The sequence below is a fragment of the Methanimicrococcus hacksteinii genome, assembly GCF_032714515.1.
In the GTDB taxonomy this organism is placed as follows: domain Archaea; phylum Halobacteriota; class Methanosarcinia; order Methanosarcinales; family Methanosarcinaceae; genus Methanimicrococcus; species Methanimicrococcus hacksteinii.
On sequence record NZ_JAWDKC010000025.1, the window covers coordinates 1 to 57,671 of the forward strand.

The following is a 57,671-nucleotide window of genomic DNA, read 5'->3' on the forward strand; positions in this document are numbered from 1 at the left end:
ATTTTCTCATTTTCATTTTCTCATTTTCATTTTCTCATTTTCATTTTCTCATTTTCATTTTCTCATTTTCATTTTCTCATTTTCATTTTCTCATTTTCATTTTCTCATTTTCATTTTCTCATTTTCAATTTTGATATTTTTTATTTGTTTTTGTATTTTTTAATTTTTAATTTTTTTCATTTACTTTTAAATATAATACAAATTTTCTAACACCACTGATGTCGTTTTTGTTTGGCAAATTTTAATATTCGGCTGTTCTGTCATGACTTTTTTGTAATTATTTTGTAATTGCAATAAGTAATCATAGATAAACTTAAATACTCACACAAATTCATTATATTTGAAAACTATTGTGATATCATCAGTTAATATATTTATACAGTCGATATAACTGATTATATTTTGAAGATTTAATAAAAACGAAAAAAACGAAAAAACAAAAATGGGGAGAGAGCATGAAACGCATTATTTTTGCGGCATTCATATTCATTTTAATTTTGTTATGTTTGCCCGTCAGTGCGGCCGCCGAATTGAGAGTCGGTCCAGGCCAAAATTATGAAACGCTCGAAGATGCTGTGCAGGGCGCAGCATCGGGAGATACAATTATTGTCACAGAAAATCTGACAATGACAAAACGCGCTTATATTTCTGATAAGCATCTGATTATTCAGGGCGCGGATCCGACAATTACGATTACGCGCGGTGCCGGCTTCAGTCCGGTTCAGGACAATGCCAGAAGCACCTTTAATCCGGGAATGCTGGAAGTTGCCGTGTCTGATCCCGGCAATTTGGAAGAGACTTCAAGCGTGACATTGAAAAATATCATTTTTGATGACGCCGGCAATCCGGACAGCGGCATTATGACAATTATGATACCGGGCGGCTCAAACCAATATCCGAATGATTGGAAAAACCGCATTTATGATTCCATTTTGTCTGCTTACGATACAAAAACAACCATTGTTTTGGGCGAAGGCGCACAGCTTAAAAATCCGGGCGGATATTCCGCGATTCACATCACAAACGGCGCAAACTGCATTGTTGAAGAAAACAGTGTCATTCAAAGCGGTTCAAACTTTAATCAAAATTTAATTTTGATGTACAACAACGCAAATTTAGTGTTTAACACAACATTGACCGACGTGACGGCAAACAACATTGTTTATGCCAAAAACCATGTCGGAAACGACGGAGAATTTAACATTCAATTCAACGGCGAAGTGTCCGGTTCCGGCATCCATGTTAAAAAAATCATCGCAGCAGAAAACAAAGGAGAAATTCAGTTTACCGGAACAATTTCAAACATTGATAATGTGATGGACGGCATTCAAGTGCACAACGGCGGCTATCTGAATTTCACGGGAACAATTTCCAAATTAACGAAAGCACAAAGCGCTTTGAACATTACTGCCGCATCTGTCGGTTCAACATTGGATTTTTACGGTGTTGTTGACGGATGTAATTTCAGTGCCAAAACAGATGACGGATCTGCAATTCGAGGATACCCGAAAGCTCAGATTACAATGTATGAAGGCAGCAAAGTTTCCAATAACACAAACTGTTTTGCAGGTGCCGTTTATTTGCGGACAAGCTGTGTCATTGACATTTACGGTGAAATTTCAAACAACACCTGCTCCAATGACAGCGGCGGCGGTCTTTATTTAATCGGCAGTACCGGTACTTTATATGATTCCGGAAAAATTGTCGGAAACAAAGTTACGACGGCATTTAAAGCCAGCGGCGGCGGTGTTTTTGTCAATGACGATTCCAAATTTATTATGGAAGGCGGCTTGATTTCAGGAAACAAAGCAACCGGCACATATACGGCAAGTAAAGAAGGCATGCTTCTTGGAAAATCCGGACAAGTTTACGGCGGCGGCGGTGTTTCGGTTTGTAAAGACGGGCAGTTTATCATGAACGGCGGCACAATTGAAAACAACGAAGCTGTTGTCGGCGGCGGTGTTTGGATTTCCGGCAGAGAACGGGCAAACACCGGATCAAGTTTTATTTTCAACGGCGGTACGATCCAAAACAATGTCGGAACAGGCGTTGTTGGTTCCAATAAAAACATTCATTACGGTAATGATATTGCAATTTTTGCAAATAATGCCGCTCCGTCATCTCAAAATACCGGCCATTACGTGTTCGTCGGAGAAAATGCAGTGATCGGCGAGAAGTTGATCGGTGTTTCTCAAACAAACAAATCAAACACGTCAAACATTACCGGTTACAAACAGGCGGTTTATTTTGATGACGGCAAAAACAAAGAACTTTGGCTCGGCACTTTAAAAGTGAATCTGGAAAAAGAAATTATTGAAGGATCACCCGTTTCAGGAAATGTTGCCGGCTATATCAATACCGACAGCAGTTTGTGGGCAGCCGTTCAACCGACCGTTCAAACAAGCGGCGCCGTCAGCATGACAACAAGTCTTTCGGACATGAATGAGGATATCAACAATAATGAATACGAGATTATTATTGCCTCATTGGATGACAAATTAGATATTCAGGACGCCGAACTTATCCGACCGACTCGGAATTCGGATGTTTTGTCTTTTGATCTGCCTGCTGCAGACAGCGCTTCAAGTTACGGCATCGTCATCCTTAAAAAAGTGAAAACGGATCCGTTGGACTTGACAATTTCATATGAAGGCAGCGGAGAGTTTTATTTCAAAGATTATCCGGACGAATCCGTGCTGACTTTCAATCCCGGGGATACCGGTGTTGAAATCGTTGCCGAAGCAGCCGACGGCTGGTTTATCGAATCAATTACATTGACGGCCGGCGACGGCAGCACTTTTACAAAAACCGTTATTGACGGCGTGACAGATGTTGATTACTGTGAATTGGCAGACGGCAGCAACAATATTCATGCCGTGTTTGTCTCTTCCGGCAGTCCCGAAGGTCCCAAAGAACCCGGAAAAGGCGGCGGCTCAAGCACGGGAAAAGCAACCGTGACTGAAGAAAAGAGTCCCGGCGGTTTCGGATCTGAAGAGCCGGAAACACCCGGAAAACCCGATAAACCGGATGAAACAGACGGCATTGAAAGCATTGCACCGCCGGTCATTGTTCTTCTGTTTATGATGGCAATCGCAACATTCCTGTTTGTTTACAAAAATGAAGAGGAATAAAAACAATATCAAATAAAATGAAATCGAATTAAACGAAATCGAATTAAACGAAATCGAATTAAACGAAATCAGATCAAAACAAATCGAAATAAAGCGAAGATAATAAAAATCAATTATCTTCGGCTTTATTTTCTTATTTTTAAAAATATGAAGTATTTAAACGCGTATTTAAACATATATTTTGAAGAATATTTAATGTGTTTAAAATAAATGTTTAAAATAAACGCCTAAGCAGAAAAATCAAATTTGCAGATTAAAGTCGGCCGTTAAGCCCATTCCCAATCTTTGGTGCCGGCGCCTTCTTCGAAATGGTATTTTGCAATACCGAGATCAACTTTTGAAAAAAAGCCGAGTCCTGCAGTCGCCTTAACTTTATTATTTTCGAGTTCGAAACAGAATTTCTGCTGATTCATTGCTGTCGGCGCCAGCTGTGCCGCCTCCATTCCATTACGGAACCATTCCGGCATTTCTCCGCTGACGCGGCACAAATCTTCAATCGGCTTGACTTTGTGAGAGATGCCGTTCGTTTCGCCGTAACCGATTGCAATGACCAGCACCAGTTTTTCACCCGGGCGAACGGTAATCATTTCTTTTCCTTTTCTTTTGCTGAACGTCAGTCCGACCCAGCAAGTATTCAGTCCGAGCTGCTGCGCTTTTAAAACAATTTTTTCACCGTAATAACCGCACTTTTCATCCAAATTGTCTTCTTTTTTTCCGACAAGCGCCAGATAATTTTTAACATTTTTGAATTTCCCGTATTTGACCATCATTCCGGTGAAAGCGGTCGGCTCGTTTAAACAAAGCTGAATGTTTAAACCGCTTTCCTGATTACATTCATTAATAGTTTCCTGAAGTGTCTGAACTGTTTCTTTTTCGATTTCTTTGTCCACGTAACTGCGAACTGAATGTCTTTCTTTGATAGCTTCCGATATGTCCATAATATTTCTCCTGCTGATTTTTTAGTTTTAGGTTTTTGTTTTAGGTTTTGGTTTTAAGGTTTGGTTTTAGGATTTTTGGTTTTGAGGTTCTTGATTTTTGAATTTTGAATTTTTTTATTCCTGTTTTTCATTTTGTTTTTTCATTTGGCTTTAAATCATGTTTCACCCGAAAACGGGCAACTCATTCCCGATTCTCGCTTTTTTGAAACTTCTTTGACCAATTCATTTGAATGAACAACAAGTTCTGTCAGCTGTTCCCATTGTTTTTTGTCTGCGTCAACATGGTAAAAGTTCATTGTGCCTCTTTTGTACATGTTAATCATGCCTGCCTCTTTTAATATTTTCAAATGATGAGAAACGGCCGGACGCGACAGGCGCGTATGTTCCGTTATATCACCGACCCGCATTCCGCCATAGTTCTTGAGCAGCGTAATCAAAATCTGCTGGCGGTTTTCGTCTCCCAGCGCAATCAATGTTTTCTGACAAGCTTCAAACTCTTTTGCCAGCTTTTTCATTTGCTTTTGCAATTTTTCAATTTCATTTTTCATTTGATTATTTTCCACGTGATTATTTTCCACTTAAATTCCTCTGTTACATAGCGGTTATATTGTTCAATGGTTTAAACATATAAACCATTATTCCATTAAAATTTTTAATTTAAAATTTAATCTGATTCTTCACGCCATCCGTCAAAAAACGCAATACAAATGACGGGCGAACCTTTTTATTGTTTCGGCTTCTGTTTGAATTTGGTGAATTTATGAATTCTTTCGAACAGATGAATCAGGCAATGGAATATATTGAAAGCAATTTGCTGTCGTGCGTAGATTTTGCAGCGGCCGCTGAAATTGCCGGCTGTTCCGAATACCATTTCCGCCGTATTTTTTCGTATTTGGCGGGCATGCCTCCGGGAGAGTATGTCCGTTTAAGAAAATTAAGCTGCGCCGCCGAAATTTTAAGAAGTTCGGAAATTTTAATTTCGGATTTATCACAGAAGCTGGGATATGAATCGGCCGACGCTTTTACAAAAGCGTTTCAATCGTTTCACGGACTGCCGCCGTCAAAAGCGCGGAATATCGAAGCGGGCGTTAAAACATTCACGCCGATTACATTTCAAATTGCAATGAAAGGAGGAACAAAAATGAATTACAGAATCGTTCAAAAAGAGGCATTTGACATCATCGGTTTCAAAAAGCGGGTGACGCTTCAATTCAGCGGTGTTAATACGCAAATGGAATCCGTATACGAAAAATTAACGCCTGAAATTGTTTCGGAATTAAAAGGTCTGTGCAACACTGATCCTGCCGGAATTATAAATGTTTCAGCGAATTTTGAAGATCGGATTTTGGAAGGAAGCGCGCTGGACCAATACATCGGTACGGCCGTTTCAAAACCTTATGGCAACGCCGGCAAAAGCAGATTTGATCTCAGCGGATTTGATATTTTATGTGTTCCGCCGTACACGTGGGCTGTTTTTTCGGTTTGCGGAAAATTCCCGGAAGCACTTCAGGAGACATGGGCGAGAATTTATTCCGAATGGCTGCCGGAATCCGGTTATGAATTGTGTGACGGGCCTGAAATTTTATGGAACGAGGGACCGAATATGACAAAAGAAGATTATAAAAGTGAAATTTGGATTCCGGTATTGAAGAAATGATTTTGCATCAAAAATCAGAATTCAAAAAAAGAAATGAAAAAGATTTTTTCGGTCATTATTGAACCATTATTCAGTCGCCGATGACCGGAAAATCCATTTCTTCCATTTTGCTGCCGAGTTCTTCTTCGATTCTTTCAACGATTGTTTTCAGCACTTTAATCCGGGCGTAATATTTGTCGTTTGCCTCAACGATGACCCAAGGGGCATCTTTCATGCTTGTTTTTTCAATCATTTCATTAACGGCGGCATAATAATCGTCCCATTTTTCGCGGTTGCGCCAGTCTTCGTCGGTCAATTTCCATTGCTTCAGCGGGTTTAAGGAACGGGCGACAAATCGTTCGTATTGTTTTTCTTTGCTGATGTGCATCCAGAATTTGATGACAATAACGCCGTCGTTCGTCATGACTTTTTCGAAATGGTTGATTTCGTCATAAGCCCGTTTCCATTCGTCTTCGGCGCAGAAGTTTTCGATGCGCTCGACCATGACGCGGCCGTACCAGCTCCGGTCGTAAATGGATGTTTTGCCGCAGGGGGGAATGCCGTCTAAGAAACGCCATAAGTAATGGTATTTTTGATCCACGTCTGTCGGCGATCCGGTCGGAATCACGCGGTAGTAGCGCGGGTTCATGGCCTGGACAATGCGTTTGATGCTGCTGCCTTTGCCGGCGGCGTCCCACCCTTCAAAAACGAGCACCATCGGTTTTTTGTTCAAATAAAGAGAATAATGTAAAAATGCCAGTTTCTTCTGATATTTTTTCAATTTTTCTTTGTATTCTTTTTTCGTATATGATTTTGATAAGTCGACCAGGTCCAGCGGTCCTTCTGTTTTGATTAAATTCTGTTTCGGCAAAGCACAGACAGAATTTTCTTCAAGCGCTCTTTTGGATTTGACATCAAAGATTGCTTTTTTAATTTGCTGCGTAATAATCTGCATTGTGCCGGCCGTCACTTCATCGATATTTTTGTCGACGAAATATAAGTTCCACGGCGCGTATTCGGTATTGGTCTTCTCGATGACTTCTTTGATGACGTGAATGTCTTTTTTGTAGATTTTTTCGGTGGATCTTTTATCAATATTGTACGGCATGATTTTTTTCCATATTTTGTGGCTTTCTTCTCTTGTTTCTTTTCGGGCGCCGAGGTAAATCTTTATGATATATGTTCCGTTATCGGAAAGCGTTTTTTCGAAGTCGTTAAATGTTTTAATCATTCTCTCAAATTTCGGAGAATTGATGATTTCTTTATTGGCCGGTTCTGTAAAAATGGCTTCGATGTTGGATTTTTTGCTCAAATTGGAACAGCCGAAAATGTCTGAATCATTCAGCAGATGCTCAATGAGGCCGCGCATATACCAGCTGCGGTCAAAGACGGCAATTTTGCCTTTCGGCGGAATCTTCTGACTGAAGCGGAAAATAAACGGAATTTTGTTTTCTTCAGAAGTCGGCGCATCGGTAAAATGAAAATCAAAACCGCGTGAATCCAAAGGCAGAAGCTGGCGGTTAATCACTTCGCCGATAAAAACATCGTACCACCCTTCAAAAACAATGATAATCGGGATGTCAAGTTCGTGCGCTTCTCTTTGTAAAACGCCGAGCTCTTCTCCGTATTTATCAATTAATTTTTCAAAATCAGCATCTTCCGGAAAATCCGGCTTGTATTCGGAAACCATTTCAATCCCTTCGCATTTCGTTTTAATTTATGAATGATTATTTTTATCGCTTGTATTATCGTTTGTAATAATATAATGTAATCATCTCGAATTAAATATATAATTATGTTTTAAATAGAATTATTTTTTAAATTGTTCATTTTAAGCTGCAGATCAAATTTTAGTTTTTTGAAATTTCAAGTTTTAGAATTTTTTTGTTATTTCGATTTTTTATTTTTCGTTTTTCAATTTTTCATTTTTCATTTTTTTATTTTTCAATTTTTCATTTTTCAATTTTTCAATTTTTTGAAATTTCAATTTTTTTAATTTTTCAATTTCTTTGTTTTTTCATTTTTTCAAAAATTTCGGTTTTTTTCGAAATTTTTTGATTTTTCATAAAAAGTTCAAATTTTTCATTTTTTTTCAAAAAAGTCAAAGAGAGTTAAAAAAAGTCAAAAAAAGTCAAAAAAATTGAATTTTTCAAAAAATTCATTTTTTGTTTTATTTTTTTTTGTTTGGTCGATTTTCATTTATTCTAATGACTTTATGAATGATTTGACAAAATATGTCAAAATAGTTTCAAAATAACTTTTTTGCAGTAAATACCCATTAAATCGTTCAATTTTGATGTATTCATAAAGTCTTTAGAATTAATTTGTTTCAAAAAAGTAATTTTTGGGGAGAAATTTTCTCGGATTCCAGTTCATACATATAGACTATAGAATAAGGCATGAATTGAAAAATCCGGAAAATTTTTTGTTTGAAAAATGAAAAAAAATCTGTCTAAATTTTTTAATTTTTTTGGAGAAAAGACTCCATTTTTGCCTATATTTTTGATGTGTTTTTTCAACCATATAGGCTATATGTTCAAACCAAAATTTTAATATATAAATATAGTCTAATAAAATGTATGTTTCAATTGAATGTTTGTAAAAATATAATAAATTAATTAAAATAATAATTAAATTTATATTAAAAATATAAATTATCAAAAATATAATTAAAATTTTTGTCGAAAATTTTCAACAAAATCTTCAAACAACTTTATTCATTTTTCCGGTATTTTACATTTTTGAGTCTGAACCGAAATTCATTTGTTTCAAAAATGATCCGGGAAAAATTGAACATAATCGTCATTTATATCTTTTATTATTTATATGTCATTTATTTCCGCGGAATATTTGATCAAAATTTTTCGTTTTGTGATAACTTTTTATATAATGCAGTCTATTGTAACTTATTATAGGAAATTTTATGATATAAATTTCAAAAAAATTATGAATTTCTATCAATTCCTATACTTCCGATTCAAATTGTTTTACATATTTTCAGAGGTACCAACTATGTCTTTGAAAGAAAGCATCATGTCCCGCCTTGAACAATTCATTGCGGCAGACACGACCGGCTACCGCAAAAAATTTTTGGGACTTTTCTTAAAAGTTAAAGAATTTACAGTCGATCAAATCCATGATTTGCTGTCAACGGACTATCAGGTCACGCGCAACGAAGTTGCTTCGATGATCGGATATATTCAATCCAAAGTCGGCATTCTTAAATCCCACAAGGAATCTTATAAAACGCCGACGGTCTACACAGTCAAGGATGAATATGTCACAATGATTGACAGCTGTTTGAAATCTGTCAGTGTTTGATTACAGTACGCCACCGAAATCAAAACACATCATAACAGATTTTCAGCATCGGTTGTAATGCATAATTTACACGGATACGTCATGTGATTCGTTTTTATCACTTTTTTGTTTGTATTTTCTTGTATTTTGTTTATGTTTATATTTCACTTGTTTCTCTTTTCATGTTTTTTCTTTTCTTGTTTTTCGTTTCTTTTTTTCTTTCATCAAAATTCAATTAGATACAATCGATTAATTTATTCAAATTTAACCTATTTTGATTAAATCGCCATTTTTTGATTGAAAAACAATAAAAATGAAGGATGCCAATACACTATTATGTCTATTGTGAAAAATGCTCCAAAAACAGCAACAACAATTGTGATTCGATCCGAATCAAGCGCGCGTGTCAGCAGCTCACGCGACCCGTATTACAGTTTGATGCGCCGGCTGTTTCAGGAAGATGCTACCGCCGTCCGCGGCCAGAAATTTTTAAATTTAGTGGAATCCCGACAGAAAGAAGGAAACCCGCTGCGCACAGACGAATGGCAGATGATGATCGAATATCTGGATGTCAGCCGCGCTTCTTTTTATTCAATGAGAAATAAATTGACGGGCGCCGGATTGATTTCAATTAAAAATCAAAAATACCATCTTTCGGGCCAGTTTTCTAAAGATTTAATGGACATGGCACGCTGGTGGTGGACCGCGATTTTAGAAAACAGCGCGGAATCATTGGATTGAACGGCAGAATAAACGAAAAAGCAAAAAACAAAAACGGGACAGCGAAAATAAAACAGAAAATTAAGAAAAAACAAAATAAAAAACAATAGAAAAACAATGAGAAACAAATCGAAAAACAACAGAGAAACAAATCGAAAAATAAATTGAAAATAAAACAAAATAGAAAAACAAAAATGCAATCTGCCGCCAACATTTTATCGGCGGCGGAATTTTTTCAATTTTTTTGAAATTTTATTACTTTCAAGCATTTTTCATGAAAATTTCTGTAAAATAACAATCGGTCGGAAAACTATTTATAGGATTTGGCATTAGTAGGATTCGCTTAATTCTGATAACAACGAAGCCCGGTAGTGTAGTGGTCAATCATACGGGACTCTGGATCCTGTAACCTCGGTTCGAATCCGTGCCGGGCTACTGTTTATTTTTTTCTGTTTTGTTGTTTTAAAAATCCGTTAATTACATTTATCATTAGATTTTATCATTGAATAATACGGGATTATTATGCCGGCTCCATCCTCTGATTTTTCATCAAATGAATCGTTTGAAAAAACGAATGCAGGCAATGCAGATGTTGACAATACAGATGCTGACAATGCTGATAAAACAATCGTGATTGTCCGCTACGGGGAGCTGTCGCTTAAAAGCAAAGGCGTTCGTGACCGGTATGAACAAATCTTAAAAAACAATATTCAGCAAATGCTTGAATATCACGGTGTTTCTTTTTCTAAAATTCAGCGCGATTTCGGCCGTATTTTCATTCACTCAAAAGATCCGAAAGCAGCGGCTGCCGCAGCTCTCGTGTTCGGCGTTGTCAGCGTGTCGCCGGCTTATTCCTGCGTGTCGGAACCGGATAAAATTGTTTCTCTTTGCGCCGATATCGGCGAAAAAATGATTCAGGACGGCGAAACTTTTGCCGTTCGCGCCCGCCGCTCGGGGAATCATTCTTTTACGTCCAATGAAATTGCAAAGCAATGCGGTGACGCGATTTGGAACAAATTACTCGAATCCGGGAAAGCGCCCGCTGTGGATTTAACCAATCCCGATAAAGAAGTTTTTGTCGAGGTCCGGCAAAAGCAGTCTTATGTTTATTCGGAATCAATCAAAGGACCCGGCGGTTTTCCGACAGGGACGCAGGGAAAAATGGTTGTTTTACTCTCGGGCGGCATTGACTCACCGGTGGCCGCCTGGCTGATGATGAAGCGCGGCGTTGAAATTGTTCCCGTCTTTTTTGACAACGAACAATATGCCGGGTCGATTGTCGCTGAAAAAGCAATCGAGAATGCAAAAGTGCTGTTTTCATGGATGCCCGGGCGCAAACAGAAAATTTACCGCATCAGAAACGGTGAATATATGGAAAAAATGATGCAGACGACAGGAACAAAAAACATTTGCCTGATGTGTAAGCGTTTTATGTTCAGGATTGCAGGCGCCGTTATGGAAAAGGAAAAGGCAAGCGGCATCATTACAGGATCGTCTCTCGGTCAGGTTGCGTCTCAGACGGCCGAAAATATGCTTTCAGAAACGTACGGCTTATGTCTGCCGCTTTATCACCCGCTGCTTGCGTTTGACAAGCAGGAAATTGTGGATATTGCGCAAAAAATCGGCACTTTTGAAATTTCAATCCGCTCAAACGGCGAAAAAGAATGTTTGGCCGTCCCGGAAAAACCCGAAGTGAAAGCTGTTTTAACGGCAGCCGTTTCCGAAGAGGAAAAATTCATTTTCAGCATTGATGAAATGATTCAAAAAACAGTTGAGAACGCCGAAATTATTGAAATCAAAATTTGATTTTTAACGCCGATTTCATTTATTTTTCTTTTTTGATTTCTTATTTTTATTCTTTTGCGTTTTATTTTTGCATTTTACTTTTTTGTTTTTGTTTTGTTTTTGCTTTTTTGCGTTTTACTCTTTTGTTTTTACCTTTGCATTTTGTTTTTCTGTTTTTGTTTTGTTTTTGCTTTTTTGCGTTTTATTCTTTTGTTTTTACCTTTGCATTTTGTTTTTCTGTTTTTGCTTTGTTTTTGTTTCTTGCATTTTGCATTTTGCTTTTTTTATTTTTCTATTTTCTTGTTTTTTGTTTTGATTATTACGAATTTAAATTGATTTAACAGCGATTTTTTAAATAGAAAGAAAACGATATTCTGATGTTGTATTTTTGTTTATATTCTGTAAATAACGGAGGAATCATTTATGTCAGTGTGTGACTTAAAAAATGAAGACGAATTAATGGAATTGGTTAAAGAGTTCCTGCTTCAGGTCAAAGGCGTTGAAGATGTTCTTATCATTAGCGATGAGGACAAAAAAACAATTGAGCAGCTGGAAGAAGAAGCCAAAGGAAATGTCTTAATGGGCATGGGTGAAGGCGACAACCAAGGAATTGCCGAAGTTTTCAAAAGAGAGCATATTTTATGTTTTACAACCAATAAAGAATACATATGGCCGGAGCCGCCGAATGTGATTATGATGCAGGGCGGCGAAATGATCGGCTTTGACTGCGCCGAAAATGAAATCTGCACCTACGAAAACGATCCGGATTACATGATCATGGGCACATTTGTTATGAACAAAGCAAAAACCGTCGGCAACACCGGAAAACCGATTGTCGTGCTGCCGCCCAAACCTTATAATTTGGGAGAAATTGAGGTGGAAGACGTCGTTTTGGGATCGCCCTCGACGCCGAGTGATGAATACATCCGCGAAGCTTATAATTTTGAAAAATCGAATGAAAAAGGCACGTTTTTCCTCGGGTTTAATAAAATAAAATGTCTGGACTGAATTTGTTTTCAGGCATTTTATGATTTATTTTTTAAATTTTAATTTTTTATTTTATTTACTTATTTTTTGATTTTCGTGGTCTACTGTCACTTGTTTTTACTGCGGCCTGCTTCTGCTGTCATCTGCTTCTGCTGTCATCTGCTTCTGCTGTCATCTGCTTCTGCTGTCATCTGCTTCTGCTGTCATCTGCTTCTGCTGTGTCTCTCTGTCGTTATCTGTGTGCGTTTGTTCCATGTGTATCATCTCATTTTTATCACATCCGCTCGCTACGCGAGCGTGGGCACGGCTACCTACCGGTTCCGTTTGCACGGCTACCTGCCGATTCCGTTTGCACGGCTACCTGCCGGTTTCGTTTGCACGGCTACCTACCGATTCCGTTTATACGGCTACCTACCGGTTCCGTTTGTACGGCTACCTACCGGTTCCGTTTGCACAGCTACCTACCGATTCCGTTTGCACATTTACCTACTGTTTCTGTTTGTGCTGTTACCTTACCGATTTCGTTTGCACGGCTACCTACTGTTTCCGTTTGTGCTGTTACCTTACCGATTTCGTTTGCGCAGCTGCCTACTGTTTCCGTTTGTGCTGTTACCTTACCGGTTCCGGTTGCACAGCTGTCTGCTGTTTCTGTAAATACAGTCGCTGCTTTGCAGGCCTGCTTCTGTCACGGCAGTGTTTGCGCGCGCGTCCGCACACATTTTAAGCGCCTAAAAAAATCCGACATTGGATTTTACAGAAAAATTAATCAAATTTGGGAAATATTTTTTGAATTAAATCAATTCGATTAATTTTAGTGAAATTAATCAAAAGTAATCAATTGATTGAAAATTAAATAAAAACAGAAAAACCGAAAATAATTAACTAAAAAAAATTAAATGAAAAATAATAATTCAGCTTTAGTTTTGCTGAATTATTCTAATTTGTCGATTTTCTTGGCGTGTTCGACGAAGTATTTGAAGCAGTCGTTACCCCAGTTGAGGGAGCGGCTGTCGGTTGCGACAAGGTATTTCTGAGCGTCATAAAGGCCGTTCTTGTAGAAAAGCGAGAAATAAAGGAAGCCTTCGGTTGTAATAATAAACAGGTTGACGTTGTCGATTAAGTAGAGCTCGTTGTCTTTTAAGCTCATAAACTGCTGCAAGATGTCTTTGTAGTCTAATCTGAATTTGTCAAAAACGTCCTGCGTCATGATAATTCTGGACGGTGTTTTGTTTTTGACCATTTCCTGGAGCATTTCAAGACTGGACGGCATAAAGACAGAAACAATTCCGGAAACTTTCTGAGCAGAATCGAGTTTTTCGACAATGATTTTGTTCTGTTCAAAAACGTTCTTGGACGGGTCCTGGAACAAAATACAATTTTCAAGTTCGTTGAAGCGTTCCAAAAGGTGGTGCGGAATTGCGTTTGTGTCGTGGTCGGTCCAGAAATCGCTGGTTTCTTCAAAGACATTTAAAATTTCCACGAGCGGCGTGTAGTATTTCAAAATGACTTTGCCGATCGGCGTTAAATAATATTCGTTGTTTGTCTTTTGAATCAAATCCGCTTCAAGAAGCTCTTTGATACGCGGATAAATTTCCGGCGTCTTAACATTGAAGAATTCTTTAATTTCAAAAAGCGTACGCGGCTTTTCATCAATTAAGAATAACAAATCTTTTCTTTTTTCAGAATATGTAATCAAGCTTAAGAGACCTTTTCCTTTCACGAATATCACCCGTAATTTATTGCATAACTCAATTTATTCAATTTAAAATGACATGAATATCAAAAAGTTGTTTTGTCGTTATAAATATTATACGATGAATATTATACTCAAGCTTTTTGAATATAAAGGTTTCGCAGTTTTATAAGAAATTATATGGAACAAATAAGGAAGAAGAGCAATTATCTATATAATTTGTCAAAAAGTAATTAAGAAATGTATATGAAATTATAAACAAAATATGAAATAGAATACAAATAAATAAAAACAGGTTTGGAAGACAGATGAAAATAAAAAAATAAACAAAGCCGTAAAACATTCCTTTTTCATTCAATAACAGAAAAAAGAATACAAAACAAACAAAAAATAAACAAAACAGGAGGAATGAAATAAATTATTTCAATCCCATGATTTTGTAAATAAATTCAACGTCAATGTTTTCTTCAAATACTTTTGCCAGTTCTTCAAAGCCGTCCTGCATTGTAAATCCGTCTTCTTCGGCATACGGGACACCTTTCTTTTCGGCCAAGTATTTCAGTAAGGCCACACGAAGGTTTTTGTTGTCGAAAAATCCGTGCATGGATGTGCCGATGACTGTTCCGTCTTTGCTGCAGGCACCGTCGGATCCGAAAATCGGCTCGTTTGAAGAAATACTGCCGCTGTAAGCATTAAATCCTTCAATCGTTTCGCCTTCAATGGCTTTTAAATAAGGCGTGCAGCCGTTCACTTTTAAAGAAACGCGGACCGGTTTTTCGCTGTAGCCTTCTTCTTTTTCATAAACGGTTTCAATGTCCAGCAAACCGAATCCGTCGACAGATTTGCCATCCGGACCTGTTAATTTTTGGCCGAGCATCTGATAACCTTCCCCGATTCCGATGATCGGAACGGTGCCGGCTTTGCTTAAGATTTGGTCGGCCATGCCGCTTTCGCGAAGCGCTGCCAAATCTTTAAGCGGCGTTCCGGATCCCGGAAGAATAATTAAATCGGGATTGCCGAGCGAATCATAAATGTCAATATATCGGACACGCGCTTGTGTTTCCAATATTTCATAATCGTTGAAATGAGAAATTTTCGGGAACTGAATGACTGCAATTTCAAGAGCGGTATTGCTGTTTTTCTTTTCATCCGGAACTGTTCCCGCGCCTTCTTTTTCGCGGAAGGACATGGAATCTTCGGACGGAATTCTCAAGCGGAAGTAAGGCATAATGCCGAGAACCGGAATGCCTGTCATTTCTTCCAATTGCTTTAATCCCGGCCTTAAAATCTCGGGGTCGCCGCGGAATTTGTTGATAATAAATCCTTTGATATTCTTTTTGATATCTTCAGGCAAAAGCATAAATGTGCCGTAAAGGCTTGCAAAAACGCCGCCGCGCTCAATGTCGCCGACAATCAGAATCGGGGCGTCCGTAATACGGGCGGTGCCGACGTTAACGATATCGCGGTCATAGAGATTGATTTCGGCAGCGCCGCCGGCGCCTTCCATAATCACGACATCGTATTTTTCATCCAATCTTGAAAGCGCGCCGCTGAGAATTTCAGACATTTCATCAATCGACTCATAATAATTACCGGCGCTTCTGTCAGCGTAATGTTCGCCCAGAACAACAACCTGCGAAAAGCTGTCGCCTTTCGGTTTTAAAACGACCGGATTCATTTCGGGAATCGGATCCGCTCCGGCTGCCCATGCCTGGATCACTTGCGCATAACTGATTTCTTTGCCGTCCGGATTCACCCATGAATTCAAGCTCATATTTTGCGCTTTAAACGGCGCGGTTTTATAATCTCGGGACATGATTTTACATATCGCCGTCACAATGGAACTTTTTCCCGCATCTGAAGAAGTTCCGAAGATCAGCAAACGTTTCGTATCCATAATTTTCCACATCTCGCAAATCAACTAAGAAATCAACTAAGCTTTATAAAAAAATAACTTCCAATCACATTACAAAAACATGATTTATAAAAGATTTGGTTCATCTTTGAAGTAAATTAAACTTGTTATAAGTGAATTACAAAAGGTTCTAGATAAAACCGTGAATCGCAAACGGTATAAACAAAACAGGACAACTAAATTATAACGTATAAATATGATGGTAAAAAATTATCGCCACTCATAATTTAAAACCAATTCTCGTTTTATTTTTAAAAAAATCCGTTCCATTTTGATTTTTTTTGAAAAATGCATCAGCTCGCGCGCGGCGAACGCAGAGACAACGGCAACAGCGACAACGGCAACAGCGACAACGGCAACAGCGACAACGGCAACAGCGGTGGCAGCAGACAAGCCGGCAAGTCTGCAACTGTATTATTGCAGAATAGTAAGGTAACGGCAGCAACAGAAACAGTTCGGTAATCTGTGCCCACGTTCGCGTAGCGAACGGATGTGATAAAAATAAGATGATGCATACGGAACACATTGACAGCAACGGAAGCAGACAGCAACGGAAGCAGACAGCAACGGAAGCAGACAGCAGCTGAAACAAACAGCAGCTGAAACAAACAGCAACGGAAACAAACAGCAACTGAAACAAACAGCAGTTGAAACAAACAGCAGCTGAAACAAACAGCAGCTGAAACAGAAAACAGCTAAAATAAAAAGCGGCTGAAACAGAAAGCAGTTGAAACAAGCAATAAAACCATAAAAAGTCAAATTAAAAAAGTCAAATTAAAAAGAATTATAACAAAAACAATTCATTTTATTCCCAAAATCCAGCCGTTTTCCTTGAGTTCCAGGCGCTTTTCTTTGTATTTGGGATCAATCGTACCGACAAGATCCCAGAACGCTTTAGAATGGTCTTTATGGCGAATATGGCACAACTCATGAACAATCACATAATCAATGACAGGCGTTTCGGCCTGAATTAAAACCCAATTTAATTTAATATCATTTTGATAAGTGCAGCAGCCCCATTTGCTTTTATAAGAAACCGCTTTGACCGACTTCGGCTTTTTCCCGAGCAATTCCAAATACTTTTCGGCAAAATAATCCGCGCGCGAATTGAAAAAAACATCCGCCTGTTCAATATAAAAAGATTCGACCGCCTTTTTGATTTTCTTTTCTTTTTCCGTTTCGGATAAATCAATCAAACGGGCCGGCAAAAAAACCTGCAGCTGCCCGTCCAGCAAATGAACTTGAATCTTCTTGATTTCCGGCTCATAAATCAGACGCAGCGTATATGTTCGTCCCATATAATGAAAAATGCTGCCGTTTGTATACGACTGCTTTGCCTTTTTTTGTGCCGCTTCTTCCTTTTTGGACGCTTTTTCCAGCAATTCCAAAACATTGCTTTCATTTTCATTCAGAACAGACACAATATCCTTTACGGAAAGAGAAGCCGGCGCACGGACAAACAAAATCGGCTGTTTTAGGGAATCCGTTTCAGAACCGCCTCTTGAATCAGTTTTCGAACCATTTACGAAATCGGCTTCAAAACGGTTTGCAAAGCCGATTTCGGCATCTGTTTCGGCAGATTCATACCGTACCGTATAGCTGATTGTTTTTTTTCTTTTTTTGGAGAAAATGATAAGACATTTTAACTGACTTGAACCGGCTGAGACGACTGTTTCAGTTGTTTTCTCTCCGGCAGCGGGTCTGACAGGCGGCATGGTTTTTCAAAAATATTTAAAAAATGAACATTAAAGTTAAAAGTTAAAAATTGAAATGAAAAATAATTCAATAGAATTAATTGAGTTATTAAATATTGAATTATTGAATATTGAGTTATTGAATTATTTAAAACGACGGGCAAGCTCCGCCGAAATTTCGTCGGGCGTGACACCGCACTCAAAAAGCATGACCAGCAAATGGAAAAGAAGATCGGATGTTTCATAAACAATTTCTTCTTTGTCGCCGTCTTTGACGGCAATAATTGTTTCCGTTGTTTCTTCGCCGACTTTTTCCAGAATTTTGTTGATGCCTTTCGGATCATTGAGCAAAGCGCAAACATAAGAGCCTTCAGGCTGTGTTTTGCTGCGTTCTTCGATAATTTTGTAAACCGTATTCAAAACGGACATATCCGGGGTTTCCGACACGTTGATTTCTCCGATTATTCCTTTTCAGTAATTTTGTATTCGAATGCATTCATTCCGTTTAACAGTATTTATTTCAGCCGTTATTTTTATTTCAACTGTTATCGGTGTTTCGTTTAAATTTCCCTCGGGTCCGTAATTTCGCCCGTAATTGCGGATGCGCCGGCTGTTGCGGGAGAACACAGGTAAACGAAAGAATTCGGACTTCCCTGACGGCCTCTGAAGTTTCTGTTGGATGTCGACAAACCGACTTCGCCGTCGCCGAGACGGCCGAACGATCCGCCCATGCACGGGCCGCAGCACGGGGATTCTACGATTGCGCCTTTTTCCATCAGCGTTTCAATGTAACCGGCGCGGTAAGCTTTCATATATTCCGTTCTCGATGCCGGAACAACAATTAAGCGAATGCCTTTTGCAATCGGATCATTGCCCATGGCTTCCATCATAAGCTGAATGTCTTCAAAACGGCCGTTGGTGCAGGAGCCGACAAAAATCTGGTCAATCTTTGTTCCGGCCATTTCCGTCACGGGTTTGACATTATCGACATTGTGCGGGCAGGCGACCTGCGGTTCCAGGTCGGAAATGTCATAATCGCGGACTTCTCTAAAGCTTGCGTCGCTGTCGGATTTCCAATTCAAATCCAATTTGAAATCGGGAACGCGTTCTTTCACATACGCTTCCGTCACGGCGTCGGGCTCAATCAAACCGGCTTTGCCGCCCATTTCAATGGCCATGTTCGACATTGTCATTCTTTCGGAAATCGAAAGGTTATGCACGGTTTCGCCGGCGAATTCGGCCGCCATGTAGCGCGCGCCTTCCGCGCCGACATCGCCGATGAGATGCAGAATCAAATCTTTTGAATAAACGTGTTTGGGAAGTTTGCCTTCAACGTTGAAGCGAATTGTTTCGGGAACTTTAAACCACAAACGGCCGGTCGCCAAAACTGCGGCCATATCTGTTGATCCGAGGCCGGTTGAAAATGCGCCGAGCGCGCCGTAAGCGCAGGTGTGAGAGTCGGAGCCGACAATTAAATCGCCGGGAAGCACATGTCCTTTTTCAGGCAAAACCTGATGACAGACGCCTTCAAAGATGTCATAATTCAAGATGTTTTGCTCTTTTGCAAATTGTCTCAAATAAATATGATTCTGAGCGGCATTCACGGAGTCAGCCGGGGATTGGTGGTCAAAAATAATGACAACCTTTTCCGGATCCCAAACTTTCTTTTCTTCCTTGCCTTCCATGATTTCGTAAAAACCTTTTACGGCAAGCGGCCCCGTAATGTCGTGCGTCATCGCGCGGTCAATATTTGCAACAACAAATTCGCCGGCGCCGACAGGCTTGTTTGCCGCTTTTGAAAAGATCTTTTCCGCAAGTGTCATCGGTTTTTGTTCCATATTACCCTCTCATGATGTTGAAATAATTAAAAATACTTAAGGCTCGGTTTTTCACCCGATATATTTTGATTTTTGGTTTTAGTTTTTGATTTTTATTTTTGCTGTTTTTTGTTTATTGACGGTTCTACTTTCCTTTGATTTAAATAATTTATTAAATTGATCTGAATATTCTCATTTAAAAATGATTAAAATGACAAAAGCAACAGAATTATTCAAACTTATTCAAATGAATTTAAACATTCAAACATTCAAACATGTTCAAACGTATTCAAATCAAAACATCGTTTTTCATAAACTTTTCAAACCCGAACCCCCGATAAAACCATAAAAAAGAAAAGGGCTCGAAAATTCATTCAAAAAACGGGGTTCAATTTTTTTAATGATTCATAAAAACGATGTTTCTGTTTAGAAAAATTAAAGAAAAAACAAAACAACCACCTCCAACGACGAGTTTTGTGAGCGCAGCGAGCAAAAGGAGGCGTTGGAGATTCGCCCCATGACTTTCAATTAAAACAAAAAACCGATTGTCAGCTTCATTGGGTGTCAGCCGCATTGAGTGTCAGCTTCATTGGGTGGCAGCCGCATTGGGCGTCAGATGCATTGAGTGGCAGTTAATATGCCTGCCTGCATTGCCATTTGCATCATCTCATTTTTATCACATCCGCTCGCTACGCGAGCGTGGGCACAGATTACCTTACCGATTCCGTTTGCTGCTGCTACCACTATTTTTACAATACAGTTGCAAACTTGCCGGCCTGCTTGCTGCTGCCACTGCCGTTGCTGCTACCGCTGCCACCGTCACTGCCGCCCGCGCGAGCCGCACAAATTAAAAAAATAAATCAAAACCGGACCCCGTTTTTAACCAAAACTAAAAACATCATTCGAATTTTAACTGAATTTGAACCGTGCAAATTCCCGTGCTGTCATAAACGACAAATGTCATTCGGTTTTGGTTGAAATTTGCTTCAAATTGTTCTTTGCCGGCGGCGGTGTCAAAAATAAATTGTTCGTATTTTTCTTTAATGACGGCAGACGTTTTCAAATAATCTTCGTGATCCGAGAGCGCGCGTTTTAAAAGCGCTTCTGCCGACTCTTCCGTCAGGTTTTGGTCTGTTTTTTCGGCTTTGCCGATGCCTTCGCATTCACAAACGAAAACTTCCGACTCTTCCGAATAAAACGGATAAGTCCGGCAAAGACCGGGGCGGCAGTCATAAATCAGACATTTCTGAGACGACGGGTCCAAAAAAATACAGCTTCCGTCTTTCTTTTTTTGAAGCATCCAGCCGAACGTATGAATTCTTCCGTCTGCGTCTGTTTGAATTTCGCCGGTCTGAAAAATTTGGTAAAAAGATTCTTTATCGGCAAAAACGCCGCTTTGCTCGCCCGAACCAAAAGACTTGTAAAAATCCGGAAGCAAAGGCAAAACGAATTGTTCGCGCGAAACGCTCGCAGATTCGGAAATGAATTGGATTTCATCCGGCAAAACATAAACTGTGTTGTCTCCTTCAAAATGCCTGCAGCATTGGCCGCATTGGAGGCAGACAAAATTTGAATTTTCAATCGTTTTTAAAACTTTTTTCCGATTTTTGACGCCCGCGCTTCGAATTGACTGAAGCTCGTTTGAAAGCCGATTTTGAAGCGCGGAAGCTTCCAAAGCGGACACCGATTCGTCCGATTGAATTTCAGTCACAGAAAGCAATAATTCGGGATTTGAGCCGAAATTTAAGTCTGATTTCATTCAATCGGATGATTCAAAGATGATTCAAATATCTTTTCGTAAAAAACGCGTTCGTTTTGAATTTATTTTTTGAAAAACGCGCTGTTCGCGCGCGGGAGGCAGGTGCGAGTGGCAGATGCGAGCGGCAGGTGGCGGACAGCAGCCGACAATCGCAGAACAACTGACAAAACAGATGCAGCGGCAAACGGAAACAGTAAGGTAATCTGTGCCCACGCTCGCGCAGCGAGCGGATGTGATAAAAATGAGATGGGTATGCGGAACAAAACTGCGCAGAGAATAACAAAAACACCGGCAAAACAGTGACAAAAACAGTGACAAGAACAGTGACAAAAGCAGTGACAAAAACACCGGCAAAAGCAGGCAATAACAAACAGTGAACAAAAAGACTAATTTCCGAATTAAAAATTAAAGACCAATTCTTCATTTTTGGCCTGCGCATCTGAACATTTATATGAGATGGGCTTTAAATTTAGAAGCGGAGATTATCTCTTAAGTTTATTGTCTATGTCTATTGTCTTCTTTAAATTTCAAAGGACGGTGAATACCAATGCCGACAGGAATGTTAGAAACAACACGTGAAAAGATGCGGTTGATTGATCGGGAAATTATCGAATTAATTGAAGTCAGAACAAATTTGGCGAGCGAAGTTCTGTCTTCCAAAAAAGAAATGGGTAAGCCGATTATTGATGAAGAGCAAATCCAAAAAGTTTTGGACCGCGCCTCAAGCTTGGCGGTTGAAAAAGGATTGGATGTCGATTCCGTGCATCAGATCTTTGAAATTCTGATCCAAATGAGCATCGACAAACAAAACGAATACAGCGGAAAATCAGAATATATCTGATTTTTTACTTTTTCGTTTGTTTTTCCTCATTTTGTTTTTCCTCATTTTGTTTTTCCGCATTTTGTTTTTCCGCATTTTGTTTTTTCGTTTATTTTTGTTTTTTTCATTTTATCTTTGTGTTTTTCGTTTTATCTTTGTGTTTTGTTTTGCATATTTCCGATTTTCTTCAGGATTGCCTTTTCCTTTTGTTTTTTAATTTGTTTATTTTATTTTTTGGTTCCGTACGCTCGAACGTGATTCCAGGAGCGGACCAATTGTTCTTTCTTCTTGCTGTTGATTTTAGATTCATCATATATGCCGATATTTCGGCGGTCAAACAAAATACGGTCTTTTCCGACCGGGCACACTTTTATGCAAACGCCGCAGCGTGACGTTCCTTTTTTGCCGAGTTCATCCAAATACGCGGCGCAGCGGCTTTTGTCCGTTTTAACGGCGGGATACATTCTTTCCGGATCATCATTGATTGCCTGAATCGGACAAAAACGAGAACATGCCATACAATTAATGCACAAACCGTTTTTTTCGAATTTCTTTTTTTGACCGGCCTTTTTCTTTTGTTTCTTTTTCGGAACTCCGAGCTCAGTTTGCGTTGCCGCTGTTAAAATCGTTGCAAATCTGACTCTCGGGCCGTATTTTTTTGTCAAAAAAACATTATTTCGCCCGAAGACGCCGAGTCCGGCATGGTAAGCCGCATGTCTGTGAGAAAATGCCGCTGCCGGTTTTTCAATCAGAACTGACATTTCCGAATAGCCGCCGCGGGCTGTCGGCATAGAAGCAAACTCTTGTTGGTTTAAAAACGAAGAAAGCATCACCATTTCATTTTCTAAAACAGCATTTAAATTATTCTGATGCTCGTTATAATAGACAGAAGGCGTTGTTTCCAAAATCGGTAAAATAACGGGAATGCCGATTACAATTACGGTTTTTGTTTCCGGAAACACATTCGTCGGATAAAAATCAGGATGAATCGGATATTTTTGTTCCTTTCCCCAGTCTGATGCGTCGGCAAAACCAAAAATCGGCAAAATATTCTTTTTTTTCTTTTGAGAAAGCAAATCATAAAAAGTTTTCATAAAACCTACACCCTTTCATTCGTTTATTTTGCTGTACTGCCGAATACGGGTTTATGAATTAATTAATTCTTCACTTTTTGTTTTATAATTATTTTTTAATTATTTTTCCAGCAAATCCAAAATACGGATTGCCAAATGCGCGCCGTTGGCGCCGTTATCAACACCGACTGCCGCGACCGGAACGCCGGGAGGCATTTGCGTCACCGACAAAAGCGCGTCCAATCCGCCGAGTTTTGCGCTCACAGGAACGCCGATTACCGGTTTTTTTGTTTTTGAAGCGGCCACGCCGGGCAAAGCGGCGGAAAGGCCCGCAATTGTAATAAAAACAAGCGCGTCCGAATTCTTGATGTATTCATCCAAGTCATCCGGATTTCTGTGCGCGGAAATCACGACGACTTCGTATGTGTAATCCGTTTTTTCAAGGACCGCAACGGCTCTGTCAGAAATAGCTCTGTCTGATTCAGAACCCATAATAATTGAAATTTGGACCATTGTTTTTGCCACCTGCTTCAAATTGTATCTCGTTTAAATTTGAATGTTATAAAATATCATAAAAATATCACAAAATATCATTAAATTTGCTTAAAAATAAATAAAACTTTAGTTGAACAAAGCCCAAATACCGCTTTTCTTAATTAAAAAGTAACGGTATAACCTTTTATTTGTCATTTTCCGGTCATTTAATGTTCATTTAACAATCATTTGACAGCCGACAATCATTTAACGGTCATTTAATCATTATTTAATGAATCGTAACCCCTTTAACGCCTTTAATCTCCCGGATTTTATCAACCAGTTCGCCCGGGATTTTGTGATCGGTAATAATCGTAAGCCTCGGCTCTTCATTGAAGTAAGGATCGTCCGACACGGTTTGACGGATACTGTATCCGGCGTCGGCAATAACGCTTGTCACGCCTGAAATAATACCAACCTCAGCGCCGTCATCGGGAATAATAATCACGACGCCCAAATCCAAATGCGGGGCAACTTCCGCCAAAAACGGAATGGATTTGACGTGTCTGAAAAAATCAAAAAGTGTTTCATCTTCAATAATGTGTTTTGCCGTTGCGTCAACAACACGCCGATCGACATTGATTTCTTTACCGATTTGAACATGCGGAATTTCAATGCCGCCTGACACAACTTTTCCGGCATCGTTGACTTGGAAACCGCGTTCCAAAAGAAGTTTGACAACTTTTTCCTGCGCCGGATATTTTTCAAATTTATTACGAATCGGTTCCCACATTTTAAATTCTCCGAAAATTTCAGTTTTAAAAACGATGTACATTTAGATATATTTATGTCTTAATTTATCCGTTTATGATACAATTTTGTGATTGTGCCTTTTGTTTTATGTATTTTTTGTTATTGCTTTTTTGTTACTTCTTTTTTTGTTACTGCTTTTTTTGTTACTGCTTTTTTTGTTACTGCTTTTTTGTTACTGCTTTTTTTGTTATTGCGCCTGCTGCATGCACTGCCGCTATCATCAGCTTTTTATCACATCCGCTCGCTACGCGAGCGTGGGCACAGATTACCTTACTGTTTCCGTTTGTTGCCGTTCCGCTGTCGTTCCGCTGCCGTCTTGCTGTTTCTGCTGCTTTTGTTTGCTGCTTCAGTCTGCTGTTTCTGTTTGCTGCTTCAGTCTGCTGTTCGGCCGCGCGCGCAATGACGCAATTTTTAAAAAATAAAAAATAGAACCACGTTTTTTGATAAACAACTGAATCAAAACTCAAAACTGCAGCTTCTCGATTTCAAGTGTTTCCAAACTCAAATCACCGGATTTCATGTATTTTGAAAAGCGGCGGCTTTCTTTAAGCGCATTTTTATTGCAGGTTTTGGTTTCATAAATCCGACTGTTCGGGAATTGAGATTTCCAGGATTCTTGAACGGCATGAATCGCGGCTTTCAAATCTTCTTTTTGATCTGCCGGAACGGAATCAAAACGCGGGAAAAGCGCCGTAAAAGAAGGGCCGGTGCCGGATAAGCCGGCGGCGGTGTCAAATTTTTTGCAGATTTCCATGCAGGAAATGGCAGGCTCGGGGCTGAAATGAAGAGCGCTGCAGTAGATTAAGCCGTTTAATTTCATTGCTTTTTTGTAATCGCCCTAAAGAGCGATGTCGTAGGCGGTTTCAACAAGATCTTTCATTAAAACCGAACGCGAAACATCTGTTTCGGAACTGAAGGCGGTTGTGTCAGGATTTAAAATTAAAACATCGTACTCAAACGGTTCTTGTTTGATCAATTCTTGTTTCCGGTTGTCTGTGACGGCAACGCCGCCGTAAAAAGAAGCGCAGGCATCGTCGTAAGCACCCGTAATTGTGACGCCGGCCTCTTTGGCTGCGCGAACGCCGAGTTTGACAATTTCTTCGGGATTTAATTCTTCGCCCAAAGCATCCAAAGCCGCAATGACGGAAGCGTTAGCAGCGGCGCTGCTGCTTTTTAAGCCGCCGGCCATAGGAATTTCGCTTTTTGTTAAAACAGATGCTTTTTTGAAACAGCCGAACTCTTCTAAAACATATGAAACGCACTTTTCGATTAAATCGGAATTCCCGGTCGGGTTTTCATAAATTCGGCCTTTAATTTCGTTTTTTTCAATTTTTTCGTTTTTTTCAATTTTTCCGGATTTTTCAGCTTGTTTTGATTTTTCAGACGAAGACAAATCTTCGAATAAACAAACTTCGGCATAAGTTTTCAAATCAACGGCATAAGCGCATCCTTTCCATACCGCAACCGCATTGATTATTGTCCCGCCGCCAAAGGCGCATCCGTATCCTTTTTGAATTTTCATTGGTTATGCATCTCGTACATCAAATATGTCAATTTGATTTTAAATATTTTGACGGGAAAAAAATTGAAAAAGAAAAAAAGAAGAAAAGGGAGAAAAAGAAAAGAAAGGAAGGAAATTAAGGGAAGGAAAGAAAGAAAAAGGAAGAAAAGGAAGAATAAAAAGAAAAGAAAATGGAAATATTTAATTTATAGTTTAGAATATAGTAAATTTGAGAAATATATATATAAACAAAAACATTGTATAGTCATATTTAATCAGGCAAAAATAAATAAATTTCCGATTGTTATTTTTATTTTTTAATTTTAAATTTGAATTTTAAGTAAATTTTAATAATTCTGAAAAAAGGTGTTATGAATAATGGAAACGCGAAAAGTACAGCAGACGGGAGGATCTACATACATTATTTCACTGCCGAAGCAATGGGCGGAAAAGGTGGGAATTACGCCCGGCGCGCGCGTCGGTGTTCAGCCGCAGCCGAACGGGAAATTATTGATCAGTCCGGAAGTTGATTCCAAACCGATCCGCAAAAAAACAATCGACATTTCAAACGTGACCGGCCGAATGCTGGAAAGAGCAATTATCGCGACATATTTGGCAGGCTATGACATCATGGAATTTGCCGCCCCCAAAATTACGGCGGAACAGAAAAAAGTCATCCGCGATGTCTGCCACAAACTGATCGGTCCCGAAATCATTGAGGAGCAGTCTAATTTTGTTTTGGTTCAGGACATTTTAAGTCCGAACGAACTTTCTGTTAAGAAAGCGGTTCAAAGAATGGCTTTGATTACGACGTCCATGTTTAATGACAGTGTGATTGCTTTCTGCAACTGCGACACGGACCTTGCCACCGACGTTATGGAAAGAGATAATGAGGTTGACCGTTTGTACATGGTCATCTCAAAACAGTTCAAAGCGGTTTTGTGCGGAACCGGATTCACGGATCAGGACACCACGATTGAAGAATATCATAATTACAGAATGGTTGCCGCGCCGATTGAACGCATTGCCGACCACGCCCACCGAATCGCTCACATGGTTCTGATGTTCCCGCCCGAGCTGGATGAAAAAAGAACGGAAGAAATCACTAAAATGGCCGATTTTGCCATGGACACTTTCAAAAAATCGGTTGAATCAGTCATAACTTTAAATCCGAAAATGGCAAACCAGGTCATTGAGAACCAAACCGATATGGACACCTTCATTACGCATTTCAATCGCGCTTATTTTGACAAGTCGGTCGATTTGTCTTTCGGCACAATGATCAGCATTCGTACCATCATTGACAGCATCGGCAGAATTACCGATTACGCCGCCAACATCGGCGAACTGGCAATTGACGCGTCCATTGATTCACCGAATGTAAAGTGGTAAGAATTTACCGCTTTCATTTTTTCTTTTATTGTTTTTCTTTTTTTTATTGTTTTTCTTTTTACTTGTTTTACCATTTCTGTTTCTAACATTTTTGTTTTTTACCATTCTGTTTCTACGATTCTTGTTTCTACGATTCTTGTTTCTACGATTCTTGTTTCTACGATTCTTGTTTCTACGATTCTTGTTTCTACGATTCTTGTTTCTACGATTCTTGTTTCTACGATTCTTGTTTCTACGATTTCCGTTTTTACGATTATTCTTACCGACTTTTTACTTTTTTTCAATCAAAAAACGAAACATCGTTTTTCATAACTTTTCAAATCCGAACCCCCTCTTCCGTGAAAATAAAAAGAAAAAACGGGGGTTCGTTTTTCTTTAACTTTAAATAAACCGATGTTTCGGTTTATAATGAATGAGATGAAAATCCCGCGAACCGCCCCTCCAATCCGAGTTTTGTGAGCGTAGCGAGCAAAATGAGGATTGGAGATGGACCATATGATTTCAATTAAAACAAAAAACCGTCTTTTTTATAATGTGCTGCCGCTTTTGTGTGTGCTGCCATTACTGTCTGCAATGTGGAATGTGTTTCCACTTGCATCTCATTTTTATCACATCCGCTCGCTACGCGAGCGTGGGCACAGATTACCTTACTGTTTCCGTTTGCTGCTGCTACCTTACCGATTTCGTAAATACAGTTGCCGTCTTGTCGGCCTGTTTGCTGCCGTTGCCTGCGCCGCTGCCTGCACTGCTGCCGCCGCTGTCGCCCGCGCGCGAGCCGCATAATTTTTGAAAAATCAACCAAAAACGTACCCCGTTTTATGAAAAATAATTCGCCGAAATCGAATTTTATTTTTTGCTTTTGTTTTTGCTTTTGTTTTTTATTGAACCCTGCAAAAATAAATATTGTCAAAGCCATAAGGCTATTTCAGGTTTAATTCATTGGAATTTTGGTTGGGACAGCAGATGGAGCTTAAAACAAAGAACAGACTCACTTTTTTAGTTTACGCGCTCATTTTGGGAGCATTTATCGGCGCCGTCACTTGGCTTTTTTTGTGGGCGATGGATTTTTGTCTGGAATTGATTTGGACGGATTTGCCTGAAAGGATTGATTTTATCTATTTGCCGGTTGCGGTTTGTACGATCGGCGGTGTTTTGGTCGGGCTTTGCAAGAAGTATTTCGGCAGCGTTCCGGGGGTTTTGTCGATTGAACTTGAAGAAATCAAAAGAACCAAACGCGCCGATTACAAAAATTTGCCGGCGGTTGCGGTCTCAGCATTTCTGCCGCTTGTTTTCGGCGGCAGCATCGGCCCGGAAGCGGCGCTGGTTTCAATTCTCGGCGGTTTGAGCACTTGGATTGCCGATCATATCAAAACAACGGCAAAGAATGTCAAAGCTTATACGGAAATCGGAGCGGCGGCAACACTCAGCGCAATGTTCGGATCGCCTTTTTTCGGTTTTGCCGAAATCTTCGAATCCCGAAAAAATTCGTTTATTTCATTTGACGAATCCGCCGACAAACCGATAACAATTGGCAGTGATGCATTTGACGACGAAATCTTTGACGAATTCAATGACGATGCCGGAGAAATAAACAAAATAAGCAGCGAAAATACAAACAGCGGAAAAGTAAACGCCGAAAAAATAAGCAACGAAAAAATAAGCAACGAAAAAGTAAATACTGAAAAGATAAACAGCGAAAAAGAAGAAGAAGAGCCGGATATTTTTCCGAAGCGTTCGAAAAATCTGATTTATTTCGCGTCGGCAATTGTTGCGTTCGGTGTTTTTGCCGTTTTGTCCCACATTTTTCCCGAATCCGGCATTTACCGCTACGAATATGTGCCGTTCGGCCTAAACGAATGGCTTGCAATCCTTCCGCTTGCCGTTATCAGCAGTCTTTTCGGCTATTTGTATTACATTTTCGGCATTCTGATCCGTAAAGGAATTCGGCCGATTAAAGAAAAGAAAGTGCTTTTGGCAACTGTCGGCGGCTTCATTCTCGGTCTGGCCGGTTTGCTTTTGCCTTACACGCTGTTTTCCGGCGAAGCGCAGATCGCTCAAATCGCCGTCGAATGGACGACAATGTCAGCCTTCATTTTGCTTTTAACCGCCGTCGTTAAAATATTTGTCTCGCGCCTCTGCTTCTTAACCGGATGGCGCGGCGGACACATTTTCCCGATTATCTTTTCCGGACTTGTTCTCGGGTATGCGTTCTCAAAAATTGTTCCGGTTGATCCGACGTTTTCCGCCCTCATCTGCTCCGCGGCAATGACCGGAATGGTGCTTCGAAAGCCCGTGGCAACCGTTTTGGTTTATTTAATCATCTGTCCGATCGAATATTTGATTCCGCTCACGGTTGCAACCGTTATTTGCTGTTTTATACCGTTTCCGAAAATGTTTGAAAAAGCGGAAAGAGAAGAAATCGAAGAAGAACTGGAAAGCAAAAAGCAGATGCATGACAAAGAAAAGCAAAAAGCAGGAATTGAAAAAAGCGGGAATTGAAAAACAGGAATTGAAAAAAACAGGAATTGAAAACTGAAATTTTATTTTGATTTCCACAGTTTCAGCTTTTCATTAATTTTTGAAGTTTTAATTTTCATAATTTTTCTAATTTTTGCTGTTTCAACTTTGCCGGTTTTTGTTGTTTTAACTTTGTGATTTTTGTTGTTTCAACTTTGCTGATTTTGGCTGTTTTAACTTTGTTAATTTTTGTGCCGACGACATGAATTATAAATACTAGCTGTGACTTTTTTCTATAATTACATTTCACCGGCAAAATGAAAGAATCATGGCGGCGGCAATGTTTTTATTCAAAATTATATTTCGGATCGGATTTCTGATTGGATTTCAATTCAGATTCCGGTTCGTTCAACATTTCAATGAATTTAAGTCGATTCAGAATTAAATTCGGCGAATTCAAAATTTTTAATTTTCCCCCGGAGGAAAAATATGGGTGTAATTTCTCAATTCAAAAATTTTTTCGGCAAATTGTTTAAAAAGAAAAATGCATGCATCGGCATTTACGGACCGCCGAATGCCGGCAAAACAACACTTGCAAACCGTATCGTCAAAGACTGGAAGGATGATGAATCTGAACCCGTCGGTTCCGTTTCCCACATTGCGCACGAAACCAGAAAAGCGCAGCGCCACCACAAGCTGGAAATCGAATCCAAGGGCAGCAAAATCTGTTTGGATATTGTTGACACCCCCGGCTTGGCGACAAAAATCGACTTCCACGACTTTATGAAAGAAGGCATGGGCGAAAAAGAATCCAAGCAGCGCTCCAAAGAAGCAACAGAAGGCGTTATCGAATCCGTCAAATGGCTGGACGATTTGGACGGCGTCATTTTAGTGATGGATGCCACCGAAAACCCGTACACGCAGGTGAACGTGACCGTTATCGGAAACATGGAAGCCCGCAAATTGCCGCTTTTGATCGTCGCCAACAAAATCGACCTTCCCGAAGCAGATCCGGAAGCAATCAAAGAAGCGTTCCCGCAGCACCCGTTCATCGGCATTTCCGCATTGGACGGCACAAACATGGACACCTTCTATGAAGCCATTGCAAAACAGTTCGGGTGATTCAAAATGAGCGATATTCAACTTGATTTGGTTTCCGACGCAAAACTCTCCAGAATGGGTTCCACTGAAAAAGTGCGCTACATTATTGACGAAGTGCGCAAAGGAAAAATCATGGTCTTGGAAAAAGGCCTTGACCCGATGGAAGAAGCGAAACTGATTGAAATGACCATGACCGAAATCGAAGAAGATTTCTACGGCCTTGAAATTGAAAGTTACCCGCGCGACGAAGGCAACCCGTCATTCCTCGGCAAACTCTTCAAAAAAGATTCAGGCCAGCAGAAATTGACCGTCATCGGCCCGGCCAACCAATTAAAAACTTTGAGAAAAGATAATTCACTCATCAGCACACTCGTGTCAACCAAATGACACGGGTTTTTTTCTATTTTTTTACTTTATTTTGATTTTTGTTTTTCGATTCTTATTTTTAGTTTTCTGATTCTAACTTTTGTTTTCGATTCTTATTTTGTTTTTGATTTTTTTATATTTTGATGTCTTTATTATTGTTTACTGCATCTGCTGCATAATTAATATCAGTCTGCATTTATGTTTGCTTCCGGAACAAATTATTTGTGCACCCCGGTCTGCGTACCACTTGTATCTCATTTTTATCACATCCACTCGCTACGCGAGCGTGGGCACAGATTACCTTACCGAGTCCGTTTACCGCCGCTACCTTACCGGTTCCGTTTGCTGCTGCTACCTTTACTGTTTCTGCAATACAGTTGCAGACTTGCCGGCCTGTTTGCTGCTGTCGCTGCTGTCGCTGCTGTCGCTGCTGTCGCTGCTGTCGCTGCTGTCGCTGCTGTCGCTGCTGTCGCTGCTGTCGCTGCTGTCGCTGCTGTCGCTGCTGTCGCTGCTGTCGCTGCTGTCGCTGCTGTCGCTGCCGGCAGCCGCATCGCGCGCGAGCTGTGCGGCTTTTAAAAAAATACAAAAACAAACCCGATTTTTTAAAAATTTGTTTTCAATCGCATTTTTGTTTTGTTCTGTTATTGTTCGTTGGTTTTATTTTTGGTTAATTTTTTGATATATTTCATCAATTATTCTTGATTTGTAATGACAGATCACGCCGTTCACTTTCATTTTATAAGAATAGAATAGAATTATTATCAGAAAATAATATATAGTCTGCAGAGTTAAGAAATTAGATCGGTTTTTGGAATATTATTAAATAAGAAATTCTCAATTGTTAGTTGGGTTTTGAATTGTTAAACACATTTTTTTTCGAGGTGTTTTTGTGCTTAATCGTGAATTGCAGTCAGCAGAAAGAGTGAAGGTCAAACTTTCGGGAATTGACCCTCAAGCGCTTGTTTCGTTTGAAATGGGCAACGACGACATCGACTTGATCTGCACGTACGGCAAAATCACGCTTTTGTGCCGGTCTGAAATTCCGGACTACACCATCGGCCTGATTTTAAAAACAATATCGGCCGTTGACAATTCAACGTCTCATGAAACCGAAATTCTCTGCGATTTCGATGATATTCAAAATTATCAGCGAATGGGCTACACGCTTGTTTCCTACGGGCGCTGCAGCGACCAATACCGTGTCGCGTTTAACATTCCGTTTTCTTCCGAAAAAGCCGTCTACAACCTGACAATCGCTCTTTTTGACGAGCTTTCAAAAGAAAAAACGCTTAAAAAAGATTTTTACTGGAGCGGCAAAGACCACAACATTATCCAGCTTTTCAACGAATTAAAAGACATCAACGGCTGGAAAGTCAAAACAATCAAAAACAAAGACATCTGACACAATTGATTCTGACAAATTTTGACCGCGCGGCTAAAACATTTTTAAAACAAAAATCGGTGTTTAAAAAAGTAAAAATCAAAAATTAAACCCGAATTCTTTAGATTTAATTTTCGATTTAATTTCAATTTAATTTTCAATTTAATTTTCAATTTAATTTTCAATTTAATTTTCAATTTAATTTTCAATTTAATTTTCAATTTAATTTCAGTTTAATTTTCAATTAAATTTTCCATCTGTTTGCTCACTTGTTTCATGATTCGTTTTCATATCATTTTTCATATCATTTTTCGTATCAGATTCCTCTTCTTCAAGCTCTCTTTGAACAAATACGAACACACAAACTGCTGTCAGGAACAGTAAAATAACAACCGTCTGCAGCATTTCGTTTCCGCCTTCCGGCGGCTCAGGATCAGGTGTTCCGGGATCGGGCGTTTCCGGTCCGGGCTCCGGCTCAGGTTCGGGGCCGGGGCCGGGACTCGGATCGGGTTCACTCGGGCTGACGGATCCCCCGCCCGTGCCGCCTCCCGAACCGCCGCCTGAGCCGCCGGAACTGTTATTTTCACTCCAGTCTGCGTAAATGCTCAAATCGCCCGTCATTTTCGGCCCGATTTGAGTGATTTCCTCGCTCAGCTTCGAATCTTTGTACCAGCCTTCAAACCGATAATTTTTCCGGGACGCGTTTTCGAGCACAATTGTCTCTTCAACCGTATAAGAAAGCGGATTATTATGTTCCGACGAATCGGCATTGACATAAGTAATTTTATAAACCGTCGGCTGATCACTGAAGACGGCCGTCAGGTCACGGTCGCGCGTCCGCTCCAAATCCGATTCGGCCGACTTTTGATGGAAATCATCCGGATAATAAGATTCCAAATCGGCAAAGATCAGCAAATCCGAATGAAGCAAAATATAATCAAGATCGCTTCTGACAAAAGAACTGCCGGAAACGCGGGTCACCGACGAAACTTCCGAAATAACCGCGCCCGTCTCGTTCTCCCAATGAAGGAAAAGATAGCCGGGCGCATCGGCGTCTTTTAACTTAAACGGCATATCCGAAACAGTATAACGAGACGGATTATTCGAAGAAGGGGTTGTCAGCAACGAGTCACCGCTTACGGTTTCAAACTCATAAATAATCGTATAAATAATTTCATCGTCACTGAAAATTGCCGTCAGCTCACGGTTGCCTGTGCTTCCCGCATCCAATGCGTTAATGACACTGCCGGTTTCATTTGTCCAGTACAAGAAAGCATAACCGGCCGCTTCCGCTGCATTCAGAACAACAGGCGTATCCGAAACGGAATAAGTTTTCGGATTGTCGGACGTTCCGAAAACAGCCAAAGGTTTGCCGCTTTTTGTTTTAAAAACATAATCAATCCTGTAAACAACTTCCTCATCATCAAATACGGCTGTCAGCATACGGTTCCCGAAGCTTCCGGCCGCCAGCTCCGAAATCACGGACTCGTCTTCATCCGCCCAATGCAGGAATTTGTAGCCCGGCGCATTTCCGGGACTCAAAACGACAGGCGTGTCAGATACCGTATATTTGTCCGGGTTTGATGACGAACCCGAAGTCATTAACGGCAAACCGCCCTTTGTTTTGAAATCATAAGTAATCGAATAAATGATTTCCGAATCATCAAAAACGGCCGTCAAAATCCGATTCCCTGTGCTTTGCGCATCCAAGCCGGAAATTTCCAGACCGTTTTCATCCGTCCAATAAAGGAAATTATACCCGTCGGCCGCCGCTTCCTTCAAAGTCAAAGGCGTATCTGAAACAGTATACGAAGACGGATTCAAAGAAGATCCCGGCGTTGACAAAGAATTGCCGAGTTCCGTTTTAAAAAGATACGAAATCTGATAGCGAAGCTCACTGTTGTTGAAAACGGCCGTCAGCTGCCGGCCCCCCGTGCTTCCTTTCTCAATCTCGGAAACAGCGGAATTTGTTTCATTCTTCCAATACATAAACTGATAGCCCGGCGCCTGAGCATCCTTTAAAACAATCGGCGTGTCCGAAACCGTGTAAGATCTCGGATTATCGGTTGATCCCGACGTTTTTAAAGGCTGTCCGTTTTCAGTTTCAAATTTGTAAGCAATTCCGAAAACCGACTCGTCGTCACTGAAAACAGCCGTCAGCTTGCGGCCGCCCGTGCTTCCGGCAGGAAGATCCGAAACAGCCGAGTTTGTTTCATCTTTCCAGTAAAGGAAAGAATAGCCGTCCGCCGTTGATGCGTTTAAAGCAAGCGGCGTATCCGAAACAGTATATGAAGCCGGATTATTGGAAAACGCCTGAACCGACAAAGGCTTACCGCTCATTGTTTCAAAAGTATACTCAATCTTGTAAACAACTTCGGCGTTGTTAAAAACAGCCGTCAGCGTCTTGCTTCCGGTGCTTCCCGCGGGAACAGCCGTAACAGAACCGTTTTCATCCGTCCACTGCATAAATGTGTAGCCGGGCGCCGACGCAGGTTTTAAAACAATCGGCGTCTCCGAAACCGTATATGTTTTCGGATTTTCTGTTGAGCCCGTCGTTTTCAAGGGGTTGCCGTTCTGCGTTTTAAATTCATAAATCAGCGAATAAATAACCTCACGGTCGCTGAAAACAGCCGTAAGTTCCCGGTTTCCGGTGCTTCCGGCATCCAGTTCGAAAAGAACAGACCCCGTTTCATTCTCCCAGTTCAAAAATGAATAACCGTCTGCAGATGCAGGCTTCAAAACCAAGGGTGTGTCCGATATTGTGTACGAATCAGGATTCGAAGAAGAACCGGTCTGCAGAATTTTTCCGCTCTCCGTTTCAAAACGATAGCGGATTTCATAAGATACTTCGGTGTCTTCAAACACCGCCGTTAACTTATAATTCTCTGCACTGCCTTTTTCAATTTCCGTGACAATTTCGCCGAGACTGTTCTCCCAATGCATGAAAGTATAGCCGGAAGCAGACGCGCTGTTTAAAACAAGAGGCGTGTCGGCGACCGTGTATGAGCCGGGATTATTGGAAAGACCCGACACCAATAAAGAACTGCCGCCCACCGTTTTGAAATCATAAACCAAAGAATAAACAATCAGACGGTCGCTGAAGACAGCCGTCAGCCGGCGCTCCCCCGTGCTGCCCGCCTCCAATCCGGAAACAGGCAAATTATTTTCATCCGACCAGCGAAGGAACGTATAACCCGGAGCAGATGCTGTTTTTAATGTCATCGGCGTATTCAAAACAGTATATTTATCGGGATTGTCAGAAGTTCCCTGAGTAACGAGATCTGCACCGCTTTCCGTTTTAAACGTATAATAAATCGAATATTCTGTCAAAACCCACTGCGCATACAAATCCGTATCTTCAATCATCTCCAATTCATCACCCGGAGAACAACTCAAACCGCTGCCGTCAGACTGTGTATTCCAATTTGAAAAATTGTAGCCGTCCCGTTTGAAAGAGGTTTCGGAATTGCTCAAAACGATATGCTTTTCCGGAGGCATCACCGGAACAGGCGCATAAACGCCGGATCCGCCGTTGGCTTTGTAATGAACAAAAACGGTGCCGTCCGACTCCCACTCGCCGTACAGGTGAATCGCATGAGTGACAGGCTCTTGGTCGATGTCATAAAGATCTGTTAACGCCGAATCCGAGTACCATTGAACAAAATTATGATACGGATAAACCGGCTCCAGCGCATTTAAATCCAAATCCGTCGAAACAGGCAGCCCATAACGAACATCTCCGCCGTTAATTGTTTGATTCAAGTCATTCCAATGAAGCGTCACCGAAAACGGACCGGTTTGCCCTTTCATTGTGACCGTTGTTTTATTGTTCCAAACCGAACCATTCCACTCAACCAAAGAAAAAGTGGTGTTGTTCAGCACTTCATCACCTGTATAATTTGAGGAAACCAAACGGTCCGCCGACTGAATCCAGCCGCCGGCATTGACCCACGCGGCGGCATTAAATCCGTTGTCGGAATCTGTGTCTTGGGACCAGTTATAAGACGGCGTTCCCGAAACGATGCCGGAGTCAGAGTCATAGCCGGCCGAATTCGGAATCATCCAATGTTTAATCTCGGTCATATTTGTCAGATTCAAATTGCCGCTGCTTGCGCTTCGGATGTTTAAGCCGCGGCCCGAGCCGGCATTATAAAATACGGCATTTTCGACGCGGTCGCCCCGAAGAGTGAAGACATTGGCGCTTGCGTTTGTCGTATTGCTCATCAGAGCGACGGAAATTTCCGAAAAATCGTCTGCCGTTAAATTGTTCATCTGCAGCGCGGTTCCGAATCCGTTGTTTACGATTTTTGCTTTTGCATACGGATTTAAAGTCAGGTTGGAAGCGTTAAACATCGCACTGTTGTTGCTGTTTCCCGTGACATTTAAATTGGAATAATCTTTCAGCAAAGCCGAGCCGCCGAGATTAAAAACTCTGTAGGCATTGCGGTGCGTTGTGAAAACCGTTAATTCGGAATCCTGATTCATTTCCAAATTGCCGGTGACATTCAGGAATGTAATGACCGGATTTCCCGAGCCTGCAATCGTTACCCGGCTGTTTTCTTCCAAAACCAAATCTTTGATTTTGGTTGCGGTAAACGTATTGTCGCAATTGGCATTGAAAACGGCGTTGCGGCCGACAATAACGCTGACACTCGGATCAAAATAAAAAATACCGCTGTATAATGAATCTGTGTTGTTGTTTTTGTATCTCAAATTCACAACGGCATCTTCTTCGATGACAACATCCTGCGTATAATCTCGGATCCAAAAGAACGAAACAATATCGCCTGTATTTGTTTTATAAGCCGTCACATTGCCCCGGAAAATGAGGCCGGACACTTCGCCGACTTCTCCCCAATAAGCGGGGCCGGCATCTCTTGAATCGTTTAAATTCAAAGTCAGTGATTTCGGGCTGCCGCTGATGTCTTCGTAATGAATGACGCCGTTATTTTTGTAGCGCGGGTCGTCAATGACAACTTCTGTGTCATCCAAGATATTCATGCCGTAATCGTTCCAAAAGAGCTGCGGGCCGACATAAAATGTGTTGCTGTAATGATTCGTGACATTTTTCGCGCCGTCTGAAACAAATATAAATCCGTAACCGTTTCCGCCGACCAAATAAGAATTCTGAATTTTCACTTCAAACGGAACCGTATTGGTGACACTTGCCCGAACAGCCATGACGGCAACCGTGTCATAAGCACTCGTGTGGAACCATTGAACCCATTTGTGCCAATACTCTTCGCGCGTTTCCTGGATGCCGATTTTTGCGCCGCTGAATGAACGGACGGTCGAGCCGTCAAAAATCAGACCGGATTTATTGAGATTGATGTCAAAACACGCATACTTCCGCGCTTCAAGATCATCGATTGTGGTCGGGGATTTTCTCATTTCGTTTTGATTGATGTCGCTGCCCAGCCAAATGTATGTGATGTGGTCATTCTTTTGGTTATTTCCCGGATTGGAAGAAGCCGTATAAAAAATGCCGGGGGTGTTGTAAACAATAACTTCTTTCAAATCAACGGATTTGCCGCTTTCGTCCGCGTAAGTTGTCTGATTCAAATCGCTGATTCCAATTCCAACGCCGCCGACGGCATATTCCCAGTCGGGCATGTCAAAGTAAAAATTAATTTCTCGAGTTGAACCGAATTCAATGTCAGCCGTCTCGCCGGATGCCTGACCGAATCCCGAAGACGAATCAGGCTGAAAGCTTGAATTGAGTTTCCAATTTTTCATTTTGGCCTGTTCTTGAAAATCTGCGGCTTGAACCGTCACAGAACTTTCAGAGCTCTGCGGCTCAACGTAATATGTTTTGTATAAAGCCGCCTTTTCGTTCAGATTTCCGGGAAGACTGTTATCCGCCGTCAGCTCTTTTGTAATTTGATAGAGATGAACAGGAACGCTGCCGATGCCGTATTCTTCGCCCAGCGTTTCTTCAAACGACCGGTGCCATTGATCCGCAAAATAAAATGTGATTCCTGCCGTGTCATTTGTCAGCGACCGGAGCACATCGGGTGCCAATTCGCTCCTCAAATGAAACGGATCGCCGGCAGCTGCTGCGCCTGTATTTGAAAGAAGAACGACCGCCGACAAAAAGATGAAAAAAACGAAAAGATAACTTGTTTGCTTCATTGTTTAAATTGCCCCTTGCCCATTAAAAATTGAAATCAAATAAAAAAATAAAATTGGATTTTAGATAATATATTATTATACAAATTATATATATGTATTGATTTTAAATATTGATTTCAAATTTTGGTTTCAAATTTTGAATTTTTCGTTTTAAAAACAAAATCTCGAAATATTTTTAAGATAAGGGCGTGTTTGTTCACATCTTATATCACGACATATAAATTTGAAATCACAGGACGGATTCGAAAAATCGTCATCCTGTAATCTGTTTTAAATAAACTTTAAAATCAGAATTTTGAATTTATTGAATTATTATTCATCATCTTAAACTTATTAATGAAATCGAGGACAATTCATGCTTCAGGAAATACCCGAGAAATATGAAACCCAAAAGGTTGAAGAACAAATCAATCAATTTTGGAATGAGACGGACGCGTATCATAAAACGCGCGAGGGAAGAAAGAACGGAAAGAAATTTTTCTTTGTGGACGGGCCGCCGTATACGACCGGACACATTCACATGGGAACGGCCTGGAACAAAGTCATTAAAGACTCTATTTTAAGATACAGATCCATGAGCGGCGACGCCGTTACGGACACGCCCGGCTGGGACATGCACGGCCTGCCGATTGAAGTGAAAGTCGAAGAAAAACTCGGTTTCCAAACCAAAAAAGACATTGAAACATTCGGCGTCGGCAACTTCATTCAGGAATGCAAGTCATTCGCGATTGAAAAGAAAGGCGACATGACCGACCAATTCAAAGCGCTCGGTATTTGGATGGACTGGGACAATCCGTACATGACGCTTAAAGACGAATACATCGAAGCCGCCTGGTGGGTGATTCAAAAAGCGCATGAAAAAGGACTTTTGGAAGAAGGAAAACGTGTCGTTAACTGGTGCCCGCGCTGCGAGACCGCAATTGCCGACTCCGAAGTCGAATACATGGACCGCGACGACGCTTCCATTTACGTTAAATTCCCGATCAAAGGCGAAACCGATGCTTATGTCGTGATTTGGACGACAACGCCCTGGACCATCCCGTCCAACGTTGCCGCAGCCGTCCATCCGGATGCCGAATACGCATTTGTCAAAGCGACACGCGAAGACGGCAAAGTTGAAACGCTTCTCATCGGCAAGGAAAGCATTCCGCTCATCATGAAAAGAGGAAAATACACCTCTCACGAAATTCTGGAAACGAAAAAAGGCGCTGACCTTCAGGGTTTGGAATATATGGCGCCGCTGGCCGAAGAAGTTCCGGCGCAGGCTGAAATGGCGCACGCCGTTTATCCGGCGGATTACGTTTCTTTGGACAACACGGGCATTGTTCACATCGCGCCCGGACACGGTTTGGACGACTTTAATGTCGGCACAAAATACGGTCTGCCGATTTTCTGCCCCGTCGGCCCGAACGGTTCTTACACCAAAGAAGCCGGCAAATACGCGGGAATGAACATCCGCGACGCCAATGAAATTATCATTGAAGATTTGAAAAACAAAGATTTGCTGCTTTCACAGGGCAAAATCAATCACAGATACGGACACTGCTGGCGCTGCAAAACGCCGATCATCTATCTGGCCACCGAGCAGTGGTTCTTAGATGTCGGACAGATTAAAAATGAGATGCTGGACGCCATTGACAATGACATTGAATGGACGCCCGAGTGGGCCGGATCCGCCCGCTTCAGAGACTGGGTGGCAGACGCCCGCGACTGGTGCATTTCCCGCCAGCGCTATTGGGGCATTCCCGTTCCGATCTGGACATGTCCGGACTGTAAGCAGCGCGTCGTTTTCGGCACAAAACAGGAATTAATTACAAAAGCGCACCTGACCGGAGACATTGAGCTCCACCGCCCGTATGTCGACGAAGTTGTTTTGGACTGTGAATGCGGCGGCAAAATGGTGCGCAGCAAAGACGTTTTTGACGTTTGGTTTGATTCGGCCGTTGCTTCTTTCGCAACACTCGGCTTCCCCGGCAGAACGGACGAATTTGAAAAGATGTGGCCGGCAGACTTCATTACGGAAGGACACGACCAAACCCGCGGCTGGTTTTATTCCCAGCTCGGTGCATCCATCGCGGCATTTGATAAAACGCCGTACAAAAGCGTTTTGATGCACGGCTTTACGATGGATAAAGACGGGAAAAAGATGTCAAAAAGTCTCGGAAATATTGTGACGCCCGATGAAGTGATTGAAAAATACGGCGCCGACGTTCTCCGCGCCTATTCGCTTTCGTCGAGCGCGCCGTGGGACGATTTGAAATTCGTTTGGGACGACGTCGCCACCGTCAACAGAACCGTCAACATTCTTTGGAACGTTTACAAATTCCCGCTGCCTTACATGATTTTGGACAATTTCAACCCGCTTGAACATCCGGCAGAATCATTGATCGGCAGCATGCGCGAAGAAGACAAATGGATTCTTTCCCGCCTGCAGTCAACCGTTTCTGAAATGACGGAAGCGATGGATGAAAAGATGCTTCACAAAGCTGTCCGCAGTTTGTTCAATTTCATTTTGGAAGACTTGTCCCGCTGGTACATTCAGCTCATCCGCCCGAGAACATGGACGGAGGCAAACGATCCCGATAAATTGGCCGTTTACGCCGTGCTTTACGAGACATATGTAACGATTGCCAAGCTTTCCGCGCCGTTCATGCCGTATTTGGCCGAAACGATGTATCAGAATCTGGTGAAAAACATTGACGAAAGCGCGCCGCTTTCCGTTCACATGAACGACTGGCCGGCCGTAAAAGAGATTTTCACGGACAAGGAAATGGAAGAGCACATGGAAATCGTCAGAGAAGTTGTCGAAGCTTCTTCAAACGCCCGCCAAAAAGCAGGCCGCAAGCTGAGATGGCCGATTTCAAGAATCGTCGTTGTTCCGAACGATGAGAACGTGGCCGCTGCGCTGATGCATTTGAAAGACGTTTTGCTGGAGCAGACCAATTCCAAAGATGTGGAAGTGCTTGCCGTCGGCGAGGCCTGGAAAGATTTGGACGTTCAGATGACGCCGAACCAAAGCGTTCTCGGCCCGACATTCAAGCAGGATGCCAAAAAAGTCGCCGACGCGCTCATTGAAGCCGGCGCCAAATCTTTGAAAGAAGTGTTTGACCGCGTCGAAGAAATGGAGCTCACCCTGGCCGACGGAACAGCCGTCACAATCACGGCCGACATGGTTGTTTTTGAAGAACTGATTCCCGAAGGAATCGCCGGAAGCGAGTCCGACTGCGGCATGGTTTATGTCGACGCAAAGCTCACCAAAGAATTGGAAGCGGAAGGCTACACCCGTGAAGTGGTCCGCAGAATCCAAGACATGAGAAAAGAACTTGATTTGGCCGTCGACGATCAAATTTCAGCCGCCGTTGAAATCAAAGACGCCCGCGTTTCCGATTTGCTCAAAGAAATGACCGGTACAATCGCAAATGAAGTCCGTGCCGGCGAATTAACATTGAACTCCGGAGCCCCTGCGGGCGATTTGGTAAAAGATTGGGATATTGAAGGCATTCAAATCACAATCGGCATTTCCGAAAAGAAAGCGTAAAGCTTTCTTTCATCTTTTTTTTGTTTTTATTTCCATTTTTATTTCGGCTTGATTTCTGTTTTATTTTCAAAAAACAGACCTGATTTTCGGATTCTATTTTTATTTGTGTGACAACTTCTTTTTTAATTCAAAAACGGGTTCAACTTTTTGGATTTGATTTTAAAAACGGAGCAGCTCGCGCGCGGGAACGCGGCAGCAGACAGCGGCAACGGCGGCAGTAGCAGACAGCGGCAACGGCGGCAGTAGCAGACAGCGGCAACGGCGGCAGCAGCCGACAGGCCGGCAAGTCGGCAACTGTATTGCAGAAACAGTAAGGTAACAGCGGAACGAAACAGTAAGGTAATCTGTGCCCACGCTCGCGTAGCGAGCGGATGTGATAAAAATGAGATGATACACATGAAACAAACGTACACAGATAGCGATAAAGACAGACACAACAGAAGCAGATGGCAGCAGAAGCAAACAGGATTTGATTGTAAACTCCCTTTAAATGTAAACCAAACAGGGAAATATTTTTAATTTATTTTTATCTATATTGAAAAGTTACTTTAAATTTTAAATGTAAACCGGATATTTGACAATATTTATTTTTTGAAGATAGGGGAGTCACCGTTATGTCGATGGAATTATCGCCGCTGATTATGGATTTAGCATTGATTTTAATTGCCGCGGGTGTTATGACGCTGGTGTTCAAGCGTTTCAAACAGCCGCTGGTTTTGGGCTATATCGTTGCCGGGCTGCTGATCAGCGGATATTTGGCCGGATATTTGCCTGAAAACATCGGTCAATATATTCCATCCATATCGGATTCGGAAAATATTGCCGTGTGGGCGGACATCGGTGTCATTTTCCTTCTCTTCGGTCTCGGTTTGGAATTCAGTTTTAAAAAATTAATGAAAGTCGGCGGAACGGCATCCATTACGGCAGTGACCGAAGTTGTTTCAATGCTTGTCATCGGCTTTGCCATCGGCTATTTAATGGGCTGGAATTACATGGACAGTTTGTTTTTAGGTTCCATGCTCGCGCTTTCATCCACAACGATTATCATCAAAGCTTTTGAAGATCTGAAACTTCGGGGACAGAAATTCACAAACGTCGTTTTCGGCGTTTTGGTCGTGGAAGATTTAATCGCGATTTTAATGATGGTTCTGCTCCCGGCAATTGTTCTCGCACAGTCATCCCTCGGAATTGAGCTCATTGAAAGCGTCGGAAAAATGGTTTTCTTCCTGGTTTTAGTGTTTATTGCCGGCATTTACATTTTGCCGACAGTTTTCAAATACATCCGCAAATACATGAATGATGAAACCCTTTTAATCGTCGGCATCGGACTGTGTCTCGGAATGGTTGTTCTTTCTGTTGAAGCTCACTTCTCATCCGCGCTCGGCGCGTTTATTATGGGATCCATTCTCGCGGAAACCATTGACGGTGAAAAAATCGAACACGTCACAAAACCGATTAAAGATTTATTCGGCGCCGTTTTCTTCGTGTCCGTGGGCATGATGCTTGACCCGCAAGTTTTGGTTGACTACGCCGGCCCGATTGTCATTATCACACTTGCAACAATTCTCGGAAAAGCTTTCTTCTCCAGTTTCGGCGTTTTGATTTCCGGCCAGAATTTGAAAGTTTCCATGCAGTCCGGATTTTCACTCGCGCAAATCGGAGAATTCGCATTTATTATCGCTGCTCTCGGTTTAAGTCTGAAAGTCACAAGCGATTTCCTTTATCCGGTTGTCATTGCGGTTTCCGTGATTACAACATTCACGTCTCCGTATATGATTAAGTATTCCGACCGCGCTTATGAAGCGTTTAACAAAATATTGCCGGCGCGCGCCCGCGACTTTTTGAATAATTACGGATCGGGCAGCAAAACAATTAACAAAGACAACACATGGAAAAAAGTTCTTAAAACCAATATTTTTGTCGTCGTTATTTACGGCATTCTTTTGGCGGCGATTGCCCTTTTATCCGTGATGTATTTGTCCCCGTTCATCAAAGGGCACATCGGCGGCTGGCAGGGATCGTTAATTTCCGTTGTGATTACGCTGCTCGTCATGGCGCCTTTCCTCAGTGCGCTTTTAATGAGCAAATTGAAAACCAAAAACTTTGAAACGCTTTGGAACGACCCGACTTTCAAGAAAGGCTATTTGGTTTCTTTGATGCTGGTCCGCTTCATTATTGCCGCTTTGGTTGTCAGCTATGTGATTTTCATAGAATTCACGTCCAAAGCCGGTATGATTGCCGTGTTTGTCATCTTCGCGATTTCATTTGCGCTTTGGTCAAAGACGCTTCAGAAGCAGTACACCAAATTCGAAGACCGTTTCATGCAGAACTTAAACGAACGCAGCGTCAGCAAACTCAAAACAGAAGCTGATGTCTCGGCGCTTGAAAATATTCACATGGACACCTTTGAAGTGACCCCGACGTCCCCGGTCATCGGAAAAACACTTGCCGAACTGGATTTCAGAAGAAAATACGGCGTCAATGTCGTTTCAATCATCCGGGGCGACCAGCGCTACAACATCCCCGGCGGCAGTGTCCGCATTTATGCCTGGGACAAGATCATCGTTCTCGGAACCGACGAGCAGATGGACGCTTTCGGCCGGGAAATCGAAGACCACTCTTTGGAGCCTGAAAAGAAAGACGAAACAGAAGTCATCCTTCAGCAGTTTGTCGTGGAAGACAACTCCCCGCTCCTCGGAAAACCGCTTTGCGACTGCGCCATCCGCGACAAATCCGAATGCCTGGTTGTCGGCGTTGAGCGCGACGAAGAAATCATCATGAACCCCGACGGCAAATTTGTATTCCACGAAGGCGACATCGTTTCCGTCGTCGGCGAAAAAGAAAAAGTCAGAAATCTTTGCTGCGTGATCACATAATAAAAATGTAAAATAGAACCTATAAAATATCAAAAAACAACAGCGGTTTGAATCAAAGAATTCAAACCGCCCCTTCTTTTTTCTCTTTTCTTTTTTTCCGCATACCGCCGGTATAAAATTTCGATTAAAAACCGGGTTCGTTTTTGATTTATTTTTTGAAATCTGCCCCGCTCACGCGCGCGGCGGCAGCAGCAACGACAGAAGCAGCGGCAGCAAAAAGCAGAAGCAAGGCCTGCAAAGCAGCGACTGTATTGCAAAAACAGTAAGGTAGCGGCAGCAAACAGAAACAGTAAGGTAGCGGCAGCAAACAGAAACAGTAAGGTAGCGGCAGCAAACAGAAACAGTAAGGTAGCGGCAGCAAACAGAAACAGTAAGGTAGCGGCAGCAAACAGAAACAGTAAGGTAACGGCGGCAAACGGAAACAGTAAGGTAATCTGTGCCCACGCTCGCGTAGCGAGCGGATGTGATAAAAATGAGATGATGCATATGGAAACAGCAAAGCAGATGGAAGCAGCAGAGCAAATAAAAGCAGCAGAGCAAATGGAAGAAGCCGAACAAATGGAAACAACAGAGTAAACGGAAGCAGAACAGACAACAGCAGTAAATCAGCCAGATTTAAAAAAGGTAGCAGAAGTCTAAAAAATAATAAAACGAACAATAACAAATTTACAGATTTATTCAAATTTCAAAAATCAAAAATACAACTTTTTGATTAACTGAAATAAGTTAAAAAATATTCGATTTGACAATTTGGATTAATTATATCAAAATATATAACGATTTTTAAGATTTTATCATTAAGAATGAACCGTCGAATTTTTGCGGCTTGAAATTTTCTTTTCAACCTGTTCAAAAGTTTCATCCAGATTTGCGCTGCTGAACTGGCTGTTGTAAAGCATGGCATAAAAGCCGTCTGCCGCCATTAATTCATCATGGTTTCCGCGCTCAATGATTTCGCCTTTGTTGATCACCAAAATCAAATCCGCGTTTTTAACAGTCGAGAGGCGGTGCGCAATCACAAAGCTCGTTCTGCCCTTCATCAGCGTTGCCATCGCGTCTCTGATGTGAACCTCGGTCAGCGTGTCGACGTTGCTTGTCGCCTCGTCTAAGAGCAGAATAACAGGATCTGAGAGGAATGCGCGGGCAATGGTCAGCATCTGCTTCTGACCTTCGGAAATGTTGGAAGCATCTTCGTTAATGACCGTATCGTATCCGTTCGGCAGCCTTCGGATGAAAGCGTCGGCGTACGCGGCTTTTGCGGCTTGAATAATTTCATCATCAGATGCTTCTTCATTTCCGTAAGCAATATTTTCGCGAACAGTGCCGTTAAACAGCCACGGCGTTTGAAGAACCATGCCGAACATATCTCTTAAATCATGACGCTTCAGATTTGTGATATCAATATCATCAATTAAAATCCGGCCGCCGCCGATTTCATAAAACCGCATCAGCAAATTCAAAATCGTCGTCTTTCCGGCACCCGTCGGACCGACAATCGCAACCGATTCGCCCGGATAAATCGTCAGATTCAAATCCCGAATGACAGGCTTTTCCGGCTCGTAGCCGAAAGAAACGTGGTCGAAAACAACCGCACCTCTCGGATTAACAGCATCTTCGGCATAAGGCGAATCGGGAAGTTCTTCCGCTTCGTCCAGAATTTCAAAGACGTGTTCGGCCGCCGCAAGTGTTGACTGAATCGTATTAATCACGGTTGAAATCTGCGTAATCGGCTGCGTAAACTGCTTGGAATAAAGAATAAACGACTGAACATTTCCGATATTCATCGACCCTGCCAAAACAAACAGACAGCCGACGATACAAACAATCACATAGCCGATATTCTGAACGGAAAACAGAACCGGCATCGCAATGCCTGAAATAAACTGCGACTTCCACCCGACATCATACAAATCATCATTGATGCCGTCAAACTTTTCCGACGCTTTTTGTTCCCGGCCGAACGCTTTAATGATTTTGTGCCCCGTGTACATCTCTTCGACATGACCATTCAAATCCGCCGTAATCTCCTGCTGCTTCTTAAAATACGGCTGGGATTTGCTGACAATCATTTTTGTCAAAACCGCCGAGATCGGCAAAATCAGGAAACAGATAAGCGTCAGCAGCGGATTCAAATACAGCATAATCAGAATAATCCCGAGAAGCGTCACGGATGCCGTAATCAGCTGAACAACGCCCTGCTGAAGCGTATTGCTGATCGTATCCACATCGCTTAAAATCCGGCTCATGATTTCGCCGTGCGTATGCGTATCATAATATTTCAGCTGCAGCCGCGACAATTTGGAGCCGACTTCCGAACGCAAGTCGGAAACAACTTTCTGCGTCACGCCCGCTATAATATACTGCTGGAAGTAAGCAAACACAGAACTGCCGACATACAGCCCGAGCAGAAGAAGAAGCAAAGTTGTCACGGCCGAAAAGTCAATCGAAATTTGACTGCTGTACCCGCCGCTTCCGACACTGCTGCCGCCGCCGTTGCTGCCGATGCCGCCACTGCTGCCATTGACACTGCCACTGATATTGCCGACAGTTTCGACAGCGCCTTCAAATAAAACATTGATAATGTCACCGATAATCAGCGGCGCCAAAACCGTAAAAGCCGTGCTCAAAACGGCTAAAATCAAAACAACCGCAATCCCTGTCCGATGCGGCTTCAAATACCCGAGCAGCCGGTTTAATGTTGTCCTGAAGTTTTTCGGCTTTTCAACGGTTCCGAGAAATCCCGGACCCTGTCCCGGACCGTTCGGACCTCTTCTTTTTCGTCCCGTAAACGTACGGTTTTGAGATTGAGAAGAGGAGGAGGAAAATGACGACGAAGGCGACGACGAAGACGAAGACGGCTTTGAAGAGCTCATTCTGCTGTCTCCGTGTTGTCTGTTTGAGATTCAGTTTCTTGAAGTGAGCCTTGAGATGAATCCGGGGAAACAGCTTCTTGCGATGCCGCAATTTCTCTGTAAACTTCACAATTGGCCGTCAGCTCGGCATCCGTTCCGATGCCGGCAATTTCGCCGTTATCCAAAACAATAATTTTGGAAACATTTTTAATTGTGGCAACGCGCTGCGCGACAATGAGAACGGCGGCGTCTTTGACTTCTGCCCGAAGCGCGTTTCTGAGATCGGCATCTGTTTTATAGTCCAGCGCCGAAAAATTATCGTCAAATATGTAAATTTCGGGGCGCCTGACAATGGCGCGCGCGATGGTCAGCCTCTGCTTCTGGCCGCCGGAAATGTTTGTGCCGCCCTGAGAAATGTAAGAATGGATTCCTTCGTCCATGTTTTCAACAAATTCGGAGGCTTGGGCGATTTCAAGCGCTTTCCAGATTTCTTCTTCCGTTGCGTCTTCTTTGCCGTAGCGGATGTTTTCGGCAATCGTTCCCGAAAAAAGAACCGCCGTCTGCGGCACAAAGCCGATTTTTCGGCGCAGTTCGGATTGGGGAACGTCTCTGACATCGATGCCGTCTGCGCAAACCGAACCGTCGGCAACATCATAAAAGCGCGGCACCAAGCTGATTAAAGAAGTTTTTCCCGAACCCGTGCCGCCGATGAGCGCTGCCGTTTCGCCGCGCCGAACGGAAAAAGAAATATTTTTCAAAATCAACTCTTCGGAATCGGAATAACGGAAAGAAACATTTTTGAATTCAACAATCGGAACAGTTGAAATGTTTTCGGGTTTTGAAAGGCTTTCAGATTCTGAAATCGTTTCAAATTCTGCCGTCGTTTTCGGATCCGGAATCGTGTCATCCGTGTTCAAAACTTCCAAAATGCGGTCGGCGGAAACTTTGGCGCGCGGGATAATTATGAAAATAAACGAAACCATGACGACTGACATCATAATCATTGTCACGTACTGAATAAATGCCATCATGTCGCCGACGGTCAAATTCGCGGTTTCGATTCTGAAGCTTCCGAACCACAAAACGGCGATGGTCGCCAAGTTCATTAAGAAAAGCATTCCTGGGAAGAGGATAGCAACAATCCGGTTGACTTTTAATGAAACGGCGGTCAAATCCGCGTTTGCCGCTTCGTATTGGCGCGACGCCGCTTCTTCTTTGTTAAAAGCGCGGATGACGCGAACGCCGGTCAGCCGTTCCCGCAAAATGCGGCTGACATTGTCCAGCTGCTTCTGCATTTCCTGAACGCTCGGAATGATTTTTCGGGAAACAAAATAAACAAAAACCGCAAGCACCGGAATAACCAGCAAAACGACAAGCGACAAATAAATGTCTTTGCTGAGCATCAGCAAAATGCTGCCGAGAAACGTCAAGGGCGCGACGACAACGACGCGAAGCATCATCATAATAACATTTTGGAGTTGGTTGACATCATTCGTTGTTCGGGTGACAAGCGTTGACGTTCCGAAGCGGTCAAATTCTTCCAGCGAAAAACGGTCGATTTTATCAAAAAGATCTTTCCGAAGAAGTTTTGAAAAATCGGCGGACGCCCGGGACGTGAAAAAACCCGCGGCGATTGAAAAAATCATACTGAAAACGGTAATGACAAGCATGTAGGCGCCCATTTCGTAAATGTAATCAATGTTGCCGCCGACAATACCGACATCAACCATTTTTGCCATTAAATCCGGGAGCAGAAGCTGCGTCAAACATTGCAGGAAGATCAAAAAAACAGCCGCCGCTACAATAAAGCGGTAAGGAAGCAGATATTTTACCAGTTTTTGCATTTGCCCGATCCGTCCGTTTTCATAAGATTCGTAAGATAATAAGTTAATGATTCGTAAGATGATTCATAAGATGATTCATAAGATGATTCGTAAGATGATTCATAAGATAATAAGTAAGATAACAAAATTATAAAATTAATATAGATATAAATTCGAATGAATAATAAAGTATTTACAAGTATATAAAATTCAAAATCATTTCGCCGACAAAAATTTAATTACAAACAGCGAACAGATATTTGACAGATAAACCAAAATAATTCAAAAAAGGCATAAAAATGAATTACAATGAATGGGAACCGTTGTACCGGATTGTTTTGAACCGTTTCGGCTTTTCGGAAGGCGCGGATATGAAAACAGCGGAATGGTTTTCAAATATTTATGCCGCCGTTCAGTCGGGGAATCATTTTTTAAAAAATGAAAAAACTTTAAAAAATGAAAAAACCGCCGTTCAAACATCAATTGAAACGCTGAAAAATAAAATTGCCGGCAAAAACATTGTTGTCTGCGGCAACGCGCCTTCTTTAAACGACGAATATTTGTCTTTCCAAAAAGAAAACGCGGCCGGAAATGAGATTTATATTGCCGCTGACGGCGCAGCTTCTGTTTTGCTGAAACACGGAAAAGTGCCCGACATCATCGTGACCGATTTGGACGGCAAACATCCGAACGACGCGATTAAAGAAATCGAAGCCGCCGACAAAGGCGCTTTGCTTTTGATTCACGCGCACGGCGACAATTTGGACAAACTGGAAAAATATTATCCCGCGTTCGCGGAAAAAATGAAAGAAGGATTCGTCATTCCGACATGCCAATGCCGGCCGCCTGAAAATCTTTTGAATTTCGGCGGTTTTACAGACGGCGACCGCTGCATTTTTTTAGCGGCAGAATTTTCCGCGGCCGAAATCCTGCTTCTCGGATTTGATTTCAAAGACCCAGATGTCACCCCGATGAAAAAGAGAAAATTGGAATGTGCAGAACGGTTTGTTCATCTTCTTCAGCAGAAATACCCGAGCCGAATCAAGTTTTTCAAAAAATGAAAATTTAAAAAATCAAAATGAAAAAAAACCAAAATGAAAGAAGTTCAATCAAAAATGAAGAAGTTCAAAAATGAAAAATTTAAAAAATAAAATGAACCGGAAACCCCGAAATTAATCATTTTTGTCTCGGATTCCGATTTTAATTTTGACGGGGTCGGAAGGAATTTCTTCATCTTCTTTGTCATCGTCTTCTGTTTCTTCTTCGTCAAAATCGGTTTCATCTTTGACGGTAATTGTTTTTTCTGTTTTCGGCTTTTCTTTTTTCTTTGAACTCTTGGATGTTTCTTCGTTTTCATCTTCGGACGCTTCCGAATTATTATTTTGAGTCGCCGAGAAATAAATGCCGACAAGCGCGATGAGAACGGCTAAAACGATGCTGTAAATGAAATAAACGACGGGGAAAGAATATCCGGTCTCGGGCATCGTCACCGACAAAGCATAGCTTCCCGCGCTCCAGAAAAGCAAAGTTCCCGAAAGCGTGAACAGCATTTCAACAATTAAACCCTGATAATCTTCTTTGGCATAAATCCGGTCAAAGATTTTTCCGAGCAAATAAACAAAGATGGCGCCGGCATACCAAAGAACGGCTTTTTTAATAAAAAGCGAAACGAGCGGGAGAAATCCGTAATAACTGACTTCACTGAAATTGGAAATATTCCAGACGCTGACCGCGCCGATAATCGTTCCGATAATCAAAAGCAAAATCGCCGCAATCGTTGTGACGAACGAAAGCTGATGCGCATGGAATGATTTTTTGAGTTCGCGCCAGCTGAGAAGGAATCTGTCGTTCAGCGAATAAGCGCGCAGAATCATATAGCCGCCGACCACCAAAAACGTGCCGATAATGGCCCATTGCGGGTTGCTGGTCGCCATCGCAAGCGCGTAAATAATCAGCGCCAAGCCGATCGGGACAAAAAATGTCTGAAGGAATTTCGGATCTTTCAGGAAATTCTTAATCATGTAGTACGTGCTTTCCAAATTCTCGCTCTGCATGACGATAATTCTTTGAACAGAATCCACTTTGACACGGGACTGGACCAAAGGAATTAAAGATTCGTCTTCAACGCCGTCGGATACGAAAATCGCGCTTTTGACATCCTGTTTTTCCAAAAAATCGTCCAGCTGGTCGGCAATTTTTTTATCCGAAATGGTGCCGACATTCTTGTCGCCCGCAAAAGAAACAATTTCGGCGTCAACGCCGAGACTGCGCAGCTCATCCAAAATACGGATGCCGCCGAAAATCGTGTTGGTGTCCGAATCTTCCGGATCAACCGTCGCCAAACTGACGGCCGCCGCAATATTTGCACCGCGCCCGACAACCGGCGTTATCACTTTCGCTTTTTCGCCGAGATCATTGTCCCGATCAATACAAATGACAAGCGTATCCATTTTTTATTCAGTCCCGGATAAAATAATCACAAATAAAATAAATGAAACATGAAACAACGATAAAAATGACAAAATAAATTGAAATGAATTTATTCGCCATTAAACAATAATGAAGTAGCACCCATTCTATTTATATTTAAATATTCAACCTGCGTTTTTGAATCTCTTTTTGATTCCCGGCACGATTTTTAAAAAATTTAAAAAATGTTCCGCTCGCGCGCGGACAGCGGCAGCGACAGCAGTAGCAGCGGCGGCGGCAACAGCAGCAATGGCCGCAGACAGGCCGACAAGTCTGCAACTGTATTTGCAATCAGCAGATGGCAACGGTAAACGGAAACGGTAAGGTAGCAGCGGAAAACGGAAACGGTAAGGTAATCTGTGCCCACGCTCGCGTAGCGAGCGGATGTGCTAAAAATGAGATGATGCATACGGAAATGCTGCTCCCGCCGACTGCTGCTCCCGCCGACTGCTGCTCCCGCCGACTGCTGCTCCTGCCGACTGCTGCTCCTGCCGACTGCTGCTCCCGCCGACTGCTGCTCCCGCCGACTGCTGCCCCCGCCGACTACTGCTGCCACCGCCGACTGCCCCCACCAACTGCTGCTCCCGCCGACTGCTGCTCCCGCCGACTGCTGCCACCGCCGACTGCTGCCACCGCCGACTGCTGCTCCCGCCGACTGCAGCTGCCACCGCCGTCTGCTGCCGTCACTGTTTGCATCACTGCCGCCCGCGCGCGAGCCGCACACATTTAAAAACAAATCAAAACCCAATCCCGGTTTGTGAATTAAATTATGAAAAAAGGTTCAATGAAAAAAATTATGAAAAAATTATGAAAAAATTATGAAAAAGAAATGAAAAGATGAAAAAAAGAAAAAATTACAAAACTTCTTTCCATTTTTCAATATTTTTCGAACTGATGCCGGTTTCTTTTGAAAGTTTTGCAGAATCGGCGGCAGTCAAATCTGAAAGCGTTAAAATGCCGGCGTCGTTGAGCTTTTGCAGAGATGCCGTTCCGAGCCCTTTGATGTCTGAAAGTTCTTCAGGGTTGGCGGCTTTTGCTTCTCTTTCGGCTTTTGCGGCGGCTTTTTCTTTTCGGATGCGTTTGGCGCGCTCGGCGGACGTTTCGGCGACAATGCCGTTTTTCTCGTCTTCCTCAAGCTTTTTCTGCCATTCGATGAAATTGCACTGCGGGCAGCCGAGTTCCCACGGACGTTTGCCTTCCGTGATGATTTTAATCTTGTACATCTGGTGTTCGTCGCACATTTTGTCCGTGACAACGACTTGTCCGGTACGCGGAACGGGCAATGAAAAGTCGCAGTCGGGGTAGCCGTTGCAGCCGATGAAGCGCGCGCCTTTTTTGGATTTCCGGATTGTTAAATCCGAGCCGCAGCGCTGACATTTTCCGACAACTCTGTCTTCCCGAAGGCCGGACTGAAGAGAACGGCCGATGTCTTCGTGATTCTTTTCCAGGTCGTCAAAAACATTGTTCAGCATTTCACGGGATTCTTTTAAAACATCCGCTTCGGAAATTTCACCTTCGGAAATCTTATCCATATCCGTTTCCAGCTGCTTGGTCATGTCCGGCTTAACAATCGTCGGCGCGTATTCTTCAAGCGTGTCGATAACCGAATAAGCCACATTTGTCGGCTGAAGCGGATTGCCGTGGACATAATAGCGTGAAACCAATTTGTTGATAATATCGGCGCGCGTCGCTTTTGTGCCGATGCCCATGTCATCCATCAGACGAATCAGACGGCCCTGACCGTAACGGCTCGGCGGCTGCGTTTCTTTATCAAATAATTCTTTGTTTGTGATTTTTAAAACATCGCCTTCTTCCAGATGCGGCAAAACGCGATCTTCCGGTTTGTTGTAAGGATAATACCAGCGCCAGCCTTCGTCCGTTAAGCTCGAGCCGTTGCTTTTGAAATCTTCGTCGCTGATATCAATTTCAACTCTCATGGTATCCCATTCGGCTTCGCCCGCAAATGTCGCGAAGAAGCGGCGGACGACCAGCTCGTAAATTTTCCACTCGTCCTCTTTCATGTCGGACCGTTTGGCGGGAGCGACCGGGTGAATCGGCGGGTGGGCCGGATCTTCTTTTTTGCCCTGCGTGGGCTTTAAGCCGTCTTTGTCGGCGATTTTAAGCAATGCTTTCGCATATTCGTCAAACTCGGTGCCGACAAACATTTCAATCAGCGTACGCAGCTCCAGACTTTCGGGATAAATGGTGCTGTCCGTTCTCGGATAAGACAAGTAGCCGGCTTCGTAAAGCGTCTGATACATACGTTTGGCGTTGTTGACGGAAATGCCGACGGCGTTGGCCGCCACATAAAATTCGGTTGTGTTAAACGGAATCGGCGGTTTTTCTTTGCGTGTTTTGGATTCCACGGATTTGATTTTGGCGTCGCCGCCGACAATAATTTTCGGATAAACGCGATCTGCGACTTCTTTTTCGTAAATACGGTTGGTATGGTATTCGGCGATAAAAGATTCCTGCGTTTTGGTTTCAAGCGTTGTTTCAATTTCCCAGTACGCGACGGGAACGAATGCTTCGCGCTCTTTTTCGCGCTCGACGATTAATGCCAGCGTCGGGGACTGAACGCGGCCGACGGATAAGAAAAGTTTTCCGAGGCGGCCGGCGCAGAGAGAAATGTAGCGCGTCAGAGCGGCGCCCCAAACCAGGTCAATGACTTCGCGGGCGTGGCCGGCATCAGCCAAATTGAAATTCACGGTTGTCAAATTATCAAACGCGTGCGTGATGTCTTTGGGCGTAATCGCACTGTAAAGCGCGCGGTTGTATTTAACGTCGGGATTGACGGACTGAACCAAAGTCAGCGCCTCAACGCCGATTAATTCTCCTTCACGGTCGTAGTCAGTCGCGATTGTGACAAGATCGGCTTTTTTGCCGAGAACTTTTAAAGCCGTCACGATTTTTTTGTTGGTTGTAATCGGAATAATGTCGGCGTCAATCAAATCTCTGGCCGAGTTTTTCTGCCAATTGTTATATTCATTCGGGAAATCAATGCCGACAACATGGCCGCTGAGACCCATAACGACCGTTTCCATGTCTTTATAAGTAAACTCGTACGTCTCGATGCCCAGTTTCGGGTAACGGACTTTTTTGACTTTATTTTCCGAAAGAATAGCAGCAATACGTTTTGCAGCGGTTTCTTTTTCCGTGATGATCAGATACATTTAAAGCTCCGGGAAATAATAAAATTGATAAGCCGCAGAAATCACCGATTTCATTGATTCGGCTGACGGTCCCTGAAAATTCAAATAAAGCGAATTATTCGGACAAATTTAATTTTTGAATGTTGTAATGGAAAACTTTGTTATTTATATTTTTTTGAAACGCCCCTATATAAACGGAACAGACCGGAAAAACAAAAAAACGACAACAGGCAGGGAAATAAGAATATAAAAAAGAAAAAGCGAACAGAAAAAATGAAAAAACGGGAAATAATGAAAAATCAAAAAGAATGAAAAATCAAAAAGAATGAAAAATCGAAAACAGTGAAAAATCGAAGACAATGAAAAATCGAAAATAATGAAAAATCTGAAAATAATGAAAAAAAGGAAACAATGAAAAAAGAAAACGATGAAAAATCTGAAAATAATGAAAAAAAAGGATAATAAAAAAATTGAAAATAATGAAAAATAATAGAAAACAATGCAAAAAAATAATGAAAATGAATGAAAAATGATTTTCGGCGCCGAAAATTAATTCGGCCGCCTGTTGAGATTTAAAATAAAAATTTGAAATAAATGAAATAAAAATTTGGAATAAAATAAAAGTTTTTAAAATCGGAAAATAAATGAAATTATCCGATATGCTTTTTGATCACTTCGACCAAATCGGCGCTTTTAACGGGTTTTCCGATAACTTCTTTGACGCCTGCTTTTAAGATGTCGTCGCCTTTTGTGGAAGAGAAAGAGGTTAAAGCAACAATAACGGCGTCTGAGTCATATTTCAAAATTTTCTCTGTTGCCTGAATACCGTCTGTGTTCGGCATCACGATATCCATAATCACAATATCCGGATTGAATTTCTTGTAAAGCTCGACTGCTTTTTCGCCGTCTTTTGCCTGTTCGACAAGGTATCCGGAATTCTGAATAATCTGAACCAGGAGATCGCGGAGCAAATCTTCATCATCAACAACCATTACTTTTTTTTGCATAATTAAATCACTCTCATAAATTAACCAAACTAAAAGTCAGAATCATATAATACGGAAAGCCTGACCGCATTCTGCACTCATTTCCGAAATGAGTTTTTATATGATACATAACAGTAAAATAGATTATAAATTATTCGCTGAATTTTAAATTCATCAGATTGTATTTTAAATTCATCAAATTGTATTAAAAAACGTGCTCAAATATATAATAACTTCGTTAACGGTTAAGCAAACAGCTGTTAACAGCTGTTGTTTGAGGCATTTAAATCTGGTTTTTCAATTAAAAACAAAAATTTGTTTGAGGCATTTGAATCTGATTTTTCAATTAAAAACGAAAATTTGTTTACAGCATTTGAATTCTTAAGAAATTAAATGAAAAACGAACATCAACAACAGTGATAACAACAGTGAATTAGAATAGATCAAAAAAGGGAAGGCGGAAACAAACCAAAAAAAAGGGAAACACGAATTATGTGTTCCCCAAAGGTTCGCAATGTTGTTTTCACACTAATCTTTACTCTGCCGCTTATGGACTGATCGGGAATTGAACCCGAGGCCTCTACCATGCCAAGGTAGCGATCTTCCGCTGATCTACCAGCCCGAAACCGGATTGGCAGATAAAGATTTTAAAAATTAACATTGAATCAATAATAATATTAAATCAACATTAATGCCGCCGCCGCTTAAATTCAGTTAGAATTGCTATCGGCACTGCGGATTAACACAAGGAATAATTTCTATAAATAATTGTCGATTTGCATGAAGTGATTCTGACTGTCGAAAAAGAAAGGAAACGGGAGAAAGCAAAATCTTTAAATATCACAATAGATATTAGAGGGTTGTTGTCTCACGAGCATTCAACAAAAACCAAATTGGGCCCGTAGCTTAGCCTGGTGGAGCGTACGGCTGATAACCGTAAGGTCCTGCGTTCGAATCGCAGCGGGCCCATTTTTCATTTTAATAGCATTAAAATTCTTTAAGTCTTTTTTCTGTAATTTTTACGATTAAATTATTCTTTCTTTTGTTTTCAGTCATTCTTTTATTTGTTTTCGGCCATCTTTCTTTTGTT

General features: G+C 42.0%; 45 protein-coding genes, 3 tRNA genes and 1 pseudogene. 24 read left to right on the forward strand and 25 right to left on the reverse strand.

Translation table 11 applies throughout. The features are described from left to right. Window positions 1–455: 455 nt before the first annotated feature. On the forward strand, window positions 456–3,131 hold the full coding sequence (locus MmiAt1_RS07650; protein WP_318786297.1) for a hypothetical protein: 2,676 nt from the start codon (window positions 456–458) through the stop codon (window positions 3,129–3,131). A gap of 266 nt (window positions 3,132–3,397) precedes the next feature. Here MmiAt1_RS07650 and MmiAt1_RS07655 read toward each other — a convergent pair whose 3' ends face one another. Next, window positions 3,398–4,069, reverse strand: a complete 672-nt coding sequence (locus MmiAt1_RS07655) for a nitroreductase family protein (protein WP_318786298.1) — start codon at window positions 4,067–4,069, stop codon at window positions 3,398–3,400. A 155-nt stretch (window positions 4,070–4,224) separates the two neighbouring features. Continuing rightward, a complete protein-coding gene (locus tag MmiAt1_RS07660; RefSeq protein ID WP_318786299.1) occupies window positions 4,225–4,647 on the reverse strand; it encodes an ArsR/SmtB family transcription factor in 423 nt (140 codons plus the stop codon). Window positions 4,648–4,829: 182 nt separating this feature from the next. On the opposite strand from MmiAt1_RS07660, the gene MmiAt1_RS07665 reads away from it, so the two are divergent. Then, a complete protein-coding gene (locus MmiAt1_RS07665; protein ID WP_318786300.1) occupies window positions 4,830–5,726 on the forward strand; it encodes an AraC family transcriptional regulator in 897 nt (298 codons plus the stop codon). 70 nt (window positions 5,727–5,796) lie between these two features. Here the strand turns inward: MmiAt1_RS07665 and MmiAt1_RS07670 are convergent, their stop codons facing one another. Next, the gene (locus MmiAt1_RS07670) at window positions 5,797–7,395 is read right to left on the reverse strand and encodes a phosphate--AMP phosphotransferase (RefSeq protein WP_318786301.1); all 1,599 of its coding nucleotides are present in this window, start codon (window positions 7,393–7,395) and stop codon (window positions 5,797–5,799) included. Between the two features lie 1,322 nt (window positions 7,396–8,717). On the opposite strand from MmiAt1_RS07670, the gene MmiAt1_RS07675 reads away from it, so the two are divergent. The 6 genes from MmiAt1_RS07675 (at window position 8,718) to MmiAt1_RS07700 (ending at window position 13,306) form a co-directional block, all read left to right on the forward strand. After that, window positions 8,718–9,026, forward strand: coding sequence for a DUF2551 domain-containing protein (locus tag MmiAt1_RS07675; RefSeq protein WP_318786302.1), 309 nt, complete (start codon window positions 8,718–8,720; stop codon window positions 9,024–9,026). A gap of 315 nt (window positions 9,027–9,341) precedes the next feature. Then, on the forward strand, window positions 9,342–9,746 hold the full coding sequence (locus MmiAt1_RS07680; protein ID WP_318786303.1) for a hypothetical protein: 405 nt from the start codon (window positions 9,342–9,344) through the stop codon (window positions 9,744–9,746). A gap of 341 nt (window positions 9,747–10,087) precedes the next feature. Further along, window positions 10,088–10,160 (forward strand) — tRNA-Gln (locus MmiAt1_RS07685). Between the two features lie 87 nt (window positions 10,161–10,247). Next, window positions 10,248–11,531 (forward strand): tRNA uracil 4-sulfurtransferase ThiI, encoded by a 1,284-nt coding sequence (thiI, locus tag MmiAt1_RS07690; protein WP_318786304.1) that lies wholly within the window; start codon window positions 10,248–10,250, stop codon window positions 11,529–11,531. A gap of 402 nt (window positions 11,532–11,933) precedes the next feature. After that, entirely contained in the window at window positions 11,934–12,518 is a 585-nt protein-coding gene (locus MmiAt1_RS07695; protein WP_318786305.1) for a hypothetical protein, read from the forward strand. Window positions 12,519–12,715: 197 nt separating this feature from the next. Further along, window positions 12,716–13,306, forward strand: coding sequence for a hypothetical protein (locus MmiAt1_RS07700; protein ID WP_318786306.1), 591 nt, complete (start codon window positions 12,716–12,718; stop codon window positions 13,304–13,306). Between the two features lie 122 nt (window positions 13,307–13,428). On the opposite strand, the gene MmiAt1_RS07705 is transcribed toward MmiAt1_RS07700, so the two are convergent. The 6 genes from MmiAt1_RS07705 to MmiAt1_RS07730 all read right to left on the reverse strand — a co-directional run bounded on the left by MmiAt1_RS07705 (window position 13,429) and on the right by MmiAt1_RS07730 (window position 19,622). After that, on the reverse strand, window positions 13,429–14,217 hold the full coding sequence (locus MmiAt1_RS07705; RefSeq protein ID WP_318786307.1) for a helix-turn-helix transcriptional regulator: 789 nt from the start codon (window positions 14,215–14,217) through the stop codon (window positions 13,429–13,431). Window positions 14,218–14,608: 391 nt separating this feature from the next. Beyond that, window positions 14,609–16,087 (reverse strand): cobyric acid synthase, encoded by a 1,479-nt coding sequence (locus tag MmiAt1_RS07710; protein WP_318786308.1) that lies wholly within the window; start codon window positions 16,085–16,087, stop codon window positions 14,609–14,611. Between the two features lie 311 nt (window positions 16,088–16,398). Next, on the reverse strand, window positions 16,399–16,761 hold the full coding sequence (locus MmiAt1_RS07715) for a hypothetical protein (protein ID WP_318786309.1): 363 nt from the start codon (window positions 16,759–16,761) through the stop codon (window positions 16,399–16,401). Between the two features lie 144 nt (window positions 16,762–16,905). Then, window positions 16,906–17,820 (reverse strand): M48 family metallopeptidase, encoded by a 915-nt coding sequence (locus MmiAt1_RS07720; RefSeq protein ID WP_318786310.1) that lies wholly within the window; start codon window positions 17,818–17,820, stop codon window positions 16,906–16,908. A 123-nt stretch (window positions 17,821–17,943) separates the two neighbouring features. Continuing rightward, window positions 17,944–18,228, reverse strand: coding sequence for a phosphoribosyl-ATP diphosphatase (locus MmiAt1_RS07725; RefSeq protein WP_318786362.1), 285 nt, complete (start codon window positions 18,226–18,228; stop codon window positions 17,944–17,946). Window positions 18,229–18,359: 131 nt separating this feature from the next. Beyond that, a complete protein-coding gene (locus MmiAt1_RS07730; protein WP_318786363.1) occupies window positions 18,360–19,622 on the reverse strand; it encodes a 3-isopropylmalate dehydratase large subunit in 1,263 nt (420 codons plus the stop codon). Window positions 19,623–20,161: 539 nt separating this feature from the next. Here MmiAt1_RS07730 and MmiAt1_RS07735 point away from each other — a divergent pair. Continuing rightward, on the forward strand, window positions 20,162–20,467 hold the full coding sequence (locus MmiAt1_RS07735; protein ID WP_318786311.1) for a hypothetical protein: 306 nt from the start codon (window positions 20,162–20,164) through the stop codon (window positions 20,465–20,467). 47 nt (window positions 20,468–20,514) lie between these two features. On the opposite strand, the gene MmiAt1_RS07740 is transcribed toward MmiAt1_RS07735, so the two are convergent. Together MmiAt1_RS07740 and MmiAt1_RS07745 are read right to left on the reverse strand one after the other, a co-directional pair. Further along, window positions 20,515–21,375 (reverse strand): YkgJ family cysteine cluster protein, encoded by an 861-nt coding sequence (locus tag MmiAt1_RS07740; RefSeq protein WP_318786312.1) that lies wholly within the window; start codon window positions 21,373–21,375, stop codon window positions 20,515–20,517. Window positions 21,376–21,437: 62 nt separating this feature from the next. After that, the gene (locus MmiAt1_RS07745; RefSeq protein ID WP_318786313.1) at window positions 21,438–21,638 is read right to left on the reverse strand and encodes a hypothetical protein; all 201 of its coding nucleotides are present in this window, start codon (window positions 21,636–21,638) and stop codon (window positions 21,438–21,440) included. Between the two features lie 284 nt (window positions 21,639–21,922). Between MmiAt1_RS07745 and MmiAt1_RS07750 the strand changes: the two genes are divergently transcribed. Beyond that, window positions 21,923–22,216: a chorismate mutase gene (locus MmiAt1_RS07750; protein WP_318786314.1), complete on the forward strand. Its 294-nt coding sequence runs from the start codon at window positions 21,923–21,925 to the stop codon at window positions 22,214–22,216. A 206-nt stretch (window positions 22,217–22,422) separates the two neighbouring features. On the opposite strand, the gene MmiAt1_RS07755 is transcribed toward MmiAt1_RS07750, so the two are convergent. From MmiAt1_RS07755 to MmiAt1_RS07765, 3 genes are all read right to left on the reverse strand, one after another. After that, window positions 22,423–23,289, reverse strand: a complete 867-nt coding sequence (locus tag MmiAt1_RS07755; protein WP_318786315.1) for a 4Fe-4S dicluster domain-containing protein — start codon at window positions 23,287–23,289, stop codon at window positions 22,423–22,425. A 99-nt stretch (window positions 23,290–23,388) separates the two neighbouring features. After that, window positions 23,389–23,781 (reverse strand): 5-(carboxyamino)imidazole ribonucleotide mutase, encoded by a 393-nt coding sequence (locus tag MmiAt1_RS07760; protein WP_318786316.1) that lies wholly within the window; start codon window positions 23,779–23,781, stop codon window positions 23,389–23,391. Window positions 23,782–24,031: 250 nt separating this feature from the next. Continuing rightward, window positions 24,032–24,535: a TrpY family transcription regulator gene (locus tag MmiAt1_RS07765; protein WP_318786317.1), complete on the reverse strand. Its 504-nt coding sequence runs from the start codon at window positions 24,533–24,535 to the stop codon at window positions 24,032–24,034. Window positions 24,536–24,758: 223 nt separating this feature from the next. On the opposite strand from MmiAt1_RS07765, the gene MmiAt1_RS07770 reads away from it, so the two are divergent. Then, on the forward strand, window positions 24,759–24,977 hold the full coding sequence (locus tag MmiAt1_RS07770) for a hypothetical protein (protein WP_318786318.1): 219 nt from the start codon (window positions 24,759–24,761) through the stop codon (window positions 24,975–24,977). Between the two features lie 41 nt (window positions 24,978–25,018). Here the strand turns inward: MmiAt1_RS07770 and MmiAt1_RS09410 are convergent. Beyond that, window positions 25,019–26,077: pseudogene (locus MmiAt1_RS09410) on the reverse strand (shikimate kinase). Between the two features lie 63 nt (window positions 26,078–26,140). Here MmiAt1_RS09410 and MmiAt1_RS07785 point away from each other — a divergent pair. The 8 genes from MmiAt1_RS07785 (at window position 26,141) to MmiAt1_RS07820 (ending at window position 32,774) form a co-directional block, all read left to right on the forward strand. After that, a complete protein-coding gene (locus MmiAt1_RS07785; RefSeq protein WP_318786321.1) occupies window positions 26,141–26,377 on the forward strand; it encodes a hypothetical protein in 237 nt (78 codons plus the stop codon). A gap of 57 nt (window positions 26,378–26,434) precedes the next feature. Then, the gene (locus MmiAt1_RS07790) at window positions 26,435–27,448 is read left to right on the forward strand and encodes a phosphate uptake regulator PhoU (protein WP_318786322.1); all 1,014 of its coding nucleotides are present in this window, start codon (window positions 26,435–26,437) and stop codon (window positions 27,446–27,448) included. A 486-nt stretch (window positions 27,449–27,934) separates the two neighbouring features. Continuing rightward, window positions 27,935–28,231, forward strand: a complete 297-nt coding sequence (locus MmiAt1_RS07795; protein ID WP_318786323.1) for a hypothetical protein — start codon at window positions 27,935–27,937, stop codon at window positions 28,229–28,231. Between the two features lie 156 nt (window positions 28,232–28,387). After that, window positions 28,388–29,947: a chloride channel protein gene (locus MmiAt1_RS07800; protein WP_318786324.1), complete on the forward strand. Its 1,560-nt coding sequence runs from the start codon at window positions 28,388–28,390 to the stop codon at window positions 29,945–29,947. A 447-nt stretch (window positions 29,948–30,394) separates the two neighbouring features. Next, window positions 30,395–31,027 carry an Era-like GTP-binding protein gene (locus MmiAt1_RS07805; RefSeq protein WP_318786325.1) on the forward strand — a complete coding sequence of 211 codons (633 nt, stop codon included), beginning with the start codon at window positions 30,395–30,397 and terminating at the stop codon, window positions 31,025–31,027. A 6-nt stretch (window positions 31,028–31,033) separates the two neighbouring features. Further along, window positions 31,034–31,393: a DUF2073 domain-containing protein gene (locus tag MmiAt1_RS07810; protein ID WP_318786326.1), complete on the forward strand. Its 360-nt coding sequence runs from the start codon at window positions 31,034–31,036 to the stop codon at window positions 31,391–31,393. Window positions 31,394–31,570: 177 nt separating this feature from the next. After that, window positions 31,571–31,948 carry a hypothetical protein gene (locus MmiAt1_RS07815; RefSeq protein WP_318786327.1) on the forward strand — a complete coding sequence of 126 codons (378 nt, stop codon included), beginning with the start codon at window positions 31,571–31,573 and terminating at the stop codon, window positions 31,946–31,948. A 313-nt stretch (window positions 31,949–32,261) separates the two neighbouring features. Further along, a complete protein-coding gene (locus MmiAt1_RS07820; protein ID WP_318786328.1) occupies window positions 32,262–32,774 on the forward strand; it encodes a hypothetical protein in 513 nt (170 codons plus the stop codon). A 219-nt stretch (window positions 32,775–32,993) separates the two neighbouring features. Here MmiAt1_RS07820 and MmiAt1_RS07825 read toward each other — a convergent pair whose 3' ends face one another. Then, window positions 32,994–38,885 (reverse strand): InlB B-repeat-containing protein, encoded by a 5,892-nt coding sequence (locus MmiAt1_RS07825; RefSeq protein ID WP_318786329.1) that lies wholly within the window; start codon window positions 38,883–38,885, stop codon window positions 32,994–32,996. 355 nt (window positions 38,886–39,240) lie between these two features. Here MmiAt1_RS07825 and ileS point away from each other — a divergent pair, with 355 nt between their 5' ends. Next, the gene (ileS, locus tag MmiAt1_RS07830; protein ID WP_318786330.1) at window positions 39,241–42,423 is read left to right on the forward strand and encodes an isoleucine--tRNA ligase; all 3,183 of its coding nucleotides are present in this window, start codon (window positions 39,241–39,243) and stop codon (window positions 42,421–42,423) included. Between the two features lie 159 nt (window positions 42,424–42,582). Here ileS and MmiAt1_RS07835 read toward each other — a convergent pair whose 3' ends face one another. After that, the gene (locus MmiAt1_RS07835) at window positions 42,583–42,819 is read right to left on the reverse strand and encodes a hypothetical protein (RefSeq protein ID WP_318786331.1); all 237 of its coding nucleotides are present in this window, start codon (window positions 42,817–42,819) and stop codon (window positions 42,583–42,585) included. A gap of 218 nt (window positions 42,820–43,037) precedes the next feature. Between MmiAt1_RS07835 and MmiAt1_RS07840 the strand changes: the two genes are divergently transcribed. Further along, the gene (locus MmiAt1_RS07840; RefSeq protein ID WP_318786332.1) at window positions 43,038–45,299 is read left to right on the forward strand and encodes a monovalent cation:proton antiporter family protein; all 2,262 of its coding nucleotides are present in this window, start codon (window positions 43,038–43,040) and stop codon (window positions 45,297–45,299) included. 171 nt (window positions 45,300–45,470) lie between these two features. Here MmiAt1_RS07840 and MmiAt1_RS07845 read toward each other — a convergent pair whose 3' ends face one another. The 3 genes from MmiAt1_RS07845 to MmiAt1_RS07855 form a co-directional block, all read right to left on the reverse strand. Next, a complete protein-coding gene (locus MmiAt1_RS07845) occupies window positions 45,471–45,785 on the reverse strand; it encodes a hypothetical protein (RefSeq protein WP_318786333.1) in 315 nt (104 codons plus the stop codon). A gap of 311 nt (window positions 45,786–46,096) precedes the next feature. Beyond that, entirely contained in the window at window positions 46,097–48,172 is a 2,076-nt protein-coding gene (locus MmiAt1_RS07850) for an ABC transporter ATP-binding protein (RefSeq protein WP_318786334.1), read from the reverse strand. Next, on the reverse strand, window positions 48,169–49,995 hold the full coding sequence (locus MmiAt1_RS07855; protein ID WP_318786335.1) for an ABC transporter ATP-binding protein: 1,827 nt from the start codon (window positions 49,993–49,995) through the stop codon (window positions 48,169–48,171). The genes MmiAt1_RS07850 and MmiAt1_RS07855 overlap by 4 nt, the downstream gene beginning before the upstream one ends. A gap of 278 nt (window positions 49,996–50,273) precedes the next feature. On the opposite strand from MmiAt1_RS07855, the gene MmiAt1_RS07860 reads away from it, so the two are divergent. After that, a complete protein-coding gene (locus MmiAt1_RS07860) occupies window positions 50,274–51,035 on the forward strand; it encodes a 6-hydroxymethylpterin diphosphokinase MptE-like protein (RefSeq protein ID WP_318786336.1) in 762 nt (253 codons plus the stop codon). Between the two features lie 111 nt (window positions 51,036–51,146). Here MmiAt1_RS07860 and MmiAt1_RS07865 read toward each other — a convergent pair whose 3' ends face one another. Then, complete coding sequence (locus MmiAt1_RS07865) at window positions 51,147–52,424, reverse strand: DUF373 family protein (RefSeq protein ID WP_318786337.1); 1,278 nt, start codon at window positions 52,422–52,424, stop codon at window positions 51,147–51,149. A 197-nt stretch (window positions 52,425–52,621) separates the two neighbouring features. Further along, entirely contained in the window at window positions 52,622–52,852 is a 231-nt protein-coding gene (locus tag MmiAt1_RS07870; protein WP_318786338.1) for a hypothetical protein, read from the reverse strand. Here MmiAt1_RS07870 and MmiAt1_RS07875 point away from each other — a divergent pair. After that, window positions 52,844–53,173, forward strand: a complete 330-nt coding sequence (locus MmiAt1_RS07875; protein ID WP_318786339.1) for a hypothetical protein — start codon at window positions 52,844–52,846, stop codon at window positions 53,171–53,173. The two genes, MmiAt1_RS07870 and MmiAt1_RS07875, sit on opposite strands and share 9 nt — an antisense overlap. Before the next feature lie 124 nt (window positions 53,174–53,297). Here the strand turns inward: MmiAt1_RS07875 and MmiAt1_RS07880 are convergent, their stop codons facing one another. The 3 genes from MmiAt1_RS07880 to MmiAt1_RS07890 form a co-directional block, all read right to left on the reverse strand. Next, window positions 53,298–55,616: a DNA topoisomerase I gene (locus MmiAt1_RS07880; protein ID WP_318786340.1), complete on the reverse strand. Its 2,319-nt coding sequence runs from the start codon at window positions 55,614–55,616 to the stop codon at window positions 53,298–53,300. A gap of 629 nt (window positions 55,617–56,245) precedes the next feature. Beyond that, a complete protein-coding gene (locus MmiAt1_RS07885) occupies window positions 56,246–56,602 on the reverse strand; it encodes a response regulator (RefSeq protein ID WP_318786341.1) in 357 nt (118 codons plus the stop codon). Window positions 56,603–57,131: 529 nt separating this feature from the next. Continuing rightward, window positions 57,132–57,203 (reverse strand) — tRNA-Ala (locus MmiAt1_RS07890). Window positions 57,204–57,476: 273 nt separating this feature from the next. On the opposite strand from MmiAt1_RS07890, the gene MmiAt1_RS07895 reads away from it, so the two are divergent. Continuing rightward, window positions 57,477–57,550: transfer RNA gene (locus MmiAt1_RS07895), tRNA-Ile, on the forward strand. Window positions 57,551–57,671: the final 121 nt, after the last annotated feature.

Bases quoted from the DNA above. Each gene is read 5' to 3' on its own strand.
- MmiAt1_RS07730 (WP_318786363.1), bottom strand. From the start codon at position 19,622: ATGACACTTGCGGAAAAGATCTTTTCAAAAGCGGCAAACAAGCCTGTC.
- MmiAt1_RS07680 (WP_318786303.1), top strand. From the start codon at position 9,342: ATGTCTATTGTGAAAAATGCTCCAAAAACAGCAACAACAATTGTGATT.
- MmiAt1_RS07770 (WP_318786318.1), top strand. From the start codon at position 24,759: ATGCACTGCCGCTATCATCAGCTTTTTATCACATCCGCTCGCTACGCG.
- MmiAt1_RS07675 (WP_318786302.1), top strand. From the start codon at position 8,718: ATGTCTTTGAAAGAAAGCATCATGTCCCGCCTTGAACAATTCATTGCG.
- MmiAt1_RS07720 (WP_318786310.1), bottom strand. From the start codon at position 17,820: ATGCCGCCTGTCAGACCCGCTGCCGGAGAGAAAACAACTGAAACAGTC.
- MmiAt1_RS07650 (WP_318786297.1), top strand. From the start codon at position 456: ATGAAACGCATTATTTTTGCGGCATTCATATTCATTTTAATTTTGTTA.
- MmiAt1_RS07710 (WP_318786308.1), bottom strand. From the start codon at position 16,087: ATGGATACGAAACGTTTGCTGATCTTCGGAACTTCTTCAGATGCGGGA.
- MmiAt1_RS07725 (WP_318786362.1), bottom strand. From the start codon at position 18,228: ATGTCCGTTTTGAATACGGTTTACAAAATTATCGAAGAACGCAGCAAA.
- MmiAt1_RS07885 (WP_318786341.1), bottom strand. From the start codon at position 56,602: ATGCAAAAAAAAGTAATGGTTGTTGATGATGAAGATTTGCTCCGCGAT.
- MmiAt1_RS07760 (WP_318786316.1), bottom strand. From the start codon at position 23,781: ATGGTCCAAATTTCAATTATTATGGGTTCTGAATCAGACAGAGCTATT.
- MmiAt1_RS07755 (WP_318786315.1), bottom strand. From the start codon at position 23,289: ATGAAAACTTTTTATGATTTGCTTTCTCAAAAGAAAAAAAAGAATATT.
- MmiAt1_RS07740 (WP_318786312.1), bottom strand. From the start codon at position 21,375: ATGAAATCAGACTTAAATTTCGGCTCAAATCCCGAATTATTGCTTTCT.
- MmiAt1_RS07840 (WP_318786332.1), top strand. From the start codon at position 43,038: ATGTCGATGGAATTATCGCCGCTGATTATGGATTTAGCATTGATTTTA.
- MmiAt1_RS07695 (WP_318786305.1), top strand. From the start codon at position 11,934: ATGTCAGTGTGTGACTTAAAAAATGAAGACGAATTAATGGAATTGGTT.
- MmiAt1_RS07825 (WP_318786329.1), bottom strand. From the start codon at position 38,885: ATGAAGCAAACAAGTTATCTTTTCGTTTTTTTCATCTTTTTGTCGGCG.
- MmiAt1_RS07765 (WP_318786317.1), bottom strand. From the start codon at position 24,535: ATGTGGGAACCGATTCGTAATAAATTTGAAAAATATCCGGCGCAGGAA.
- ileS (WP_318786330.1), top strand. From the start codon at position 39,241: ATGCTTCAGGAAATACCCGAGAAATATGAAACCCAAAAGGTTGAAGAA.
- MmiAt1_RS07750 (WP_318786314.1), top strand. From the start codon at position 21,923: ATGCCGACAGGAATGTTAGAAACAACACGTGAAAAGATGCGGTTGATT.
- MmiAt1_RS07795 (WP_318786323.1), top strand. From the start codon at position 27,935: ATGGACCATATGATTTCAATTAAAACAAAAAACCGTCTTTTTTATAAT.
- MmiAt1_RS07805 (WP_318786325.1), top strand. From the start codon at position 30,395: ATGGGTGTAATTTCTCAATTCAAAAATTTTTTCGGCAAATTGTTTAAA.
- MmiAt1_RS07815 (WP_318786327.1), top strand. From the start codon at position 31,571: ATGTTTGCTTCCGGAACAAATTATTTGTGCACCCCGGTCTGCGTACCA.
- MmiAt1_RS07655 (WP_318786298.1), bottom strand. From the start codon at position 4,069: ATGGACATATCGGAAGCTATCAAAGAAAGACATTCAGTTCGCAGTTAC.
- MmiAt1_RS07865 (WP_318786337.1), bottom strand. From the start codon at position 52,424: ATGGATACGCTTGTCATTTGTATTGATCGGGACAATGATCTCGGCGAA.
- MmiAt1_RS07790 (WP_318786322.1), top strand. From the start codon at position 26,435: ATGGAAACGCGAAAAGTACAGCAGACGGGAGGATCTACATACATTATT.
- MmiAt1_RS07670 (WP_318786301.1), bottom strand. From the start codon at position 7,395: ATGGTTTCCGAATACAAGCCGGATTTTCCGGAAGATGCTGATTTTGAA.
- MmiAt1_RS07665 (WP_318786300.1), top strand. From the start codon at position 4,830: ATGAATTCTTTCGAACAGATGAATCAGGCAATGGAATATATTGAAAGC.
- MmiAt1_RS07860 (WP_318786336.1), top strand. From the start codon at position 50,274: ATGAATTACAATGAATGGGAACCGTTGTACCGGATTGTTTTGAACCGT.
- MmiAt1_RS07880 (WP_318786340.1), bottom strand. From the start codon at position 55,616: ATGTATCTGATCATCACGGAAAAAGAAACCGCTGCAAAACGTATTGCT.
- MmiAt1_RS07850 (WP_318786334.1), bottom strand. From the start codon at position 48,172: ATGAGCTCTTCAAAGCCGTCTTCGTCTTCGTCGTCGCCTTCGTCGTCA.
- MmiAt1_RS07875 (WP_318786339.1), top strand. From the start codon at position 52,844: ATGATGCATACGGAAATGCTGCTCCCGCCGACTGCTGCTCCCGCCGAC.
- MmiAt1_RS07855 (WP_318786335.1), bottom strand. From the start codon at position 49,995: ATGCAAAAACTGGTAAAATATCTGCTTCCTTACCGCTTTATTGTAGCG.
- thiI (WP_318786304.1), top strand. From the start codon at position 10,248: ATGCCGGCTCCATCCTCTGATTTTTCATCAAATGAATCGTTTGAAAAA.
- MmiAt1_RS07870 (WP_318786338.1), bottom strand. From the start codon at position 52,852: ATGCATCATCTCATTTTTAGCACATCCGCTCGCTACGCGAGCGTGGGC.
- MmiAt1_RS07810 (WP_318786326.1), top strand. From the start codon at position 31,034: ATGAGCGATATTCAACTTGATTTGGTTTCCGACGCAAAACTCTCCAGA.
- MmiAt1_RS07845 (WP_318786333.1), bottom strand. From the start codon at position 45,785: ATGCATCATCTCATTTTTATCACATCCGCTCGCTACGCGAGCGTGGGC.